Genomic DNA, 57,671 nt, shown 5'->3' on the forward strand with positions numbered 1-57,671 from the left:
CTTGTCCGTAATGCAAAGCCATTGCTGCAGGATGCGTTGGAATCATTCCTAATGGTTGAATTTTTGGTGTTTGCCAAGCGCCATCTTCATACGAACATATAAACATGTGATCTGTGAATGTTCTTCCTAATGGAATGTTGTCAAAATCGAGTTTTGAAACGTTTGATTCTGCTGCTTTTGTGACTTCTATCGTATATGTTTGTACCATTGTTTGTTTAGTATTGAGGGATTAGTAGTTAGTATTGAGATTCATCTCAACTGCGCTCGATGTGACAAGTTTGAAATAAACTTTTCAACTTCTAAACACTTTTATATTTTTCTATTTGGATCGAATGCTTCTAGGTAATCTCCAACTTTTCGCAAGAATGATCCACCAAGATATCCATCGACAACTCTGTGATCAAATGATAAGGATAGATACATCATACTACGAATAGCGATTTCGTCTCCTTTTTCAGTTGTAATTACTTCTGGGCGTTTTTTGATGATTCCTAATGCTAGAATTGCAACTTCTGGCTGATTGATGATTGGTGTTCCCATAAGACTTCCAAATGTTCCAACATTGGATATTGTGAATGTACTTCCTTGAATTTCCTCTGGTTTGAGTTTGTTTTCGCGAGAAGCGTTTGCTAAGTGATTTACCTCAGCAGCCAATCCTTTTAAGTTTTTTTCGTCAGCATTTCTTACCACAGGAACAATTAAGTTTCCACTTGGTAAAGCTGTTGCCATTCCGATATTGATGTCTTTACGTTCTATGATTTTCTTTCCATCTTCTGAAACCGAAGCATTGATTCCTGGGAAATCAACAACTGCTTTTGCTACTGCTTCTACAAATAATGGTGTAAAAGTTAAGCGCTGATTGTATTTTTCTTGGAACGGAATTTTATGTGCATTTCGCCAATTTACCATATTGGTAACATCTATTTCGATATATGCAGTTACGTGTGGTGAAGTGTGCTTAGAATACACCATATGATCAGCGATCATTTTTCGCATACGATCCATTTCTACCACATTATCATGTCCTTCTACATATTTTATTGGTGGTGGATTGTAACTACTTTTTGCTACTTTCGGTTGCACTTGTGGGCGACTTGCCAATGGATATTGCCTATTTTTTAAATAGTTGAACACATCGCTTTTGCGAATACGACCTTCTGCTCCTGTTCCGGGAATGCTTTGCACTTCCTCGATGGTCATGTTTTCCTTTTTGGCAATACTGACAATTAAAGGAGAGAGAAATGCATCAGGATTTCGTACGAATTCTGAATTCTGAGTTATTGTCCCTGAATTATTTGAAGGTGCAGTACTCACTTTTTTAGGTGCTTCTGACTTTGTTTCTTCTTTTGAAGTTTCCGCTATTACTTCACCACCTTCAGAAGCTTCAATTAGTGCAATTATTTCACCAACTGGAACAACATCATTTGGCATAAAAAGTAATTCAGTAATAACACCTGTACATGGCGATGGTACTTCAGAATCAACTTTGTCCGTTGCTACTTCTAAAATGGTTTCTTCAATTTCAATGGTATCTCCAACATCTTTCATCCAACTTATGATTGTGGCTTCCGAGATACTTTCTCCCATTTTGGGCATTTTCAACGGTATGATAGGCATGAGTGTGTGTGTTTTCTTTTGGGCTATTTTTTAAGTGTATGTATTTATAACACATTTTCAGAAAAAATAAGAACAAAAGTAATATTTTTTGAAATTATAAAAATGAATACACTACTTATGATTCTCATTTGTAGTGTTTTTTTCTGTATTTTTACCACTTAAATGTATTTTTTTCTTTTATAGTTCTTCTATAAAGGCGTATACGAAAATTTTATCTTTATGAGTTTAAGATTAGATCAAATAGATTTTAAGATTTTGAAATTACTTCAAGAGAATAGTAATCGTACCACTAAAAGTATGGCAGAAGAACTTCAAATGTCTACTACACCTGTTTTTGAACGTATTAAAAAGCTTGAAAAAGAAGGATATATTGACCAATATGTAGCGTTATTGAATGCAAAGAGACTAGGTTTAAAGCAGACCGTTTTTATCGGAATTACACTTCAAGGGCATACGCGTAGTTATTTGGAAAAATTTGTAAAACAGATTAATGATTTTCCAGAAGTTGTTGAATGTCATCGTGTAACCGGGAATTTTGATTACTTGTTAAAGCTTATTGTAGAAGATGTAGAAGCATATGAAAAGTTTATTATTACAAAACTTACGTTACTTCCGTATCTGGGAAGTGTACAAAGTTATATTGCACTATCAAAAGGAAAGCAAACGCACGAATTGAATTTGAGCGATTTGTAGTCTTATTTAATTTTTTCCTATATTTGTATCATTGAAATTTAGTAACCAATGTGTTACACACTTGTTTTTCAACTTTAAGGAAGAATATTGGAAAGATAAGTGAGATTTCTACGGAAAACCTCCGTATACCTTAAAATCAATAAAAATTGGTTTTGGTGTACGGAGGTTTTTTTGTTTCTAATTATTAATACTTTAATATAAATTGTATGAAAAAAATAGGCGTTTTTTTAATAATCATAATAGTCATCTTAGTGGCTATTGTATTCTTCTTTCCGCAAGTTTTATATAGTAGTGCTTTTGGACAACGAATATTAATGAAAATGGAAGGCGAACAAGTTGCTGAATTTTATTATAAAGAAAATCAAGTTGGAAAAGATACTATTTATATGAAAGGAATTATCTATTCTAATACTTTAGATGACATACAAGAAGCATTCGAAGCTAATCCAAAAATTACAACCTTGGTTATGGAAGAGGTTCCTGGTTCTATAGATGATGTTGTTAATCTTGTAGCTTCACAAGAAATCAGAAAGCATAATATCAACACGTATATTCCTGAAAACGGAATGGTCGCTTCTGGTGGAACCGATATGTTTTTGGCGGGAAAAAAGCGAGCAGTGCATCCTACAGCAAAGTTAGGTGTTCATTCTTGGTCTGGAGGTGATCAAGTTGCTTTAGATTTCCCAAGAGATCACGATGAACATAAAAAGTATTTAAACTATTATACCGAAATGAATATTCCGTTAGATTTCTATTGGTATACACTTGAAGCTGCGCCTGCTCATGATATTCATTGGATGACTACAGAGGAAATTGAAAAGTACAGTATTGTAACTACAAATCCATATTCAAAACTTCTAGACATTCAAAAAACACTTGCATCTGATGCTTTTAAAGGGCGCGGAACAGGAAATAATAAAGAAGCTCAAGATTTAATTACAAGTTATTTTAATACAATTGGACTTCATCAACTAACTGATAGCTATAGTATTCCTTTTACTTTTACAGATGAAAAGACTAAAAAAGAAAGAGAAGGTATCAATATTGTAGGCTACGTAAAAGGGAAAACGTATCCGAATAAATATATCGTAATTGGCGCGCATTATGATCATCTCGGTATTGTAAATGATACTATTTATAACGGCGCAGACGATAATGCTTCAGGAACTTCAGCTTTGTTGTTTTTGGCAAATCACTTTTCAAAAAACCAACCTGAACATTCTATTGTTTTTGCTGCTTTTGATGCAGAAGAGTTGGGCTTACACGGTTCTATAGCCTTTGTAAACAAACCTTATATTCCGTTAGCAAATATTAAACTGAATATCAATTTTGATATGATCAGCAGAAATCCAAAGAATGAAATTTATGTAGTAGGTACTTTTCCATATCCACAATTTAAAACGACTATTGCTGCAGTTGCTAAAAATAGTCCGTTAACTGTTTCTTACGGACACGATAATCCTGATGATAAAACAAAAGATTATTGGATGTATTCTTCCGATAATGGTCCTTTTTTCCAAAAAGGAATTCCTAATATTACATTTAGTGAAGAAGATCATCCTGGCTATCATAAAGCTACAGATGACTACGAAGTAACAAATCCTAACTTCTATATCAATGTAGTAAAACTTATTAAAGCTTCTACTGAAGCAATAGATCAAAAATTTCCAAACTCAAAATCATGATTTCTAAAAAAGAGATAGAACAGAGATACGAAGTCATTAAGAATGACATAGACAAAACTCCTTTGGTTTTTTCTCCTGAATTAAGTAAAATTTCTGGAGCCAATGTGTATTTAAAAATGGAGAACTTACAACGCACCGGATCTTTTAAAATACGCGGTGTTTTAAGTAAGGTCAGTACTATTGACGCAAAAGAGTTTAAGAAACCATTTGTTGCTGCATCTACAGGAAATCATGCAGCCGCTTTTGGGCATGCAGCCAAAAAACATGGTTTTAAAGGTATTTTATTTCTCCCAGAACAAACAAGTGAAGCTAAAGTAAAACCGCTAGATAATTATCCTATAGAGAAGTTTTTTTATGGTAAAAATAGCATGGAGACAGAAAAAAAAGCTACTGCTCATGCTAAAGAAATTGGAGGTGTATTGATTCACCCTTATAATGATTTAGAAATTATAAAAGGTCAAGGAACTATTGGACTTGAAATACAGGAACAACTTCCTGAAGTTGATACTATTTTAACTCCTATTGGCGGCGGCGGACTGATTTCGGGAATTGCTTCGTATTATGCAGATAATGATGCTGTGAATGTTGTAGGTTGCCAACCAGTTAATGCTGCGGAGATGTATGATTCTGTTCAAAAAGGAAGCATTGTTCCTCCAAGTACTTTAGACACTATCGCAGATGCTGCTGCGGGTGGAATAGAAACTGATTCGGTTACTTTTGACATATGTAAAAACTTAGTTTCTAACTTTGAACTTATTGAAGAAGAAGACACAAAAAAAGCATTGGCATTCATTGTAAAATATCATCAAACCATTATAGAACCTGCTTGTGCACTTACAGTAGCTCCATTATTAACTACTAAAAAGTATACAGGCAAAAATGTAGTTCTAGTACTTACTGGAAAGAAAATAAACATCGATTTACTAACGGAAATTTTACAGAGTTATGGCAACTATTATTCATAAAAAAGAAATACAAAGCATTTTACAAAACATTGATGTCATTGCCGCAATGGAAGAAGGTTTTACAGCCTATAGTAACGGAGATACTGTTGTTCCTCCTGTTGGTGAATTGATTTTTGAAAAACCAAAAGGCGAAGCACATATTAAATATGGTTACATTAAGAATGACGATTATTATGTCATCAAAGTAGCTTCAGGTTTTTATGATAATCCTAAGTTAGGAATTCCGTCTAGTCAAGGATTGATGTTATTGTTTAGTCAGAAAACTGGGCAGCCAGTTGCTATTTTGCTTGACGAAGGTTTTTTGACTGATATTCGCACGGCTGCTGCTGGCGCTTTAGCTGCCAAATATTTTGCACCAAAACAGATTTCAGCTATTGGTATTATTGGCACAGGAATTCAAGCAAAATTGCAATTGCAATATCTTCAAAAGTATACACCTTGTAAAACCGTTTGGGTTTGGGGAAGAACTCCTGAAAATGCAGCTAAATTTAAATCGGATTTAGGAACTGATTTCGATATCCACATCGCAAATACTCCTACAGAAGTTGCTTCACATTCCAACTTAATTGTGACGACAACTCCTTCAGAGAAACCTTTGCTCTATGCTGAAGATGTTTCACCTGGCACACATATTACAGCAGTTGGTTCTGACACTTCAGACAAACAAGAGCTTTCTAGTGATTTACTCGCTAAAGCTGAAATTATCATCGCTGATAGCATTCCGCAAAGTAAAAGTAGAGGAGAAATTTATCGCGCTACAAAAGATGGAAAATTAGATTCTAATAAAGTTATAGAACTTGGAAAAGCTATTCAAAATTCTTCGTTACAACGAGCAAATGAACAACAAATCAGCATCGTAGATTTAACTGGCGTTGCCGTACAAGATATGATGATTGCAAAAGCTGTTTATACAAATACATTAACCTAAGAATCATGTTGAAATATATTAGTAATAAAGGCGGAGGAAAAGCTGTTGACTTTGAAACAGCCATTTTAGATGGTTTCGCAGTTGATGGAGGATTATATGTGCCCGAAACAATTCCTAACATCACACTTGAACAATTATCTAAGTGGAAAGGTTTATCATATACAGACTTGGCTTTTGAGATTCTTTCCTTATATATTGATCGATCAATTATTACCGCAAACGAATTAAAAGAGATTTTACGCGTAGCTTATGCTGATTTTGAAAAAGATGAAATTATTCCGCTACACAAACTAAAATCTAGAGAAGAAACGTATATCATGGAATTATTTCATGGTCCGACAATTTCATTTAAAGATGTTGGATTAGCTTTTCTAGTGAATTTAGTCAATTTCTTTTTAGAACGAAAAGGAAAATATATGTCTTTTGTAGTTGCTACAACTGGCGATACAGGACCTGCAACTGCTTATTTTGCTGCTGGAAAATCAAATTTAGATGCTTGGGTTTTATATCCTAAAGGTATGATTACCGAAGAACAAGAACGTCAGATGACATGTTTGCCACATCGCAATATTTATCCAGTTGGCGTATTTAATTGTCCAAATGGAGGAGATGATTTAGATGATGTAATTGCCAAAATGTATGGAGACACTGCTTTTAAAGAAAAATTGAACCTTTCCAGTGTAAACTCTATCAACTGGGGAAGAGTGATGATGCAAACGGTACATTATTTTTATGGGTATTTACAAGTAGTCGATACAATAGGAGAAAAAATTAATGTTTCAGTTCCTTCTGGCGGATTTGGAAACTTGAGCGCAGGTTCATTGGCAAGAAAAATGGGACTTCCTGTAAAACATTTTATAGTAGCCAATAACACAAACGCTACTTTGCATCGAATTTTCTCTAAAGGAGTTTTTTCAAAAGAAGCAATTTTTGAAACACCTTCATCCGCTATTGATATTTTAATACCATTCAATTTTTGGAGACATTTATATTTTAGTCTCGGAAAAGATGTAAAAAAGATAAAGTTTTGGATGGATGAGTTTGCCCAAAACGGAAAAGTAGTTTTTGATCAAGAAACGTTTGAAACCTACCGAAAAGGCTTTTTATCAAATAGTGCTACAGACGAAGAAACCTTGCAGCTAATTTATGAAATATACAACGCCGAAGGTTACTTACTAGATCCGCATGGAGCAGTTTCGTTACAGGCTGCCGATATTTTTAAAGAAGTTGCTGGCAATGAAAAACTCATTTGTTTAGCAACTGCACATCCAGCAAAATTTCCAAAAATTATAAAAAAGGCAATTCGAACAGAAATACTTCCAAAAGAGGCAACACATCCAAGTATTGAGAAAGCAAAAAAGCAATGTGAAAAAGTATATTTATGCGACCATTCATATGCAAAAGAAGCTTTATTTCAGCTAATGGAATCTAATTGGGAACTTAAAAAGAATTAATGATGACACGCACACATTTAAACCAAACTGATTTAGAAAACATTCTAAATACTAATTACAAGTTAGGGAGTATTTCGGATTATAAAGTGCTTAGCGGCGGTTCTGAAAACACCAATTATTGGGTACAAACTAAAAATAGAGAAATACTTCTAACTGTTAGTGAACAAAAATCATTGAAGCAAGCTACAGAACTCGCTTTATTGCTAGAATATTTAGCTAAAAATAGTTTTGACACATCTAAGATTATCAGAACAACTAAAGGAGAATTGGCAACAATAGCTAATGAAAAACCTATTATAGTAAAAGAATTTATTCAAGGAAATATTATTGAATACTTACCTGATAATATACTAGAGTATGTAGGTGAAGAATTAAGCAAGTTACATCAAATAAAGGCGCCTGATTCTTTGTCAAGAAAATTGAATTATGGTATTGAACATTTTGACATTGTTAAATTATACGCTCCCGAATCAGATTTTTATAAATGGTTGAAAAGTATGGCGCAGCTCATAAAAAAATCATTAAAAACAGAACTCCCTTTTGCGCTAAATCATAGTGATATCTTTTACGATAATATCATTGTTTCCAAAGATAAAGAAAAGGCAACCATCATGGATTTTGAAGAAGCCTGTAATTATTATCGAGTGTATGATATTGGCATGATGATTATTGGTACGTGTACTGAAGGTGAAAAAATAAATCTCACAAGAGCATCTTATATACTGAAAGGATACCAAAAACAAATTCAATTATTACAAATAGAAAAAGAAGCGTTGCAACTATTTACAGCGTATGCTGCTACAAACACGGCTTTTTGGCGACATAAAAATTTCAATTATGTCAGTCCAGAACCAACTAAGAAAGACCATTATTTGCAAATGAAAAACCTTGCTGATAATGTGATGCAAATTTCTAAAGAAGAATTTAAAGCACTAACAAACTAAAAATCGAAATCATGAATATTCCAATTTTTGAACTAGAAAGAGTACAATCATTATTTGAAAACACAGTAGATTATAATTTAACGGAAAGTGGATTTCATCCGTATACATTAAATGAATTATTAGATAAAAATCAAATAGATACACTTACCAATACTGTTTTGGGTTACGGGCAAACAAACGGTTCTATTCCTTTACGAAAAAGAATAAGCGCTATGTATAATGGTGCTCATGAAGAAAGTATATTAGTTACCAATGGTTCTTCAGAAGCTAATTTTATTGCTTGTCATACACTTTTAGAAAAAGGAGATGATGTTGTAATGATGGTTCCAAATTATATGCAGATTTGGGGAATAGCAGAAGAAATGGGTTGTTTTCCAAAAGCATTTCATTTAAGAGAAGACAATGAATGGAAGCCCGATTTAGCTGAGTTAAAATCTTTGGTTACACCGAATACAAAAATGATTGCGCTTTGTAACCCTAATAATCCAACTGGTTATACATTTACCAATGATGAAATGCAAGAAATTGTTGCTATTGCCAAAAGTGTTGATGCTTGGATTTACTGTGACGAAGTATATAGAGGCGCAGAACTGAATGGAAAAACTATTGAAAGCTTTATTGGAATGCATGATAAAGTAATGGTGAATGGCGGATTGTCAAAAGCCTATGCTTTACCAGGATTGCGTTTGGGTTGGTTGGTTGGTCCTGAAAATTTGATTGCTGATACTTGGGCATACCATGATTACACATCTATTACAGCTGGAATTATGAGTCATTATATTGGTGAAATAGCGTTACGACCTGAAAAAAGACAAGAGATTTTAACTCGTAACAGAACAATGCTGAATGAAAATTTAGTTGCTGTAAAAGCATGGTTAGATCAGTATGGAGATTTGTTTGAATATACAGCGCCAAAAGCTGGAGGAATGCTATTTATAAAATATAATTTAGATATCAATTCTACCGAATTAGCAGAATGGTTACGTACTGAAAAAAGTGTATTTATCTTGGCTGGCGATTGCTACGGAATGGACCATCATTTTAGAATTGGAATTGGAGAACGCAAAACATTTATTCTAGAAGGTTTAGAACGTGTAAAACAAGCATTGAAAGAACGTTTTGATTTATAAACGCGTCGATGTTTAAAAATTATTTCTAAAAATCGTAGATTTATACACCTTCTAACTTAGATTACAATAAGTTTTTGGAAAATGTATAATGAAGAATTAGTATGAAAATTGAATACGCAAATTTATTAGATAGAGTAAAAGCTGCCGTTGTAGACAGTATAATTATTATAGCAATGATGTTTGCCGCATCGGAAATTCTTGCTTTATTTGATACTGTTCCCAACTTTGTAAGAATCCTTCTTTTCCTATTTATTTTTGTGCTATACGAACCATTATTTATAAGTATGTATGGAGCAACTATTGGACATTCGAAGATTGGAGTTTCCGTACGAAAAGATTCTGATACAACTAAAAAAATATCTTTTCCTGTAGCTATTATTCGATTTCTAGCAAAGGCATTTCTTGGAACATTTTCTTTATTTACAGTTACTGGAAATGATAAAAGAAAGGCAATTCATGATTTTGTGGCAAATTCTGTTGTAATTAAAGATAGTTAATATGGTAGATTTTAAACTCGATTTTTTAGATCATGTTGCAATTAACGTGAAAGATATGAATGCTTCGGTTGCTTGGTACGAGAAGGTTTTAGGCTTGAAACGGTATCAACTCGAAAAATGGGGAGAGTTTCCAATTTTTATGTTGTCTGGAAAAACAGGAGTTGCGTTGTTTCCAGCAAATACGAATGATCCAAAACTTGATGCAACTTCCAACAATGTGAAAATTGATCATTTTGCGTTTCAGGTTAGTCAGGATGCATTCGCGAAAGCGCAACAACATTATACAGATTTAGGATTAATATTTACAGTTAAAGATCATCATTATTTTCATTCGATTTACACTAAAGATTTAGATGGACATAATGTTGAATTGACGACGTTGGTTGTGGATGAAAAGGAGTTTTATACATAATAGCATAAAATGTGGTTATGAAAATAGGAAAGCGTTTTAATCAACTTAGCAAAAGTGAATATATTCATTATATCGATCATCATAAAAAATATACGGATTTCAATACTTTAGGACTCTATCGATCTATTTGTGAGAATGAAAAATTAGCACTTCCTGACAAAATTGAGATTAGAGATTATGCCAATACTATTTTTGGTAAAACATTCAACTTTTATCAACTTAAAGATCCAAAAACATATTTTGACCTTACTACTTTAGGGAAAGAATTAACTGTTGCCGATGTCCAAAAAGTTTGGGATGATATTAAAGTGAATCAGCAAAAAATCTTAACTGATAAAAAAATTAAGCATCGAAACTTCGGAGAATATTCAAAGCACAATTGTGGTTACGATGATTGTCGCTATAATGGTTTAATGATAAAACAAGGATCTTTTTTAACCGAAAGTGCAATACATTTTGATTCTGACAAGAATAAATATGCTACTAAAGACAAATCGGAACGTATAAAGAAGCAACGAAAAAATCAGAGTCAAATTATTAAAGATGAGTTGAATGATTTGTTGTAACTAACTTCTTTAGCTTTAAATAAAATAATATGTTTTTGTAACAAGATTCTTTTTATACATACGTATATAATAAAGTCATTTACATGAAACTCATCACGTTAAAATCATTTGACAACTTTATTGATGCTCACTTACTAAAATCAAAATTAAAAAGTGAAGACATCAATAGTTTTTTATATGATGAAAACATAGTCACTTTAGACCGAGCTATGAGTATCTCTTTTGGCGGAATCAAACTAAAGGTTAATGAATCTGATTTTGAAAAAGCTACTGAAATTATAACACATATTGAACGTCAACCTTTTACCGATGAAAATCAAAAGAAACTACTTTGTCCAAATTGCGGCTCTCAAAAGTTATATTCTGGATTTAGATCTATGAAAGGAATTAGAGGGATTTTATCAGCAATTGTGTCATTCGGCTTATTAATATTTCCAATTTATTATAAATCTCTTTATAAGTGTAAAGATTGTGATATTGAGTTTACTAACAAAAAATAACTTTTTAAGTTACTTCTTCATAAAATACTTCTTACTTTGAATGAATATGCAGTTTAGCTGATAACAATAGTTAGGAATGAAAGTACGTTTTACAATTAAAATAATAAATCTATGAAGTTCAGTTTTATAATTATTTTAAGCATCATATCGATACATTTTACAAACGCTCAAGTTGAAAATAAGAAGGAAGTTATTTTAAAAAACAATGTAAAATCTTCTTTGGAAAAACATTGCTTTACGAACTCTAGCGGAAGTTGTTCCGTAATTTTTGAAGCGTATGATAAAAGAGGAAATACTACGGAATGGAATATGGGACGAATAGGTACACGATATAAATACCTTTATGATGAAAAAAATAGAAAAATTGCTACACTTTGGATTGATAAAAGTGATTCTACAAAGATTGATACAATTCGTTTCTTCTATGATGATTTTGATGAAATCATTTCTGAAAAGAACCATCCATATGCGTATAACAGTAAAAATAGCACGAATAGATACGATGGCAAAAATCGCCTGACAAAGCGAATCTCTAAGTCCAAAAACCATGATAATGATTCCATTATAACAACGGCAACGTTTACATGGACTACTTTTGACGCAATTGAATCTGAAAATGTTTTTAGTGTAATTCAAGGTAAAGAACAAGATACCTTACATACAAGTTTAAAAACCTATGAATATGACACATACAAGAATTTAACGAAAGAGATTCACTATGGAAATCATGATATTATAAATACAATTTGTTATGATTACGATGCCTCTTTACGGTTAATTCAAAAGAAAGAACATGATTATGACCGAATAGAAAGTGCCAATAAATACAAGTATGGCGGCCGAGATGATATTGATGTATTCTTAACTACGTTTACGTACGATGCTAAAGGAAGAATTAAAGAAAAATACACGTATTTTAGTGATCCATGCATTAGTTTGGATGATCATTTTACCTATAAACACTTTTACAAAAAAAATGGTTTACTGAACAAAGTTGAGGCTTCTAATGCACATCGAAAAATGTTTACGATTACGTATGAATATGCGTTTTATCGATAATCACTTCCCCATAAAATCACGTAATGTATCATAAAACGCTTCTTGCGTTGGTCTATCTTTTGGAACTTCGCGTAATGGTTCAACTTCACGTAGACTTTCATGACAATCGGCTGGTAATTGCTGATACAACTCTGTTCCTTTAGTTTTCCAAGCAATCATTTCATCACTTACTTGCTTGATCACTTTTGCAGGATTTCCAACAACTAAACTACGACTTGGAATCACTGTTTTTGCTTTTACAAAAGCCATTGCGCCAATGATACTTTCATCGCCAATTTCGGCATCATCCATAATTACAGTGTTCATTCCGACAAGGACATTTTTACCGATATTTGCTCCATGAATAATTGCTCCATGACCAATATGAGCACTTTCTTTTAATACAATCGATTTTCCAGGAAACATGTGTACGGTACAGTTTTCTTGCACATTAACGCCATCTTCTAAGATAATTTCTCCCCAATCACCACGAATTGCAGCACCAGGTCCGATATAACAATCTTTTCCAATGATAACATTTCCGGTAACTGCTGCTAATGGATGCACAAAACTACTTTCGTGCACAACTGGTATATATCCTTTGAAACTATAAATCATGTTGATTAGTATTGAGGTTTTAGTAGTAAGTATTGAGAGTCGTCATTCCCGCGTAGGCAGGAATCTTTTTTTGCTCGTAATTTTTAGCAAAGTTACTGTATTTTAATAGTATGAAAAAGATTCGTTTTTGTTAAAACTCAATAAATCACACAATTTTATGTAAGTTCTAGAGTTGAATTTACTACTACCCTACTATAAAATTGAAAAGCTATGAATTACACAACACCATCTTGTATTATACAAAAAGAAGATATTCCTGCATTAAAATTTTCTAAAACAGATATCTTAAAAAGCCCTAAAAAAAGAAACTTAAGATCTTATTATTTAAGCCGAGCAACAAAGTTAGGCAACTTATTAAAAAATAAAGTAACTATTTATTTTAAAGATCATACGAATCAATCAATGCAAGTAAATACAACCATTTGGGCGGTTACTAGTAATTTTGTGGTGTTAAAGCAAGGTATTACCATTCCCAAAGGAAGCATCACTTATATTGACTAATTGTTTTTAGAAATATTTTAGGAATCTAAATCTTCGAGTCTTTTTTGAAACTTCACAAACTCTAAACAAATTATTTAACAAATTTATGCAGATGGACTTTGGTATTGAGTTGTAAAAGGAATTAACCGTATCTTTGCACCAATATGCAAACGAACAAACTTTCAGATTGGTTACCAACAACGAACAAAGAAGTAAAAATTCGAGGTTGGGAAGAATTAGATGTTATTCTATTTAGTGGAGACGCTTATGTGGATCATCCTTCATTTGGACCAGCTGTTATTGGTCGTATTTTGGAAAGTTACGGATTAAAAGTAGCTATTGTTCCACAACCAAGCGTGAACGATGATTTGCAAGATTTTACAAAATTAGGAACACCAAAATTATTTTTTGGAGTTACTGGTGGTTGTATGGATCCTATGGTGAGTAATTATACCGCGAGTAAAAAACGTAGAGATAAAGATGCCTACACTCCAAATGGTGATAAAGGATTTCGACCAGATTATGCCACATCAGTTTATTCAAGTATTTTAAAAGATAAATTTCCAAATGTTCCTGTTTTAATAGGAGGAATTGAAGCTTCTCTGCGTCGTGTAACGCACTACGATTATTGGAGCGATAAACTAATGCCAAGTATTTTAGAAACTTCTAAAGCAGATATGTTGGTGTATGGAATGGGAGAACAACCTTTGCGGGAAGTTGTAAAGCTATTGCAAAAGGGAGTACCTTTTTCAAGTTTACGAACCATAAAGCAAACCGCTTTTTTTGTACATAAAGACGAAACCGTTCCTAAAAATAAAAATTGGGATGATGTAGAAATTGAATCACATGAAGTTTGTTTAAAGGATAAGAAAAAATTTGCTTCTAACTTTAAAGTGATAGAGCAAGAATCTAATAAACTTAAAGCAAGACGAATTTTTCAAGGGGTAAACAATAAAACATTGGTGATTAACCCGCCATATCCAACCATGACAGAGAAGGAAATTGATGCTTCTTTCGATTTACCTTACACACGTTTGCCACATCCAAAATATAATAAGCGTGGACCTATACCTGCGTTTGAAATGATTAAAACTTCTATTAACATACACCGTGGTTGTTTTGGAGGTTGTAGTTTTTGTACGATTTCTGCGCATCAAGGAAAATTTATTGCAAGTCGTAGTGAAGAATCAATATTAAAAGAAGTAGATAAAGTTGCCAACATGCCTGATTTTAAAGGCTATTTATCTGATATTGGTGGACCATCTGCCAATATGTATAAGATGAAAGGAAAGGTACAATCCATTTGCGACAAATGTGTAGCGCCTTCATGTATTTCACCTGTAATCTGTAGTAATTTAGATACGTCTCACAAACCGTTAACCAAATTATATCAGGCAGTAGATAGTCATCCTAAAATAAAAAAATCATTTATTGGAAGTGGTATTCGTCACGATATGCTTGTACCTGAATTCAACAAGAATGCAGACCCAAAAGAATTAGATGATTATACAGAAGAAGTGATGACAAAACATGTTTCTGGACGTTTAAAAGTAGCTCCAGAACATACGTCTGACCCAGTTTTAAAGTTGATGCGTAAACCATCATTTCAATATTTTCATAAGTTTAAAGAGCGTTTTGATAAAATCAACATAAAGAAAAAATTGAAGCTTCAACTGATTCCTTATTTTATTTCAAATCATCCTGCTTGCGAAGTAGAAGATATGGCAAATTTGGCTGCCGAAACTAAAAATATGGGTTTTCAGCTAGAACAAGTACAAGGCTTTACTCCAACACCAATGACGGTTGCTACAGTTATTTATTATAGTGGTTATCATCCATATACTTTAAAACCAACTAAAACTCCTAAATCTAAAAAAGAAAAGGAAGAACAACATCGTTTTTTCTTTTGGTATAAAAAGGAAAATAAAGGTTGGATTAGAAAAACGTTGAATAAACTAGGTAGAAAAGATTTAGTAGAAACGTTAGTGCCTGAACAAGAAAATAATTCTTGGAAAAGCATTAAACCAAAAAATGTAAAAAACACGTTTGATGATGCCATTCCTTCAAAAGACTCACGTCGTAGGAAGAAACATAAACCAAGAAAAAAACGACGTTAAAGTATTAGGTCAGTCTATAATTTAAATATCTAAAACTTGGATAAATAAATAGCATCAAAAATCTTGAATTGTATGACTATTATTTTGAAATTCGATAAAGAAAACTCTTAATGCCAAAGCTCGAAGTTATACATGAAAATAACGATTATCTAGTCGTAAACAAAGCTGCTGGACTTATAAGTGAACAAAGTCCTTATGAAGCTATCACTGTTGAAATTCAAGTTTTTAATCATCTTCTAAAAAGTAAACGGAAACCTTATGTAGGAATTATACATAGATTAGATCGCGTCACAAGTGGCGTTTTAATTCTGGCAAAGAAAAAAAGCATTCTGGTAGCATTTAATGATTTGTTTAGTAGCCGTAAAGTTCAAAAAACGTATTTGGCAATTGTTAAAAACAAACCAGCGAAGAACAAAGGAAACTTAGTAAACTTTCTCGTAAAAAATAACAAAGAAAAAAAAGCAGAGATTGTCCAGTCAAAATCAAAGGACACTCAAAACTGCATGCTTTCCTACGAAGTGATAGGCAAAAATGATGTTGGTTATCTTTTAGAAATAAAACCAAAAACTGGTCGATTTCATCAAATAAGAGCTCAACTAGCAAACATTGGTCTTCCTATTATTGGAGATAAAAAATATGGTTCAAATCAAGAGTACGTACCATTATCAGTTTGTCTTCACGCGTGGAAATTAACCTTTGAAACACCTAACTCTAAAGAACTTAAGACTTTCGAAGCACCTTTACCTAATAACGATTTTTGGGCGTTTAAATCCATTTAGAAATATCAACTATTTTTAATAAGACTATTTGCGTAGATTAGCTTTACTGAAACGGAATTCGATATCCTTTTTGAAGATATTAATAGTGAGAATTGAATAATTAGAAAAGTCTAAATACTCAATTCTCACTACTATAAAAGTTTATGCAAAACGTTTTAATGTTTCTTTTGTGAAATCACTCAAAACTAAACGTCCCGAAATTACTGCGCGTTCTGCTAGTAAGTTGTCCCAATCTTCAGTTCCTGTCCAAAATGCTTTTTTCATTTCTGCCATAGCTTCCGGATTGTATGTACATAGGTGATTTGCAAAAGCCGTTACAGCTTCATCTAATTCTTCATTAGTTTCGTAGACTTTCATGTATAAACCTTTGCTTCTCGCCCATTCTGCATCGTAGAAACTGTTTGCATCAATTGCAATTTGCGACATTCCGCTTAAGCCAAGTTTACGCTCTACGGCTGGTCCAACAACAAAAGGTCCAATTCCGACATTGAGTTCACTTAGTTTGATAGAAGCAAATTTTGACGCCATACAATAATCTACTGCAGAAGCCAATCCAACGCCGCCGCCAACAGTTTTTCCTTGTACACGACCGATGATAAATTTTGGACATTTACGCATCGCGTTGATTACGTTTGCAAATCCTGAAAAGAAGACTCTCCCAGTTTCGGCATCGTTGATATTGATGAGCTCTTTGAAACTTGCACCTGCACAAAATGTTCTGTCTCTTCCACTTTTTAGTACAATAACTTTGATTTCGTCATTCGTTCCTGCATCTGTGATAGTTTGTGCTAGTTTAGCTAGTATATCACCTGGCAACGAATTGTGTGCTGGGTGAAAAAATTCGATGGTTGCTACACCGTTTTGTATGTCTTGTTTTACGTATGGATCTGTCATAATCATAGATATTAGTAGTGAGTAATTAGTATTGAGTCTCGCTACTTGTGTTTTTTGTTGTTCTTTTATTTTTTGTTTTTGGCGTCAATTCGAGTGAGGAATCTATGATTCGTCATATCGGAAACTACTTTGAGTTTCTTAGTAGTTCTCGATACAATTTTTCATCTATCTCGATAACTATGTTAAGCATTATTAAAATATATTTTAATAATGCTCGAAATAACGTTTGTATTTTTCTCACTACTCAATTCTAATGTCTCAATACTCTATTTATTACAAAAGATTGAATTGTTCAAAATGATGATTAAAATGCTTCGTATTCATCAAACTCCACTCAAATTTATCTAAATGTCCGAAGACTGCGTTTTTCGTGGTTGCTTCAGGATTTTCTTTGAAATACAATTCGTATGCATCGTATGCTTCTAATAATTTCGCTTTGGCTTCCGCCAGATTTTCATAACGCGATTCACTAATTAATCCTTCTAATAGTTTTGGCGCGTCAAAGTTTCTTGGCATTTTATCGTGTGTATACAAGCTATCTTGTACTTTTTCAAGATACTTTTCTGGTGTTTCTATTTCGAAATCTTGAATTTCTCCAGAAGCAACTTTCAACGTGTATTCTAAATGTTCTACCATTTGCTGTGGCGACATTGTTCCCCAAACTGGTTTTGTATCTTCTGTAAGTTTCCCTAGATAGTTTTGAATTGTCTTTTTGTTGATTGTTGCAAAAGGTGTTTTCTTCTGAACCATTGTCAAAATAGTTGCAATTGCTACCAATTCATCTTCCTGATCGAAAACTTCAACAAACCATTTTACAATTCCACTTGGCAATTCTTTTCCACGTGAATCTCTGTCAATTCTTTCTTTACACGTCAATCGCACATAAATAGTATCATTATGATAGATTGGACGCAAGAAACGACATTCTTCCAATCCATAATTTGCAGCTACTGGACCTTTGTTTGGATATACAAACAATCCTGCTGCAGCGGCAATAATAAAGTATCCGTGCGCCGTACGTTTTTCAAAAATACTTCCTTCTAACGAAGTAATATCCGTATGTGCATAGAAATGATCCCAAGTCAAATTCGCAAAGTTGATGATATCCGTATCTGTTACTGTACGCTTGTGCGTTTTTAAAGACATTCCTGCTTCGATATCTTCCCAATGATATGCAAATGGATGCTTTTCTGTTTCTTTATATTCGGCATTCGCCTGATAAATTCCTGTAACTTCGGTTAATGTTGTTGGCGAACCTTGAATGGCGCAACGTTGCATATAATGCTTAATACCTCGCATTCCACCCATTTCTTCTCCTCCACCAGCACGTCCTGGGCCACCATGAACCAATAATGGTAATGGCGAACCGTGTCCTGTACTTTGTTTTGCCATATCACGATTTCCAACTAAGATTCTTCCGTGATGTGACGCAGCTCCAACTACATATTCTTTGGCACGTTTATCATCATTTGTAAAGATTGAAGAAACTAGTGAACCTTTCCCCATTTGAGCTAACTCAATAGCTTCATCCATATTTTTATATGGCATAATAGTACTTACTGGCCCAAAAGCTTCTATTTCGTGAACTGCTGTATTTTTGAATGGATTGTTTTCTCTTAGTAAGATTGGGCTTAGGAAAGCTCCTTTTTCACCATCTGCACCAACTGCATCAATGTTGTCTAGACTTCCGTACACCATATCTGCGGTTTGAATCAATTTGGAAACTTGATCTTTTACCGATTGTACTTGCGCTTTGTTAATTAATGCGCCCATTCTAACTTCTTTTAATCTTGGATCACCGATTGTGACTTTATCTAATTGTTTCCCTAAAGCAATTTGCACATCTTCTACTAAGTTTTCTGGAACAATGATTCTTCGAATTGCGGTACATTTTTGACCTGTTTTTACGGTCATTTCTTTTCGAACTTCTTTGATGAATAGATTAAATTCTGGCGTTCCAGGTACTGCATCTTCTCCAAGAACTGAACAGTTCAATGAATCAGCTTCCATTGTAAATGGAACTGCTTCTTGCGTTAATCTTGGATGCGCTTTTAAGATGCGACCTGTATGTGCAGAACCTGTAAAGGTTACGACATCTTGTGATTCAACTGTATCAAGTATAGATCGTGTCATTCCGCTTAGTAATTGTATTGCGCCTTCTGGTAAGATTCCAGAGTCTACAATAACTCTTACAACAGCTTCTGTTAAGTAGGAGGTTTGTGGTGCAGGCAATACAACTGCTGCCATTCCTGCCATCCAGTTTACAGCACATTTTTCTAACATTCCCCAAACTGGGAAGTTGAATGCGTTGATATGAACTGCAACTCCACGTTTTGGCACTAAAATGTGATGTGCCATAAAACGTCCTCCACGAGATAAATCGATTGGATCGCCTTCTACATGATACGGTTGATTTGGAAATAGTTTACGAAGTGATGCATTTGCAAATAAGTTTCCGAATCCACCTTCAATATCTATCCAACTATCTACGCGTGTAGCTCCTGTTTTGTAACTGATATCGTAGAATTGCTCTTTTCTTTTATTTAGATATAAAGCTAATTTTTTGAGCATGTTTCCACGTTCTTGGAAGGTCATTTTTCGAAGTTTTTCGCCTCCTTTAGTTCTTCCATATTGTAATGCTGCTGGAATATCGAGTCCTTCTGTAGTTGCAAATCCGATAGTTTCTCCGGTTACGGCATCAAACATTGGAGAACCATCTCCAGTTCCTTGTGTCCATTGTCCGTTGATATAGCTTTGTAGAATCATGCTTTAATTGTTAATTTTTGTTGTTAGTTGTTGAGTTTTGGTTATGTCGCTTTGCTCTTCTTTTTTGTTTATTCGTTTGTTTGTATTTTGTTAATTTGACTAAATTCTTAAACTTATAAACTACTACACTTTTTTTTGGTTTTCTCAATACTCAATACTAATATCTTAATACTAGTTTCCCGCGTTAGCGCTGGAGCAATTGTTGAAGCTCTTTTGTAAGCTGGATTCCTGCCTGCGCAGGAATGACAGTTTGCAAAAAGCGACTTGCGACATAGCGACCGCCATTTTTCATGGTGGAAACGCCCAAATTATTTCAAACGTTTTCGTTTTTAGAACATTTTGTCAAATTTACTAAATTCTTTACTTAAGAATGTTGATATTTTTGAGCAAACTTGGTTTGAATCGTTCACTGATTGTGATTTTGTCTTGACTTTTGAGTAAGACCAAGTTGTCATTGAGAAATATGTCTTCTATTTTTTCAATATTGATGATGTATTTTCGGTGTGTTTGAATGAATTTTTTTGTTGGTAAAATGGTTTTCATTTTTTTGAGTGCAAGTTGTACCGTAAATTTTCCCTGTTCGCAATAAATGTAGCTGTAATTGCCATCAACTTCGATGTAGTGAATATCTTGAATGTATACTTTTTTTAGATGATTCCCTTTTTTGATGAAGATGGATTTTTGATTGAGCACAGCACTTTTTTCTTCTTCAAGCGCATTTGGTTGTTCGTAATATTTACCAATCACAACTTCCAACATGTAGAGAAATTCTAGTTCATTGAACGGTTTTATGACATAACTAAATGGCTTGGTAAGTTTGGCTTTTTCGAATACTTCTTTGCTTTTGGAAGATGTTAGAAATAGAAATGGAATGTCTTTTTCTAAGTCGTTTACTTTTTCGGCTAAGTCAATTCCGTTTTCATTTTCGCCTAAGAATATATCAATAATGAGCGCATCAATTTTTGTAGTTTCCACCAAATGCAATGCTTTTTGAATTGTACTCGCTAATATAACTTCATATCCATTTTGTGAAAGCGTATTCATGGTGATTTCCGCTTGCGAAATGTCATCTTCTACGACAAGAATTTTTAGATTTAGCATGATTTTAGTTTTAGTGTAAACGTGGTTCCAACTCCTTTTTTACTTTGTATTTCGAGTGTTCCTTGATTTTTATCAATCAACGTTTTTGTTAAGTATAAACCAAGACCTGTACTGTTTTTATTGTGTTGTTGAAATTCGTTTTGTAAGATATTATTTTTGATAGTATCGTCCATGCCAATTCCGGTATCTGCAACTTTTAAGATCGTATGATTTTCATCAAGTGTTTCTGCCGTTACTGTAATTTTTCCGCCTTCGTTGGTGTATTTAAATGCATTGTCTAATAGATTTCGCAGTATGATTTTTAATGATTCTCGATCAACAGTTATTTTTATGTTTTTTGGAATTTTGGTTTCTAAGGTAATTTGTTTTGTTTTTACAAAGAGTTTGTAATCGTCAAGTATTGGACTTGTAAGAATGAACACAGGAACCATTTCCATGTTAAAATGTAATTGTTCCGATTGATCTAATGACCAATTTAATACATTGTCTAACATTAGATATACTTTGTCTGTAATTGATTTGTTACTATTGACTAATTCTTGTGTTTTATCAATGTTTTTACTTTCGATACTTTCACCAAGCTTTGCATTATTTTTTTGAATTGCATTTACGGGCGAGCGCAAATCGTGTGAAACGATGGAAAATAATCGGTTTTTTGTATCGTTTAGTTTTGCTAATTTTTTCTTTTGTTTAACTCTTTGACGATAGAAATATGCGCCAATTCCTAAAAATAAAAGTAGAAATATAGAACTAACGATAAATAGATTTCGTTGCCAGTTTTTACGTTTGAGTTCAGCTTCTTGGTATTTTTTATCTATTTGTAATAATCGTACTTCCTGTTGTTTTTCTTTGACAGCAAATTCTTTTTGTTGCTTTGCTAAACTCCACACTTTATCACGATTCCACAGTGAATCTTTCCATTGTTCGTATTCTTTTCGGTATTGAATACTTTTTGCGAGTTGTTTTTGATTTTCTGTAACAACTGCCATGTTTAGCGCTGCATTTTGTTTGAACTCGAAATCCTTTAGTTTTTTAGACAGCTTATATGCTTTTTCAAATAAAGGAATTGCCTGATCATCTTTGTATTGATTGTAATATACATTCGCCAAATCCATTAATGTAAAGCCCATTCCGAGTGAATCTTTGTCTTTGATTTCTAACTCATAGGTATCTTTCAGGTATTTTTCAGCCAACTCATATTTTTCTACATGCAAGTAGCACAATCCAATATTGTGGTAGATATTTTTGATATTATAATCATTTGGAGCATTTGCATAATAAACTTCCCACTTTTTGTATGATTTTAGTGCTTTTTCAAATTTGTTTTGTTGAATGTAAATTTCACCTAAATTGATATATTTCAGATACGCATAAGGAAACGCTTCTGAAATTTTCAAGAAATGTTGTTCTGCTTCATGCACAACTTCCTTAAGCAGTAATACTTTTGCTTTCATGAACAATGCATAATCTAACAACTCTTTATTAAGTTCTTTTTGATTGATGTAACGGTCGCTATACAACAATGCCGAATCTAGTTTATTTTCAAAGAAAAAGATATGTGCTTTATGGTATGCTTTTGGAGAACCATGATTTTTGCACACAGTTTCTGCCTGTTTTTCAGACTCTATAGAAACCTGTACATGTTGTGCATATACAAGTACAGAACTAAACAACAAAAGGAACGTGATTATTTTCTTGATATTAATTACCAACACCACTATTTCTTACTGTGGTTACTGTTCCTCTTTTCGTTCTAGGATCATCATCACCATCTATTACGATACGTGTATAAAAAACACAATCAATATCTCCATCTGATGTTTGTATTAAAACGTCACAAGTCCATAAATTGTAGAATTTAGGAGTTCCTGTTGTTAGTTTGTATCGAACATCAATCCATCTTCCATTTTTAATTTCTCCAACAGATGTCTTAATAGGTACTAAATTAACCAAATCAGTAACATCCAATCTTAAGTTTTCACTTTCTTCGGGAATATATGCCTGTATGACCATTTTATAATCTCCGTCAATTTTTTCATCTAAGTACGATGTTTCAAATACAGATACTAATGGTGTTAAGCAAAAAGAAGGATCTGTTTGTCTTATTTTTTGATTGTCTATTTGATTAAACTTTGGTTTGTTTTTGATTTCCATTGTGTGAATTGATTGTAGTTTATATGTTCATGAAAGGTATGAAATATTAACAACTTTTTTTAAGTGTTTATTTGAGCGAATTCCCTTATAAGTATTGGTTTTCTAGATATATTTTAACTTAAAAAACAATGTTTCTACGCTTATCAATCATTTTTCCGCACTCGTAATTATAAACGGAACGCTTATACGATTCTCGTCATTCTCTTGCTGAATTTTTAGCAGTTTTGAAGTATCAAAAAAATAGTTGTAGTCACTTATTTTTTTGTGAGGCGTTACCTGAAAAGCCTATTAATAATAGAGTAAGGAGAAAACTTAAAATTTAAAAATTATGGGAATTAAAATTAAAAACGAAACGGCCACAGAGATTTACTATTCTAATGAGACGGGTCAATTAAATGGTTCTGGATCGCTTGAGCCAGGACAGGAAACAGGAGAAATAGCTGATTTAAATGCTGAAATTGGTTACTTTGAGTCAGTAGGTCAAGAACCAGTACCTGGCGGGTTTTTTGGAGCATTTACTCCAGGTAAAGATAACAATTTTAGTGTATTTACAGTTATTGGAGGCGTAACTAAAACTAAGTTATAAGAGTAGCCTCTAAATTATTAAAAGAGAAGTGTAAAAGCTTCTCTTTTGTTCGTTTTTATGAAAAAGGCGTTACCTGAAAAGCCTATTAATAATAGAGTAAGGAAAAACTTAAAATTTAAAATTATGTCAATTGTAATTAAAAATAATACAGATCAAAATCTTAGCTACCAAACATTTAACCCTAATACTGCTGGATCAGGAACACTTAAACCAGGTCAAAAAGCAACATTGAAAGAACCTGCAGATTTAGATTGTGGTTCTGATTATGACACTAATCCAATTCAAATTAGTGCACGTTTTAGAGCAGAAGAAGATTCAGAATATATAATCAACGGTGTTGGTGTTATCTCATAATTATTTTCTATGATAAAAGAGAAGTATAATACTTCTCTTTTACTTGTTTAATCTAACAACTCTTTACTTTGAAAACTACTGAATCCATTTTTTTAGAAATTCCAAATATTCCCAAGCTACAAATGCACATTAAACCGCAAGACGATTGGATTATTTCTGGATATTTGAAACGACACAAATTTTGGGAATATTACAATACATGTATTTTACATGAATTATTGCAAAAAGGCGATTGCTGTATTGATATTGGCGCCAATTTAGGATATTTTTCTTTGATTGCTGCTGAAAGTACTGGCGAACATGGAACCGTAATTTCCTTTGAACCAGAAGCTTCTAATTATGCGTTATTGACTGAAAATATTAATTGTAATAATTTTCAAGATCGTATTCATACACATGATGTTGGTATTAGTTTTCAATATGAAGAACGCTTGTTGTTTATGTCTGACCATAATCATGGTGGACATCAGTTTGATTTTCCAACGCTAGATACACAAACTGCATCAGGTAAGTTGTGCAAAAATGTTCGCTTGGACGATTTTATGCATGAAAATTACCCTAAACAAAAAGTCAATTTCATTAAAATGGACGTACAAGGATATGAAACAAAGGCATTAAAAGGAATGGCCAATGTTATTGAGCAGAACAAAGAACATTTGGTCATGCTTATTGAATATTCGCCAACCTTATTACAAAATTTTGATAATGAACAATTGGGTTTAACAGCTTTTCACGAGTTTCTGGAAGCAAATTGTTCACATATGTATTTGGTACATCAATATGTTGATGAAGCTAAAAACCCTATTATTTCCTCTATTTCCTTATCTCAAATTAAAGCACAAATTCCACAATTGGAAAAAGCAACGCAAACTAGCGGTTTAGATGCTTGTTTGGATCTTTTATTACTCTTTTCAGAAGATGGACACACTTCTTTTTTAAACAAATTATCTTAATTATGAAACGAGCATGTTAAAAGCATTATCATTAAAGGGAATGATTAATAGCGAACAACATGTGACCATTAAAAAATAATACATATAAACACATGAAAACACAAAAACCACGAATATTAATTTTAGGAGACGCAGTAGCTACTACTGGATTTGCAAAAGTTATTTACGAAATATTTTTTCCTTTAAAAGACGAATACGAATTGTTTCAACTTGGCACTAACTATTTTGGCGATCCGCATGAATGGCCTTGGAAAATTTTTCCTGCAAATACAGGGAAATATAGCACAGGAGAACAAAGACTTGCAGATTTGGTTAAAGGTATTAAACCTGATTTAGTATTTATGCTGCAAGATCCTTGGGTACAGATTAAGTATTTAGAAATTATGAAACATTTCCCCGATATTCCAACAGTTGTGTATGCTTCTTTTAATTCTGGAAATATTGAAGCTTCATTACCAGCAAAATTACAAACAGCTAATCGTTTTGTGGTGTATACCGAATTTGCGAAGACTGCCTTAAAAGAAGCGCTTTCTTCTCATGACTCTATTAGTTTCCCCGCTATTGAGGTAATTCCCCATGGAGTTGACTCAGTCACATTTTCGCCTTTAGCATCAGATAGAACAACCGCTAAGAAGTTAGCGCGACAAGAATTGTATCCTGATGAAAATCATGCACTGCAAAACGGTTTTATAGTATTGAACGCCAATAGAAATCAGCCACGAAAACGTATTGACACAACTATGGAAGGTTTTCATTTGTTTTCTAAAGACAAGAAAGACGAAACCTTTTTACACTTACATATGGGCTTGAAAGATATTGGTTGGGATATTCAGAATTTAGCAAAACGTTATCAATTGGAAGATCAGTTAGTGTTTTCTACAGAAAGTCCTAGAGCTCCCAAGTTTACAGAAACTACCTTGAATACTATTTTTAATGCTGCCGATGTTGGTATTAATACAACTTCAAGTGAAGGTTGGGGATTGTTGAGTTTTGAACAAGCTGCTGCTGGTTTAGCACAAGTTGTTCCAAATCATACCAGTGGAAAGGAGTTATGGAATGAATCAGCATGTTTGCTAGAACCCTCTATTACGTTGGTGAATCCGCATTCAAGTATTAATGAACATATTATTCGTCCAGAAACAGTTGCGGAATCTTTAGAAAAATTGTGGAACGATATGAATTATTTGAAACGTGTAGAAGAAGCTTGTTATCAGAATGCGTTACAAGATAAGTATGATTGGAAACGAATTTCGAGTCAATGGAAAACTATTTTTGAGGAAGAATTAGCAGGCGTTTTGGTTACTGATTGTTAGTTGTGTCGCTTTGTTGATTTGTTTTCTTTAGGACTGAATTTTCAATACTAAACTAATGTTTCAATACTTTTTATTTCGCGTTAGCGCTGGAGCAATTGTTGGAGCTCTTTTGAAAGCTATCATTCCTCTGCAGGAATGACAGTTTTCAAAAAGCGACTTGCGACATAGCGACCACAAAAGCACACTGAGTTTTCTCGAAGTGTGCTTTTGTGGTAACGCCCAAATTTATATATTAAATATTTACATTTTCAATGATTGCCGCATAGCCTTGTCCAACACCAATACACATGGTAATTAGTGCGTAACGCTTTCCAGTTTCCTGTAATTGCAATGCCGCAGAATAGGCAATACGCGCACCTGTAACTCCCAATGGATGACCAATTGCAATAGCTCCACCATTAGGATTGAGTCGCGCATCATCATCAGCTAATCCCCATTCGCGAATGCAGGCTAAACTTTGTGCTGCAAAAGCTTCATTAAGTTCAATAACATCCATATCATCCATCGTTAAACCTGCTTTTTCCAATGCTTTGTTGGAAGCTTTTACAGGTCCAATTCCCATGATACGTGGTTCTACACCAACAACTGCCGAACTAACGATTCGCGCCATTGGTTTTAGATTGTATTTTTTAACTGCTGCTTCAGAAGCTACAATTGTTGCCGCTGCACCATCGTTTAAACCTGAAGCATTTCCTGCAGTTACGCTTCCTCCTTCTTTTTTGAAGGCTGCTCTTAGTTTTGCTAAGATTTCAGGTGTTGTCGTTGGTTTTATAAATTCATCTTGATTGAAGATGATTGGGTCTTTTTTACGCTGTGGAATTTCTACAGCTACGATTTCTTTGGCTAATCGTCCAGATTTTTGTGCTGCTGTTGCTTTCATTTGACTTCTGTATGCAAATGCATCTTGATCTTCACGAGAGATGTTGTATTTTTCTACTAGATTTTCAGCAGTTTGCCCCATTCCGTCAGTTCCATAAGCTGCGTGCATTTTTGGATTGATAAATCGCCATCCGAAACTTGTATCATACATTTTTGCATCTGTTCCAAAAGCGCTTGAAGGTTTTGCAATTGCATATGGTCCACGTGTCATGTTCTCCGTTCCACCAGCAATGAATAGATCGCCATCACCAGCTTTGATAGCACGATTGGCGTGAATGATAGCAGATAATCCAGAACTACATAATCTGTTTACTGTTTCACCAGGAACCGTGTATGGTAATCCAGCAAGTAGTAATGACATACGTGCTACATTACGGTTGTCTTCTCCTGCTTGATTTGCACATCCGATGATAACATCGTCATACGCGTCTTTTGGAATGTTTGGATTACGATCTGTAACTTCTTTGATGACTAAAGCTCCTAAATCATCAACACGTGTAGTTGCCAATGTTCCTTTGAATTTTCCTATTGGAGTTCGAACTCCATCTATGATGTATGCTTCCATTTTGTAAATATTGAATATCGAATGTTGAATACTAAATGTTGAAGTTTTATTTTCTACATCTATTCAAAATTCTTCATTTTTATATTGTTGTTTACTTCACTTCAAAATTCGTTATTTTTCTGTTCAGTATTTGTTATTTTATTCTTCCCAATCTTTTTTCGTTCTGTATACAACTCCTTTGAAGAGTGCAATGAGTTCATCACCACGTTTAACTTCAATGATGTTGAAACCCAGTTTGTTTTTCACTTTTTCTATGACTGATTCGGCAACGATGAAATCACCTTCTTCTAATGCTTCAATATGATTGATAGATGTTTCAATGGAAACCGCATATTTCCCATGTGTGTTTGCAGCAAAACCAAAAGCAGTGTCTGCCAATGAGTAACTGATTCCACCATGTGCCTTTCCCATACTGTTGAGCATGTCTTTTTTGACCGTTAACCCAACTTTACATCTTCCTATTTCACATTCTAATATCTCGATTCCAAGCCATGTACTGAACGGATCGAGGCTAAGCATTTTATGTGGTATTTTTTCTCCTTTAATAGGCATTTGTATTTTAGGTATTAGGGATTAGTATTTTTACTGGAAGCACTAGTTATCCATTTTAAACATTTGTACTTTTTCTTTCTTTTATTCTTCTTCTTAATGAAGGCATCATTTTTGTCAACTCAGAAATTAACTTTCTATTTTCTTCATCTTCCTCAAAGTTAATATAGTTTCTTCTTTTTGATTTGGTACTGCAACTTACACATTCATTTGCGCTGTAAATAGCATGATTTAAATGTTTCACAAACTGTGCATCTGAACCTGGATAACCTTCCGCTATATTTAACGCAATGGAATCGGCAGCTCTTCTAAATTGTGATGATAAAGCATAAAGTTCATGATTTGGGAATTTCTTAACCAATTCATTGACTAATTCACCAAAATCCATAGCTTTTTGATAAACTTTTAAATCTTCAAATTTAAATTGGTATTTACTTTCTTTACTCATGCCTAATTCCTATTGCCTATTCCCTAGTTAAAGAACGTTTTCCCTTGTCGATTCAGTTTTCTCAATAACGGTGAACAACGATATCTGTCTTCATGGTATTCGTCGTACAATTTGTCTAAAGTTTTCACACACCAATCAATTCCTTTTTCATCTGCCCAAGCTAATAATCCTTTTGGATAGTTTACACCTTTAGTCATTGCATTGTCGATATCTTCTGCGGAAGCGATATTTAAGAATAAAGCATCAGCAGCTTCATTGATTAACATGACTAATACACGATCGAATATTTGTTGTGATAACTCACTGTTATGAGATTCTGAATCAAGTTCAGAATGACGTGTGATAACTTTACCATTTTCATCATAGTCATAATATCCTTTTCCTGTTTTTCTTCCTAAGTAACCAGCTTCTGACAATCGTTTTTGCGTAAATGAAGGTTTGTATCTTGAATCGAAATAGAATGCTGTAAAAACCGTTTCTGTTACGGTATAATTTACATCGTTTCCAATGAAATCCATTAGTTGAAATGGTCCCATACGGAATCCACCAAGTGTTCGTAATGCTTTGTCAATCGTTGCAAAATCAGCCAAACCTTCTTCGTAGATTCGTAACGATTCTCCATAGAAAGGTCGTGCTACTCTGTTTACAATGAAACCTGGCGTATCTTTTGCCACAGCAACCACTTTTTTCCAATCGGCAATGGTTTGTATTGCTTTGTCTAATACTACTTTTGATGTTTGAATTGCAGGAATTACCTCAACTAATTTCATCAACGGTGCTGGATTGAAGAAATGAATTCCAATACAACGTTCAGGCTTTTGTAATGCCGAAGCAATAGAAGCTATTGATAACGATGAAGTGTTTGAGGCTATAATTGCATTATCAGAAAGATAGGTTTCTAACTCTACAAATACTTTTTGCTTGATGTCTAAGTTTTCAATGATCGCTTCAATTGTTAAATCAGAATCACCTAATGCTTTGAGTGAATCTACATAAGAAATATTTCCTTGAATTCTATTTTTCTCGGCTTCGTCAATACGTCCTTTTTGAATGAGGCGATTTAATATTTTTTCTAAAGCAGCTTTACTTTTGTCTAAAGCGGCTTGTTTTGTATCGTACAGTTTTACTATGCATCCAGCGGTTGCTGCAACTTGTGCAATTCCGCTTCCCATAGTTCCTGATCCTATTATTCCTACTTTCATAATGTTTGAATATCGAATATCGAATACAAAATATTTAATGATGAAGTTTAAATTTTAGTTTGATTCACCAATTTTGTTATTTGATACTCACAAGTTATTGTTTTTACTTTTTGAGGTTCGAATACTTGATACAAAAATTGCGATGAGTTCATTATTCTCTTTTATCAATCTTTCTAATTCTTCTGTATCAGAAATACTTTGTATTCCTTTTTGAATTTTTAAATTTACTAAAGATTCTCGTAGCTCTTTTAAACACAACTTCATCTTATGTTGAAAATCTCTAGAAGATTCTGCGCCTTGAGCTTCTCCATAATTCAATGCTGCAGATGTAGATGAACGAATTATTTGTTTTACTAAGTGTTCTGACGCAAAGTTTTTTGCTGTTTTTTGACAGATTTTTATAATATCAATAGAAAATTGAATTAAACGTTGCTCTATATCGTACTTTTTATTTTCCACTTTTTAAAACTTCAACATTCAGTATTAGTTATTCTTTATTCAATATTTACTTCCCTTTGAAGTTTGGTTTTCTTTTTTCTACAAATGAAGCAACTCCTTCGCGGTAATCTTCTGATTCACTCGCTTCTATTTGATGTTTTGACTCTAACGCTAGTTGTGATTCTAAATCGTTACTTAATGATTGATTTAATACTTTTTTCGTCAAACCTAATGCTTTTGTTGGCATCTTTGCTAACTTTTCTGCTAGAGCAGTTACGTCTTCTTTGAAAGTTTCTAACGGTAATACTTTGTATAGCATCCCTAAACGTTCTGCTTCTACTGCACCAACTTTATCTCCTAACATCATAAGTGCAGAAGCTTTTTGGAATCCGATTAGTCGTGGTAAGAAGAATGTTCCAGCACTATCTGGAATTAACCCAATTTTACTAAACGCCTGAATGAAGCTTACTTTTTCATGTGCTACTACAATATCACACGCAAGTGCAATATTTGCTCCAGCACCAGCTGCAACACCATTTACAGCACCAACAATTGGTTTTTCAATGCTACGAATTCGCTTAATGATTGGATTGTAATGTTCTTCTAGTATTTTTTTGAACCCTGGATTGAGTTCTGGATGTGTTACTTCTTTTAAGTCTTGACCAGCACAAAATGCTTTTCCTTCTCCTGTAAGAACAATAGCTCTTACTTCTTCATTTTGCTCACATTGATCTAACGTATCTTGTAAACGCAATGCCATTTCACGATTGAAACTGTTGAATACTTCTGGTCGATTTAGCGTTACATACGCTACATTGTTTTCAATTTTTAGTTCAATTGAATTGTTACTCATACCTTATTTTTTTATTTCTATTATAAATAGAGATTCCCGCTTTCGCAGGAATTATCATTTTAAACATTTAAAGTAGTCAAACGGTTCTAAACAGTCTTCGCATTTGAATAATGCTTTGCATGCTGTGGAACCAAATTGACTGACTAGTTTTGTATTGGATGAATTACAGTTTGTACATTTTACAATTCGCTTGTCGCCTAGCAATGCTTCTTTATCTGCATCAGCGTTTAACGGCGGTGCAATTCCGTATTCTCGAAGTGCATTTCGTCCTCTTTCAGTAATCCAATCGGTTGTCCAAGCTGGTACTAGAACTAGTTTCACTTTGGATTCGTAACCGTTTTCTTGAAGTACTTTTGTAATATCATCACCAATAACATCCATTGCTGGACAGCCAGAATATGTTGGTGTAATGCTGACCTCAACAATTCCATTGTTCAATATTGCAGTTCGTACAACGCCCATATCCATGATAGACAGTACAGGAATTTCTGGATCCGATACTTTTTCTAGTATTGGAATCAGCACTTCATCTATATGTTGGTTGGTTGCGATCATAATTAATATTGAATAATCAATAAAGAATATCAAATAATGAAGTTTTTTAATTCTTCTAAATTTTCACTTCTGTATTAATAATTTGACATTCTGTATTCGTTATTCTTTTACCATTTCATATTTGGATATGCTCTTTGCATGTATTGCATATCAGCAAGCAAATAGCCCATGTGTTCTGTATGAATTCCTACTTTTCCTCCTTTTTGGAAGTATTTTGATTCTGGAACTTGAATTGTTGCTTCTTCTAATAATGCTGTTACTTTTTCGTAATACACATCTTTTAGTGCTGAAACATCTACACCAATTCCTTCTTTAGCCATTATTTCTGAATCTTCCGTAACTTGAAATAATTCGTTTGTATATGTCCAAAGACCATCAATTGCATTTTGCACTTTTTCATGACTGATTTCTGTTCCATCACCTAAACGCTTAATCCAATCACCTGTGAAACGTACATGATACAAAACTTCTTTGATCGATTTTTTTGCAATTGCACTTAGGATAGCATCTTGACTAAATTGTAATTTTTCTAGTACTAGTAAGTGATAAACATCAAATAGATATTGCCTTGCTATTGTATAAGCAAAATCACGATTTGGTTGTTCTACCAATAATACATTTTTGTATTCACGTTCATTACGTAAGAATGCAATACTATCTTCCGTTGCTTCTTCACCTTTGATTTCGGCAGCATATTGAAAATAACTACGCGTTTGTCCAAATAAATCTAACGAAATGTTTGTACATGCAATATCAGTTTCTAAGCTTGGTCCGTGACCACACAATTCTCCTAATCGTTGACCAGCTATTAAGCAATTGTCAGCAAGTTCGAGTATGTAGTTGTATAAGTTTGTTTTCATATTTATTGCCCACGAAAGTGGGTAACTTTTAAAATGATACTTTGTTATTTGATAATGAGATTCCCACCTGCGTGGGAATAACGCAAAGCGTTACATATGCTTAATTTCGTCTGGCAACGTATAAAATGTTGGATGACGATATACTTTGTCTTGTGCTGGTTCAAATAATTCACCATTATTTTCAGGATTTGAAGCAGTGATATCTTTCGATTCTACAACCCAAATACTTACACCTTCACTTCTACGTGTGTATACATCTCTTGCATTTTCTAATGCCATTTCTGCATCAGCAGCGTGCAAACTTCCAAAGTGTCTGTGTTCTAATCCGTTTTTACTTCTGACGAATATTTCCCAAAGAGGCCAATTTTTTTCCATATCTTTTATAGTATTGAGTTGTGAGTATTTAGAATTGAGATTCCAGCTTTTCACCACTTGTTACTTTTTATTTTTATACTGCTTTCGCAGAATTTTCTTTTTTTGCTTGTTTTTTCTCGGCATGTGCCATTGCTGCATCACGAACCCATTCTCCTTCTTCCCACGCACCAACTCGTGCATTCATACGTTCTTTGTTACAAGGTCCATGTCCTTTTACTACTTGCCAAAATTCATCCCAATCAATTTCTCCGAAATCGTAATGACCAGTTTCTTCATTCCATTTTAAGTCTGGATCTGGAACTGTTATTCCTAAAATATCTGCTTGTGGAACTGTTTGATCAATAAATTGTTGACGTAATTCATCGTTCGTTTTACGTTTTAGTTTCCACTTCATTGATTGTTCTGTATGCACAGATTCTGAATCTACTGGTCCTAGCATCATTAATGATGGCCACCACCAACGATTTAGTGCATCTTGTGCCATTTCTTTTTGTTCTGGCGTTCCGTTACACAATTTCATCATGATTTCGAATCCTTGACGTTGGTGAAAACTTTCTTCTTTACATACACGAATCATTGCTCTTGCATATGGTCCGTAAGAAGTATTGCATAATGGTACTTGATTGATAATCGCTGCACCATCTACCAACCAACCAATTGCGCCCATGTCTGCCCAAGTTACCGTTGGGTAATTGAATATACTTGAATACTTTGCTTTTCCAGAGTGTAATTGTTCGTACAATTCGTCACGAGAAATTCCTAAAGTTTCACAAGCGCTGTATAAGTATAAACCATGTCCGGCTTCATCTTGTACTTTTGCCAATAATGCTACTTTTCTTCGTAGTGAAGGCGCTCTGGAAATCCAGTTTCCTTCAGGTAACATTCCTACGATTTCAGAATGTGCGTGTTGCGATATTTGTCTGATGTGTGTTTTCCTGTATTTTTCGGGCATCCAATCTTTTGGCTCAATTTTTTCGTCATTTGCAATACGCTGCTCAAAAATTTCATTAAGATTTTTTAATTGTGCTTCACTCATGATACTAGGTTTTAATGTTTTTTGACTTTTTGATTTCAATTGATGATTTCAAACTGTCTTTTTCTTTTTTAGTTTCTCATTTTCATGAGAACTACGGCGTTAGGGATTACTCATTGATTTTGATTTTATTAAATCGGAAATCGTGAATATTCATTTGAACAATCTGTCTGAGCTCTTTTGTGAGATGGATTCCTGCCTCTGCAGGAATGACAACTTACAAAAAGCGAGTTGTGATAGCCCGACCACTTTTTTTAGTGGGAACGCTCTAAATTATTTATATTATACATCAAAGTCTACTACGACTTTTTCTGTTGTTGGCACTGCTTGACATGATAATACTAATCCGCTGGCTAGTTCGTCTTCTAGTAATGCATAATTGATTTTCATTTCCACTGAACCTTCCAATACTCTACATTTACAAGTACTACAAACGCCTCCTTTGCAGGCAAATGGCAAATCGGCTCCTGCAGCTAATGCACCATCTAATATGTTATCATATTCGTCTTCCATGATGAAGTGAAATTGTTTCCCACCATCAACGATTGTTACATCTGTTCCGTCTACTTTTTGCTCTAGTATTTGTGCTATTTGAGCATTTGATGCTGCTTTGTCACCTGAAAAGAATAATTCGTAGTGAATGTTTTCTTTTGGCAATCCGGCTGCTTCTAGCTCATCTCTGATTAGGAAGATCATTTCTTCTGGTCCACAAATGAAGCAATCAGCTGTATCTTTTATATCGATGAACGTTTTTGTCAATGTTTGAATTTTCTCTGTTGTAAAACGTCCATTTAAGAATTCAATATCACGTTGCTCTTTCGTTAGAAAATAGAAAACATTAAATCGCTCTAAGTATTTGTTTTTCAGCTGTTCTATTTCTTCTTTAAAGATAATAGATTTTACAGTGCGATTCAAATAGAAGAGTTTGAATGTACTTTCTGGCTCTAATGCTAGATGCGTTTTTATGATGGATAACATTGGTGTGATTCCGCTTCCTGCGGCAAATGCAATGTAGTTTTTCTTTCCATTAGGATCAACTTCAACATAAAAGCGGCCAGCGGGCACCATAAGTTCAAGTGTATCTCCTGCTTTTAATTCTGTGTTTGCGTAGGTTGAAAATATTCCACCAGGAATTTGCTTTACGGCAACTTTCCACTGGTTGTCAACTGGACTTGAACATAACGAATAGGATCTACGAACGTCTTCATCGTTGATCATTTTTCGTAAAGTTAGGTATTGCCCTTGTATATATTGAAATTCTTCCTGAAGGTTTTCAGGAATATTGAATGTGATTACCGTACAATCTGAAGTTTCTTTGTGTACTTCAGCTACTTCGATTTCATGAAACTTTGCCATGCAGTTTTTATAGTTGTTTCCACAAAACTAACAATTGTTAGTTTGACTTGCAACTAATTTTTTGTTAAATATTACAAGTCAACTGATTACCAAAGAAAAAGAGCACTGAATAGCGCTCTTTTAGTATTTAAAATTATCTGTATTGACTTAGCATGTCCGATCACATGTTAACCCATTACACGTATAACCCTCACAGGTTAGGCATGTTACTTCTGGTATACAAGAATTACTTCCAGGTGGTGTAGGCGGTCCGCCAGCAACAATAGTGTTAAGATTTGAGATCATACTCTTTTTGAATCTTAACTTGTTCATAGATTTCGTTTTCATTATGGTAGGTTTTTAAAAGATTTGTGATCATCAATCTACGAATTATATGTTACAAAACTTTAATGCTTTACATTAGTACTTCTAATGCAAACTGCTTGTTTTTTCCTACAAATTTTATTATTTTATAAAGTAACTCCTTTTAAAAGAACATTACTTAATGAAGCTACTAGACCTTGTTCATCGAGATCTTCTTTTTTTGGAATCCAAAGATACAAGGAACGTAATGTGGAAAGAATAGAAAATAGTATGATTTCGGGTTTTACTTCTTTTAATTCGCCTTTTGCGATTCCTTCTTTTAAGATTTGACGAAAACTTTCTTCGTAGTTTCTTCGCAATGTTAGGTAGTAATCAATTTTTTCTTCTAGGTGCATCCAATCATTATTCATGGTTGCCATTTTGGAAGGGTTTTTCATGGTAATATGAACATGCAATCCTATAATTTGTTCTAGTTTTTCGATGGTTGTGAGTTCTGCAACAACAATTTTTGCCATTCCTTGCGTAAAGTCTTCTCCAATAGCAATGATGATCTCTGAAAGTATTTGTTGCTTGGATTGAATATGATTATATAGACTTGCTGCTTTTATTCCCATAGCTTGCGCTATGTCGCGCATTGTTACTGCACTATATCCTTTTTTCTTGAAAAGCATTTCAGCAATGCGTACAATTTCTTCTTTTCGAGTTTCAAGTTTTTGTGTCATGATTTTGCCCTTAAAGTTTGTGAAGATACATATTTTATAAAATACGTTGAATTTCTACATTTTATTGCTCGAATATTTTATGTTTTAATAGTTTTGTTAAAAATTACTCCATGAATCAGCATATTGAAACAAACCCATTGTTGGATAGACTTCCTCCACATTTACAACAATATATTAAACCGCAGAATTATGACGATTATACAGCTGTTAACCAAGCAGTTTGGCGTTACGTGATGCGTAAGAGTGTTTCTTATCTGAGTACTGTTGCTCACGATTCGTATTTGGATGGTTTGGAAAAAACAGGAATTTCTATTGATGATATTCCAAGTATGTACGGAATGAATCGAATTTTGAAAGAAATCGGTTGGGCAGCTGTTGCTGTTGATGGTTTTATTCCTCCAAACGCTTTTATGGAGTTTCAAGCGTATAAAGTATTGGTGATTGCTAGTGATATTCGTCAATTAGAGCATATTTCATATACACCAGCGCCAGATATTATTCATGAAGCTGCTGGACATGCGCCAATTATTGCCAATCCTGATTATGCAGAGTATTTAAGACGTTTTGGAGAGATTGGAGCCAAAGCCATTTTATCCGCACATGATAATGATATGTATGAAGCCGTTCGTAAGCTTTCTATTGTGAAAGAAGCGCCTGGAAGTACAGATATTGAAATAGAATCTGCCGAAAATCGTGTAAACGAGTTACAAGCCAAGAAAGTAGAATTGTCTGAAATGGCAATGATTAGAAATTTACATTGGTGGACAGTTGAATATGGTTTGATTGGCACTACGGAGAATCCGAAAATTTATGGAGCAGGTTTACTTTCTTCTATTGGCGAAAGCAAATGGTGCATGACAGATGAAGTACGGAAGATTCAATATTCCGTTGATGCAGCATACCAAGAGTTTGATATTACACAACCGCAACCACAATTGTATGTTACTCCAGATTTTTCATATTTGATGCAAGTTTTGGAAGAGTTCACCACAACAATGGCATTACGAAAAGGTGGGTTTAGAGGTTTGCGAAAGTTAATTGAATCTAAAAAGATCGGAACTATTGAATTGAGTACTGGTTTGCAAGTTTCTGGAATTTTTACTGAAATGATTACCAATGAAGATAATGAAGTTGTGTTTTTTAGAACAGAAGGACCAACAGCTTTATCTAATCGAGAAAAAGAATTAATTGGTCATGGTGTATTGACACATCCGCATGGTTTTAGTTCTCCTTTAGGAAAATTGAAAGGAATTAATTTGGCAATTGAAGATATGAGTCCAAGAGACTTAAAAGCATATAATTTTTATGATGGAGAACGTATTGCGTTTGAATATGAAAGTGGAATTAAAGTAGAAGGATTAAACGTAACTGGAATTCGAAATATTAATGGAAAGTTGATTTTAATTCAGTTTACCGATTGTACTGTTACGTATAAAGATGAAGTTCTTTTTAAACCTGAATACGGAACATTCGATTTAGCTTTGGGTAAAAATATTGTTTCCGCGTATGCTGGCGCTGCTGATTATAGATCGTTTGACACCACACATTTTATATCTGAAACGCAAACTGTAAAGATAGAAACTTCTCAAGCAGCTCAAGAACTGGAAGCTTTGTATGCAAAAGTTCGTGAGTTTAGAGCTGGAAAGGATAAAGTCATTTCGCTAGAAACTATTTTTGAAAAACTTTTCAATGAACATCCAGAAGATTGGCTTTTATTAGTTGAATTGTATGAGTTAACAGCTAAGAATATTAGCCTACAAACTAAAATATTAGAACGCTTACAAGCTATTCAAACGGAACGACCAGAAGTTGCAGAACTAGTTACGGATGGAATTGATTTGGTAGCTACTAAATAGCATAGTTATTATTGTTATTGTTTCTTTTTATTATACTGAATTACTGAGATAATTCCAGAAATGATTATTGTAGCTAAACCACCAATAAGAATTTCATAACCATATGGCCAATGTTGAATTCGAAATAGATATCCGATAATCAAGGCAATCATTCCTAGATAGTATAAAACTGTTGTGTATTTTATTTTCATGAACTCAAAATACAAAAAAAACGAACCGAAGCTCGTTTTTTTTATATCCTAATTAATTTTCAATCGTTAGCAAAGAGCAATCGTATCTGTATTTACCTGATATGTATTTGGCACACATCCGCTAACTTGTGTATGCCAACAGTTTTTAACCGATTTAAAACAAATATTTCCTCCTTGAATAGGTTTTGATTTAAAACAAATTTGAATCGTATTTATACTTCCACCAACAATATTTTCTGATGCATGAAGGCTAGAAATTGATTTTTTGTTTAATGTCAAGTTTTTTAAATGTTTCTTTTTCATAATAACTATATTTTGAGTTTATATATATTAGGGTTAAAACTTAAAATTCATTACCCATTATTTACAAAAAAAGCGAACCGAAGTCCGCTTAATTACATATAGATATGATTATCATTACTAAAAATAGCATATTATCTACGTCTAATAATATCACACCAACAATCTGTATGATTTAAAGTATCTGTATGACATGGCACAACCATTGTTCCCGGATTACCAATTGGCAATGCTGTTGTTGGACTTGCAGGATTAGCAACTAATCCACCTACTAATGATGAAATTGACTTTTTGTTAAGCGCTAAGCTTTTTAAATTCTGTTTTTTCATAATATCTGTTTTAAGATTATATGTAGTAGGGTTTATTTTTAAAATTCATTACCCAACAAAAAGAAAAAGTCATAAAAAAAGCGAACCGAAGTTCGCTTTTTGATAATTTAGTATGCAATTATTCCTAAACTATTCAAGTTTGAAAATTTTTCTTTTTCATAACATTCCTTTATAGTATTAATGTTTAGGGCAGAAACAATCTGTTACCGTTACATTGCACCAACAAGATCCAAACAATCCTGTACAAAACACACTATTTCCTCCTTTTATATTTGAAGCTTGATTCAATGTTGACACTGAATTTTTGTTCAATTTTAAGTTTTTAATTCCTTTTTTCTTCATGATTATATTTTTATGGTTTGTTATTCTAAAAATACACGAAATAGAAAACCATCAAGTACGGATAAACCTTACTTAACTCAAAATTAACACCTTACACCCATTTATTTGGAACTTTTACAAAATGAATTGTAACTAAAGTTATCCTGTTTTTTTATTTACAAACTAAAAAAAAGCAAACCGAAGTTTGCTTTTCATTTTTACTACCAAAAAGTTACGTTTAACAAAGTGCAACTGTATCAGTGTTTACCTGATATGTATTTGGCACAGTGCATCCAACAACTTCTGTATGCCAACATTCGTTATTCTTCGTTTTAAAACAAAGATTTCCTCCATGATAAGGCTTTGACTTAAGACAAACTACTATAGTGTTTGCATAATCTCCTTCTCCACCAACTATGTTTTCTAATGCTGTAAGTTTAGAAATTGATTTTTTGTTTAATGCTAAATTTTTTAAATGTTGTTTTTTCATGATAAATATATTTTTAAGTTATATACTACAAGGTAAAATCAAGAATTAATTACCCCATTATTTTAAATAAGAAAAATGAACTAACATTCACTTTTAGAAATAGTTCTACTAAGGAACCTGACAACAACCAGTTCCTCTTTGACAAGGTGACCTACAGGTACCAACTTTTTTGTCATAAATTGGATCTTCATTCGGGTCTGTAACGCCTCCAAAGAGCTGATAGATGATATTCTTTTTTAATTCTAATTTTTGTAAATGTTGTTTTTTCATGATTCTATCTTTAAAGATTAATTAATCACAATTAACCATAATAAAAAAGATAAAAAAAGATAGTGTAGTGACGCTTTATAAAATGTCAGATGTAGATAGAAAGTAAGAATATTAAAACTCTAACTGAGGAAATTGCTGTTGAAGTTCTACTATTTTACTTTGAATTTTAACTAAAAATGCTTGATGTGCTTCCGAAGTTGGATTGAAAGGTTTGTGTGCCAATCCTTTTTGAATGTCCTCAATTGTTTTCATGGTTGTTTCACTTTCGCGAGAAATCCATGTGTGTGTAAATTTTCCCCAAATGTATGCTATTGCCGTTGTATTTGGATGAATCATATCTTCTGAATAGAAACGATAATCGCGCAATTCGTCCATCATAATTTCATAAGAAGGAAAATAATGTATTTGATTTCGTGCTTCTACAATTTGATGAATTCCTGCCAATAAATATGCCTTACTTTGCTGATTTTCTACAAACCCATCTTTTAAGTGTCGCACAGGTGAAACAGTAAATATAGTTGTGATTTTAGGATTGATACTTTTCAGTAATGCGATACAATTTTCTACACTTGCAGCAATTTCTTCTACAGATAATAATTCCTTTAAAAATTGCTTTTGCGGTACTTTATGACAATTTGCTACAATTGTATCTGTTTCAATATATCGATATACCCAAGCCGTTCCTAATGTGATAATAATATGAGAAGCTTCTTGCAATGCTTTATAAGTCTCGCTTACGGCAGTATTTAAGCTTGATAATAAAACCTCTTTATCAGGATTGCTTAATGCAGAATGTACTTCAAAACAATGCCAACGTTCGTTTATATAGAAAATATCATCAGTTGTGAATTCTTCTTCGTTGATTGCTCTTAATAATAGGCTTTCTATTGCTTTTGGGTGAAATAGAATTCCAAATGGATTCTGAAACGTATTGAATTTGTAATAGGATAATTTTTCACCAATATGTTCCGAAAAGCATGAACCCAATAAGCATACGTTTGCATCGTATGTTATTGGGTTATACGTTTCTTTTTTTAGCGGAATATTGGTTTGCAATATCATATTTATTGCTTTCCTTCTCTTGCTTTTTTTGCAGTATAATATGCTACAATTAGCCTATTTTTCATTCCTTGTGTAATTCCTGTCAATACTTTTGTATTGTATTTTACACCTCGTGCGCTTTCCATTCTTAAAATAGCATCACTTGTTTCTCTATTAAATTCACCTCTTTTTGTAACAGCTTCTGCATCTAATAATTCAAGATAGATTAATTTATCTTGAAAATCTGCAACTTCTCCAGGAGTTGGTGTTTTTAGCGTAAGCCATTGTCCTTTATCCTTTCCAGGCATTGTACATAATACAGAAACTTCTCTTGGAGCTTCTTTCTTTGCTGTTTCTTGTGCCAATGCTGGAATAGAAAATAGCATGACTAAAACAATAATGTATACATTTTTCATTTGTTTGTTTTTATTAAATTAATTTGTCAAATGGAATTCACCAATTGTACTGTTAGTTAAAATCAACTATAGTGTTATGGCTCATTTCATAAGGCTATTTATAATTTATTTTTTGAGTTATTTAATATAATCTTTTACACGTTCAATTGCTTTTGGAATTCCACCTGGGTTTTTTCCTCCTGCTGTAGCAAAAAATGGTTGTCCGCCGCCGCCGCCGTGAATTAGTTTTCCAAGTTCACGAACTACTTTTCCTGCATCATATCCACGTTCTGCGACTAACTCTTTAGAGATGTAGCAAGTTAACATTACTTTGTTTTCATTCGCGGTAGCAAAGAATAAAAATAGGTTTTTGAATTCACCACCAAGTTCAAAAGCTAAGTTTTTGATTCCGTTTTGATCTAAATCTACTTTTTGTGCCAAGAAGTTTACTCCATCAATTTCTTCTAGTTGACTTTTTAAATCTCCTTTTAGATTTTTGGCTTTGTCTTTTAGTAAACTTTCTATTTGCTTGCGCAATTTAGCATTGTCATCTTTTAAATCAGCAACTGCTTTTACAGTATCTTTTGGATTGTTTAAAGCATCTTTGATTTCATAATATGCTCTATTATTTTCAAAGTAAAATTCTTTTGTAGCATCTAATGTAATTGCTTCAATTCTTCTAATTCCTGCCGCAACAGCTCCTTCAGACCTAATTTTAAAGTGCCAAATATCTCCTGTATTTTCAACATGCGTTCCTCCACACAATTCAATCGATTGTCCAAAACGAATAGAACGTACTGTATCTCCATATTTTTCACCAAACAACGCCATTGCTCCATCTGCCATAGCTTCAGAAACCGGTCTGTTACGTTTTTCTTCTAGCGGAAGCTTTCCTTCAATTCTAGCATTTACAAAATTTTCAACATCACGCAGTTCTTCTACTGTCATTTTTGAAAAGTGAGAAAAATCAAAACGTAAATATTTTGAATGCACTGCCGAACCTTTTTGTTCAACATGTGTTCCTAATATTTCGCGTAATGCTTGATGTAATAAATGTGTTGCCGTATGATTTGCCGCAGTACGACTACGTTGCTTTTTATCTACTACTGCACGCAATGTTTCATTTACGTGTTTTGGTAAATTCTTTGTGATATGAATAATTAAGTTATTTTCTTTTTTCGTATCTAAAATATATACAACATCACCATTTGGAACTTCTAAATATCCTTTGTCTCCAACTTGTCCTCCACCTTCTGGATAGAATGGCGTAAGATTGAATACTAATTGATATTGAACACCTTCTTTTTTAGTTTCAATTTTACGGTAACGTGTTAATTTAACATCAACTTCTAAGGTATCATATCCAACAAATTCTTCGTCTTCATCTTCTAATAAAACTACCCAATCATCAGCCTGAATCGCTGTTGCTTTTCGTCCGCCTTCTTGTTGTTTTTGTAATGCCTTTTTGAATTCTTCTTTATTATATGACAAATCGCGCTCACGCAGAATTAACTCTGTTAAATCTTCTGGAAAACCATACGTATCTTTTAATTCAAATACTTTTTTACCCGAAATTACAGTTCCATCTACATTTTCAATAACACGATCTAACAATACTAAACCTTGATCTAACGTACGTAAAAAAGATGTTTCTTCTTCTTTTATTACATTCTGAATGAGTTGTTTTTGCTCTTTAAGTTCAGGAAATGCTTTCCCCATTTTTTTATCAAGTACTTCTACCAAACGATAAATAAATGGTTCTTTTTTATTTAAGAATGTAAATCCATAACGAACTGCTCTACGCAAAATTCTACGAATTACATATCCTCTAGTATTGTTGCTTGGCAATTGTCCGTCTGCAATAGAGAAAGATACCGCACGTACGTGATCGGCAATGACACGAATAGCAACATCTACTTTTTCATCATTTCCATAATCTACATTCGCAATTGCCTCAATTTCTCTTATAATTGGTGTAAAAACATCTGTATCATAGTTCGATTTCACATCTTGTAATACCATACACAAACGTTCAAATCCCATTCCTGTATCTACATGTTGCGCAGGTAATTTCTCTAACGATTTATCTGCTTTACGGTTGAATTGCATGAATACCAAATTCCAGATTTCCACTACTTGTGGATGATCCATATTGACTAAATCGGCACCTGATACTTTTGCTTTTTCTTCCGCAGAACGAATATCTACATGAATTTCAGAGCAAGGTCCACAAGGTCCTTGACTTCCCATTTCCCAGAAATTGTCTGCTTTGTTCCCCATCAAAATACGATCTTCTGGAATAATTTCTTTCCATAAATCATACGCTTCCTGATCGAGTTTCAATCCATCTTCATCGCTTCCTTCAAAAACGGTTACATATAAAATATCTTTATCTATTCCGTATACTTCCGTCAATAATTCCCATGCCCAAGTAATGGCTTCTTTCTTAAAGTAATCACCAAAGCTCCAGTTTCCTAACATTTCAAACATGGTGTGATGATAGGTATCATACCCAACTTCTTCCAAGTCATTATGCTTTCCGCTTACACGTAGACATTTTTGTGTATCGGCAATACGATTGCTTTTTGGCGTTCCGTTTCCTAAGAAATATTCTTTAAAAGGTGCCATTCCAGAGTTGACAAACATCAAAGTTGGGTCATTCTTCGTTACCATTGGCGCAGATGGCACAATTTGATGTGTTTTAGATTTATAAAACTCTAAAAACTTAGCTCTAATATCCTGAGATTTCATGTGTCTATATATATTGTTTTTAAACGGTCACATGCTGTTCGCTATTCATCATTACTTTAAATGATAACATTCTTAACATGCTCGTTTCGTGTGTTATACTTTTATACTTACTACGTAAGATAATTCGCGAATCACTCTTAAATTTATCTTAACCTACTTTAAAAAACTTAAAAACTGTAAAACAATAGCTATATTTGTTCGTTTTACGGATATTTCATGATATTAGTTCATGAATAATCTGTGCAAAAATAGAATAATTTAAGGAATGAGTAAGGTAAAATATTATTACGATTCAGAAACACTGTCATATCGAAAGATTGAAACCAAGCGTGGACGCAAAATTGGGTTCGCTATTTTGTTTATTTCTGCAGTTGTTTTATGCTCGTTTTTTCTACTAACTATTATTTTCAATACAGCTTTGGAAACGCCTAAAGAAAAGGTGTTACAACGCGAATTGGCAAATTTGAAGTTTCAATACGATTTGCTAAATAAGAAAGTAACACAGGCTGAAGCTGTACTTGCTAATATTGAAGAACGCGATAATAATATTTACAGATTATATTTTGAAGCAAATCCAATTCCGGAAGAACAACGAAAAGCAGGTTTTGGTGGTGTAAATCGTTATGAAGCTTTATATAATTATGAAAATTCTGATTTAATTATTGAAACGACAAAGCGGTTAGAAATTTTACAAAAGCAAATGGTTGTTCAGTCTAAGTCGTTGGATGAAATTGCCAAATTAGCAGAAGATAAAGAAGAGTTTTTAGCGTCTATTCCAGCTATTCAACCTGTAAACAATGAAGATTTGACTCGAATGGCTTCTGGTTACGGGTTTAGAAATGATCCATTTACGAAAGCTCGGAAGATGCATTGGGGAATGGATTTTACAGCACCAAGAGGAACGCCTATTTATGCTTCTGGAGATGGTATCGTTGTCAGAGCTGATAATTCTGCTTCTGGCTTTGGAAAACACATTCGTATTGATCATGGATATGGTTATGTTTCTCTGTATGCACACATGAGCAAGTATAATGTTCGTAAAGGAAAAAAAGTAAAACGTGGTGATTTAATTGGTTTTGTGGGAAGCACAGGACGTTCACAAGCACCGCATTTACATTATGAAATTCGCAAAAATGGTGAAAAAATAAATCCAATCAATTTCTATTACGGAAACTTATCCGCAAAAGAATTTGAAGAGTTATTAGAAAATGCTGCTAAACAAAATCAATCGCTCGACTAATGCATATTGATTTACCAGAAAAATTATACTACAGTATTGGCGAGGTTGCCAAGGCTTTTGACGTAAATACTTCTTTGATTCGCTTTTGGGAAAAGGAATTTGATGTAATTCAACCAAAAAAGAATGCGAAAGGAAATCGTAAATTTACACCAGAAGATATTAAAAATTTAGAACTTATTTACCACTTGGTAAAAGAACGCGGCTTTACACTTGACGGCGCAAAAGTTCATTTGAAAGAGGAAAAGAAAAAAACACTTTCCAATTTTGAGATTATTCGTAAATTACAGCATATTAGAGCTGAACTTGTGAAAATCAAGGACAATCTGTAACGTTTGAACCAAATACAATAGTATACTAATAAATAATCCCGAATAATTATGAGTAAAAAAACAATAATTGTTTTAGTCATTCTTGCCATAGTTGCAATTCTCTCATACACTAAATACAATGGAATGGTTGTATTAAATGAAGATGCAAAAACGGCTTGGTCTAATGTAGAAACTGAATACCAACGTAGAAGTGATCTGATTGGAAATTTAGTCAAAACTGTAAAAGGTGCTGCTGATTTTGAACGCACAACACTTGAAGCTGTTATCAAAGCTAGATCAGAAGCAACAAAAACAGAAATTAATGTTGATGATTTAACGCCAGAAAACATGGCAAAATTTCAACAAGCGCAATCAGGACTATCAGGTGCTTTATCGCGCTTATTGGTTACTGTAGAACGCTATCCTGACCTAAAAGCAAACGAAAATTTCTTAAAGTTACAAGACGAGTTGGCAAGTACTGAAAACTCTGTCCGTACTTCAAGAAAACGTTTTAATGATGCTGCAAATGATTTTAACAAAAACATCAAAACCTTTCCAAACAATATGTTTGCAGGTGTATTTGGATTTGGCGAAATGGCAAAGTTTAAAGGAGATCCAGGTACAGAAAAAGCTCCTGATGTAGATTTAGATTTTAACTAAGTAACTCACAATAATATATGTCTAAAGTAGAAGATTTCCTTTCTGCAAAAGAAGAACAAGAAATCATAGCTGCTATCAGAAAAGCAGAGCGAAGTACTTCTGGCGAGATCAGGGTTCATATCGAAACCCATACCGATATGGATCATTTTGATCGTGCTTTGGAAGTATTTCACTTGCTTAAGATGGACAATACTCGTTTGCAAAATGGTGTATTAATTTATGTTGCCGTTGATGACAAATCATTTGTTATTTATGGTGATGAAGGAATTAATAACGTTGTTCCTGCCAATTTTTGGGATGCAACACGCGATACGATGCATCATTATTTTTCACAAGGAAATTTTAAACAAGGACTCATTGAAGGTGTATTACATGCTGGATTGGAATTACAGAAGCATTTCCCTTGGGATGTTGACACACATGAAGACGAACTACCAAACGAAATTTCTAAAGGCTAATGCACACGATTGCTAAAACATATATAAAATCAATCTTTTTTATTTTAGGAATATTCTTCTTGAATGTTGCTAATGCGCAATATAAAATCCCTCCAAAACCTAGTGATGCAGATCAAAAATTTGTCTATGATTATGCTAAATTACTTTCGAAAGGAGATAAAGCTTTTTTAGAATCAAAACTCAATCGCTATGCCGATAGTACTTCTACACAAGTAGTTATTGTAGTGATAGAAACACTTAAGGGAGAAAGCATTGGTATGTTAACTCCAAAATGGGGACATAAATGGGGAATTGGACAAGAGAAAAAAGATAATGGTGTTATTATTCTTTTGGCTAAGAAAGAACGTAAAATATGGATTTCTCCAGGATATGGAGCCGAAAATAAATTAACCGCAGGAATTACAGGACAGATTGTTCGAAATAGAATTATTCCGCATTTTAAACGCAATGACTATCCAAGTGGATTAAATGTTGGAATTGATAGTATTATTGAAGTACTGAACGGCGAATTTGAAAATACACGAAAACGATCTGGCAATGGTGAAGGTATTCCAGTAGCTGTGATTATCTTTTTAATCATCTTTTTCATAGTTCTCATCTCTATTTTAGCAAATAACAAACGTAATGGCGGCGGCGGAAACCATCGTGGTGGACGACGTAATGCAGGAGGCGATTTAATGGATATTATTATTTTGAGTAATATGGGTCGTGGCGGATTTGGTTCTGGCAGTAGTAGCGGCGGCGGCGGATTTGGGTCTGGCGGTGGTGGATTCAGTGGTGGCGGCGGATTCGGCGGCGGCGGATTTAGTGGTGGTGGCGCTGGTGGAAGCTGGTAGTTTCCATAAAATCAGTTACCAAAATAAACTTTTACCTAGCTAACTAATACTTCTTAAAAAAGAACGCTAATCATTATATTTGATTATATTTACTGCGCTAGTCACGCATAATATATCCTATAAAAATAGCAACTCAAATACTTCATTTGAAGTTGTTTTTTTAAATTTATAGTTAGGATTAACTTGAAAAGTTTAGTGTATAAAGTTCACTCCTTTTCATATATAAACCATTGCGTGTCATAAAAAATAATAGCTATACATCAATGATAAAAAAGCTTTCTATAATAATTCCTGCTTATAATGAAGCTGCTACAATTCATTTAATTTTAGAGAAAATTAAGCAAGTTCAATTAGTGAATGATATTGAAAAAGAAATCATTATCGTTAATGATTATTCAACAGACAATACTAAAGGAGCGGTTGAAACTTATATTTCAAAAAATGAAGACTTAAATATTCAGTATTTTGAACATTCAAAAAACAAAGGAAAAGGTGCAGCACTTCATACTGGAATAAAAAATGCTACTGGAGAATATTTGATAATACAGGATGCTGATTTAGAATATACTCCTGTTGAATACAATGATTTATTGAAGCCCGTTTTAATTGGAGTTGCAGATGTTGTATATGGTTCAAGATTTGTAGGGAGCAATCCTCATAGAGTGCTTTTCTTTTGGCACACTATCGGCAATAAGTTTTTAACATTTCTATCTAATATGTTTACCAATCTGAACTTAACTGATATGGAAACATGTTATAAACTATTCCGAACAGAAACCATTCAAAGTATTAAGCTGAAAGAAAAAAGATTTGGTTTTGAACCTGAGGTTACTGCTAAGATATCAAGGATTCCAAATATTAGAATATATGAAGTTGGAATTTCTTATTTTGGAAGAACTTATGAAGAAGGTAAAAAAATTGGTTGGAAAGATGGTTTTCGGGCAATTTACTGTATTCTAAAATATGGCCTTTTTAAAAGATAATATATGATCACGGCACGAATAAAAGCATGGAGTTCAAAAATTATTGGTGATTTAAAACCTGTTGATAAAGCAGATTATTTTGTATTAATTGTTTCATTAGGATTATTAATTTACACTATTACATTTGCTTTAACATCAGATATTACATACGATGAAGCGTATACATACATGTATTACAGCACAAAGTCAAAGCCTAATTTTTTAGCATTTGATCTTGCCAATAATCATCCATTAAATTCTTTATTAATATATTTTTCAAGTTTCTTGTTCCCATATAGAGAGTTTTTTATTCGCCTACCAAATATTTTATTCTTGGTTTTATATTTAGTGTATTCAATTAGAATTTCTAAGTCAAGAATATTTTTATCCATAAAAGTGCTAGCATTTTCACTTTTAGCATTTTACCACTTCTTAATCCCTGACTTTTTTTCACAAGCAAGAGGATATGGAATGGCATCCTGTTTAGTGCTTATTTTTTTACATCATTTTATTCAGAAGGATCAAAGTTTTAAAAATATCATAAGGAGTTTTTACATCTTACTTCTTGCAACTTTCGCTTTTACAGGTTTAATCCCTTTAGTCGCTGCTGTTTCCATTTACTATTTATTCTTTGAAATTAGATTCAAAGTATTCGCGTTTATACAAAAAACTTTTATTGATCTTTTTCTGTTACTTTTAGGTTACTCGTGGCTGCTTTATAACTTATTTGTAACCACTAGTACCGGAAAGCCCTTGTATGGATCAGAAGAACCATTTGCAGTCGCAACTATGGGATACTATTTAAATTCCTTTTCTGATTTTATACCAACATTAGGGCAGCATGGTATACAAATCTTTTATGCTATTATTATACTGGTTTTCTTGTTTTTCTTTATTAAGAAACCCAAATCAGCCAAAATCACTTTTATTACGCTCTTGACTTTTTTGATGTTTTTTATTGCTTCAAAATTTTCAGATCGTCCAAATATCACAGGAAGAATTTTACTTCCCTTATTTCCACTTGTTGTGCTTTCATTTTCAGAACTATTACTGCTAGCCATAAAACAGTTAAAAATTTCGAAAAAGTATGTATTTGTTTTCAGTAGTATTATGGTTGGTTTTATTTGTTTGAATTTTTTATATAAAACTTATAAAGCAGACCCAAGAACTGCGAGAGGAAATTTTCAGAAAGAAATTTTCGAGAATTTAAATCTCAATGTTACAGCAGATGAATGGACTCCAGTAATTCCTTTTTATTTAAATAAGTTTAAAAATTATCCACCAAAAGAGAATCCTCTTTTCTCAGAAATAGTTCTTACAGAAGAGATAAAATGTTTCTATTCTTTTGAAAAAGGAGTACTTGTATTAGAGGCTTCAAGTAAGATAGATATAGACAAACCTTTTTTTCTTCGCATTTTCCCTAGAAACCAAGAAGATTTACCAAAAGATAGTATTGAATATGGTTTTGATAATCATGATTTTTCATGGAAAAACATAAAAAAGATTGGTGAAAATTATGAAGTTAAAACTTTACCAAATTACCCTATTAAGCATATTACAATAGGACAATTTGATGGAACAGGAGAAAAATGGACTAAAAAAATAACTAACGAAAACATGTTATGATTGATCGAGAAAGATTGCGCATATCTGTATAAGTATCATCCTAAAATAAGTGTTTTTTTGTGTACTTATACTTCTGTTTATTTTTTTAACAACTATAACGCTATAGTTGATGAAATTAAATCTGCACGATTTTTTCTGGGTATTTTTTTTGAATTTCTTCTTGTTCAGCTTTTGTCAATTCTTCAAACGAACGTTGATACTTTTTCATGGCAATTTCATTTCGAAATGTGTAGATAATTTTAGATATCTCTTTTTTGATTGCCGTTATAAATTGCTTTGAAATGTTGTCTTCCGTTTTCAATGCAATTAATGTGTTCGATGTACTTTCTTGAATGTATTTTTTAGTTTCTTGTACTAATTCTCCAAACGAAACTTCTTTGTTATTGATGATGATTTCATCTTGTGCTTTGATATGAATTTGCAAGGAAGTTTTTAATATTTCTTCACTGAGTACTACTTTTTCATTTGGTGGTTTTAAATTCTTTCTTCCGTTTATTTCTAAGAAGTTAAGAATTCGTAATCTATAGTATTCATGATCAAGATCGTTTAAGGTTAGTATTTTTGCAATCTTACTTGTAACATCTTGTACGTTGTTTGCTGTTTTGATTTGCTCTAACGTTTCTTCTACTTGATACATTTTAGAGTTTTTGTATCCTTCATGCGCTTCTAAAACTGCTGTACATGATTTGAATTTCTCCATATCAAAATTGCTCGCACTCAGTTGCCCTAACATAAAGTTTATAAATCCTAATTTAGAATATTCTATACTAGTGTATGTTCCACTATTGTTTAGAAAGTATTGATAACTTTTGCTACTTATTCCTTTAAACACATTAGCATCTGAAAGTACTTTTTCTGATTGTTGAATAAATCCACGTAATGCCTCTCCGTTATCAGAAAATGTTGTGTCATAACATTTTATGTATTCATCTTCAAAATTCACACTGTTTGATTGTGCTGTAACGATTGAAATTGAACTAAGGAAAATAATGAGTAAGCGTATTGGTTTCATGAGCAATGTATTTTCTTAAAGATACGAAGTTATGCAGGAACTTTTTAGTAATGCTTATTTTTATCTTGCCACAAAAGAGTCAAAAAAGTCAAGACTTACAATTGCTTATTGATAAAATTTAGCAGTTTGTTTTCATAGTCTTTTCCGCCTTTAGCGTATACATCAAAATGTCCTGCGTCTTTTACTAATACAAATTCTTTTTGTGGAGAAGCTGCATTTTTATAGAGTTGTTCTCCGTATGTATAATTTATGTTTTCGTCATTGTCACCATGCGCAATGAATATCGGTTGTTGAATGTTAGCAATAGAACGAATTGGTTTTACTTCATCAGGATTGAACTTAGCAATTTTTCCAGCTTCTTGCAACGCAGTATTTGTAATGAAACGAACACCAATACCTTTGCACATTTTCTTTTGGTAATCATACACAATTTGATCTAACTCCGTAAATGTACTTTCTATGATGCCAAATTCAATACGTTTATCATGTTCTAACGCCTGAATTGCAATAGCGCCACCAAGTGAGTTTCCCCAGATTCCAACAGGAAGTGTTGGGTTTTTCTTTTTTATGAAATCAACAATTTTAGAGATATCTTGCTTTTCATAGTAACCGTATGTACAGTATTTTCCGCTGCTTTCTCCATGCGCTCTTCCATCGAATACAATAGATGCAATTCCGTTGTTGGCTAAGTTTCCTGCCAAACCTAAAAAGTGTTCTTTACAACCACCAATTCCATGAATGAGAATCATGATTCCTTTTGTTTCTTCTGTACTAGATTGTACCCAATAACCCTTTAACACAATACTATCTGCTACTTCAATTGAAAGTTTTTCACTTTGTAAACCTAATGATTGTGGTGTGCTCGCTAAGTTGATTCGTTGCGGCTGCATAATCGCATATGGAGCTACATGAATGGTTAGTATATACGTAGCAATTCCGAGAATAACAATAAGTGTTATGAAGAAATAGAGTATCTTTTTTTTCATTCAACAACTATGGTTTTTCTTTTTTACCTTTTGATGGATTTGCTTTTGGGTTAAATTTATCTAAGAGTGAAAATGTAAGGTATTTGTAAAAATCTTGCTCAAAATCTTTTGCTTCAAAGATTAGCAGCATTTTACTGACTAGGCTTGTTATTGTTGGATTATTATCCCCAGAACTAGACAATTTGATAAATACACTCAATTTTGAATCTTTAAAGTTCGGAGATTGCATGATTCCTTGCATACAACCCATGTATTCTTTTATTTTTTTGTTGTTACTCATTCCTTGAATAACATGATCACTGATTTCAAAATTTGGCACATCTCCTTCAATTACTTTTTCAATATTTTTGTAAAGTGCTAAGTAGCTTTCTCCACTTGCATCTTTTAGTATTTTCCCTTGAATAAGCGATTGTTCTGCTTTTTTAATGAGTTCTTTTAACTTTACACCTTCATCTTCATATATACCGTACATGCAATTCATGTAGGTGTTTTCTAATTCATATTTTTTGTTTTGTGCAAAACTTACGCAAGTAATGAATAAGATAAGAGCGTAAATACTTGTTTTATAGATATTATTCATCTGTTTCTAAGTCTTTAATTTTTAATGGATATATATTTTTGATTTCTAATTTTTCAGCTTCTTTCAACTCATCAAATGTACGATTGAATTTTTCTTTAGCCAATTCATTTCTTACGATTTCAAACCCAGCAACAATTTCATTTTGCATATCTAAAAAAGCTTTATAGCTCGTTTCTTTACTGTTTTTTATCAAAATTACACTCTTTGATTTGTTTTGCTTTAAATAGCTAATCACCTTCTTTTGCAACTCTTCTAGAGTTGTCTTTTTGTCATTTACAAAAAGGCTACTTTCTGAATCAATTTCTACTTTTAAAGCACGTTTGAGTTCTTCTTCTGTGAATGTTTGCGCTTCTTTTTTTGGCAAACTTCTATTCATATTTTTATTTTCAAATTTTGACACTTTAAATGCATCTATAAGTAAAAAAGTAATGTGTTTATAAAAATCATGTTCAAAGTCATTCTCATTCATAAATCCTGATAAAATACTTTCTAGTACTGAACCTTCTATTTTCTCAATATTTATAGATTCTATTACTGTAGTAAATTTATTCATTTTGGACGCTAAGCGTTTTGGATGCTCCATAAATTCTTTCTCACATTCAAAATATACTAACATATCTATGTTTTTCATCATTCGTGATGTCATATAATCTAAAACTCCTAAGCTTTGATATTCTCCGCTTCCAACTTCTTTTATGTTTTTATAAAGTGCTATATAACTCTTACCACTTGTATCTTTCAATAATTTTTCGTCTATAAGTTTTTGTTCTGCTTCTTGAAGTATCGCTTTATATTCAGCTCCATTATCGTTCAACGATTTATACATACAATTCATATACATTGTTTCTAACTCATAAGTATATTCTTGTGCAAAAATCATGGAAGAATTCATCAAAAAGATGATACAAACAAGTCGCTGTATTATATATTTCATTTTTTAATTACTTTTATTTGACGATTGTTTTCTTTTTCGGTTACATTATGGTTCTAAGATACAAACTCTATTCCATAAAAAAAGTCTCTGAAAATATTCAAAGACTTTTTAAGAAAATTATTTTTTAGTATTCTTAATCAAAAAACTGAACGCCACCTTTTTTCCCACCTACTTTACTCAGTTTATAGGTAAACCCTAACATAAAGTAACGTTGCAATACTGTACTTTGAGAATCCTGAATAAAATCTGCTGTAACGCTTCTACGTGTATTGATATTTTGATCTAGTAAATCGTATGCAGTTAGTTTTATAGTTCCTTTGTCTTTTAATATTTTCACACCTAAACTCATGTTCCAAAACAAAGCACTTCGCTCAAATCCTGGTGCAACATCGGTTCGGTAAGAGTAACGTAAATCATTTCCAAACACTATCTTTTTTGGCCAAAAAGTTGTTGTTTTTAAGCTTACATTATGTCGTTGAAACGTTTCGTTATTTAAATTTTCTAAACTGTAACGAGTTGTATTGAACGAGACTGAATAGCGTGGTTCAATTTCTATCAATTCTCTATAATTATATGTCATTCGTACACTTGGCGTCAACGCATTTCGCTTGGTTGAGAATTTCACACCATTACTAAAATTGAATTCTTTGTTGAAGTTTGAATACAATCCAGCTCTAAGACGAATCGATGTACTATCACGTTTTATCGTTTTACTATATGAAAATCCTCCGCTTCCTCTAAGAACACCATCTACATTTGTATAGGTAGTCGTTCTAATTCTATTTTCATCTGTTGTTGAAATTGGAACAATTTTATCATTCGTAAGTCCTCCAGAAAACCATAAAAAGAAACCGCTTTTACTTTTATAATCATAGTTGTTGAAGTTTGCATACATACGATGATTAAATTCACGATTTAAGTTTGGGTTACCAACTGTAATGTTTAACGGATTACTCACATTTGCAACTGGCTGTAATTGCTGTGCTCTTGGTGACTGACTATTTGTATTATAATTAAGCGAAACACTCATTCCTTGCTTGATACGATAGCGCATGTAACTATTGATATTGATATCTGAGAATGTTGATTTCACAATAGTGTTTTGGATAAATTCCTCATTTTTTAATTCAGAAAGTTGTAATCCTGTATTAAAACTAAGGTATAGTTTTTCGCCTTCATAATTGACTCCAATTTTTGGCGTATGTGTTCGGTAATTTACTTTTAAGTCTGAACTTAATGTTTGATTAAAGTCGTCGTATTCATTCGTTGTATTGTCAAAGTCATATACACGCTTGTCACTACGTTCGCTTGCGTTACTAAAACGATAGTTTAGATCTAAAAATAATTTCTCTTTCAACGGAATACGGTATTCAATATCTACTGAAAATCTATTTTCTTTAGATTCAATATCTGTTAATTGATCTCTGGTTTCAGTAGATGGTGTTGTTCCAAATATTTCGTTGGTTGTATTTAAGAAATTTTCAGATGTATTATTGACGCTATTATTATTTACATTAAAACTTACATATGAACCTTTGCTTCCAAACTTTTTAATAATATCAATATCTCCCAAGAAATTACGACGTTCAGATTCGGTTCTGTTTTGCGAATCTCCACGGTTTAACATTGTTCCATCTTCATCTAAGGATTCTTCACTTCTAGAAGAAAAGTTTTCTCCTTCTGTAAATCGGAAGCTTGGTGATACTACTACTTTAAACGTAGAATCAATTTGAAATTGTAGTTCTGCATTTGCTCTATGGCTGTCATTATTATTTAAAAAAGTGCTTCTAGAGTTCGTAAAGAAACGTCCGTCAGGCAGAATGTTTTCACGCTGAATTCTATTTTCATTTTCAGAATCGGCACGTGAGAAAAAGTAATCAGCAGTCACTTCTGTTTTATCTTTGTACTCATCTACAAAACTTGCTCCACCATTAGTAGATGTTGTAATTCCTTGTCCGCCACCAAAACGCTGCCCTCCAATAGAAAATGAACCATTATCACTGTATGAGATTCCGCCTCCAGCATTTCCCATCATATCATAAATTTCATCAAAACTAAATCCAGAACTATTGATATTGTTTTTACTTGCCAATACACTAAAACGTTGTTTGTCGTTGAAATAGTTTCCAATTCCACTCATGGCATAGCGTTCATCGGTTCCGCCGCTTACAGTGGCTCGCCCAAAGAAACCTTTGTTTTGATCTTCCTTAAGTTCAATATTTATGGTTTGTTCTTCAGAAGTTCCTTTTTTACCTGTAAATTCTTCCGACTCACTTTTTGTTGTCGTTACTTGAATTTTATCTACGATTTCTTTTGTTAAGTTTTTTGTTGCAATGTTTGGATCATTTCCGAAAAATGGTTTTCCATTCACCAAAATCTTGTTTACTTCTTTCCCATTGACTTTTATTTTTCCATCACTATCGACTTCAACTCCTGGTAACTTTTTGATTAAGTCTTCCACTGTTGCTCCTGGTCGTGCTTTGAAAGAATCTGCATTAAATTCTAACGTATCTTTTTTCACCGTAATTGGTGCTCTAATTGCAGTAATTTGTACTGCATCTAGTTCATCAGAAGCTAATTCCATTGCAATTTCTGGCAAGGTAATTATTGGCTTATCAATTGTTATTTTTTGATGATAAGCTTTAAACCCATTGAAGGTTACAAATAAGTTTACTTCTTTAAGCTTCGTTCGTCCTGCCAATTCAAAACGTCCTTTGTTATCGCTAATTGTGTACGTAATTAATGTTGAATCTTTAATTGTTTGCACATAAACAGTAGCAGATTCTAACGGTGTTTTTGTAGTGTTGTCAATAATTTTTCCTTTAATTTCAAATTCTTGTGCGGTAAGTTGTACAGAAAATAAACTGATCATAGCGATCAGTAATGTGATAAGTGGTTTGCTCATTTTTTTTTGATTGATGGTAATCGGTTTATTCCACAAACAAACAGAAAAAATGATAATTTATTATTAAAATAATCTTAAAAATATTTTTTAAATCTTAAAATATGAAGACACATTAAAAAAAGAGATTCATTTTGGCATATTTGTGAGTTTTTTATGTACTCTCCTCGCTAATTTTAATATATTTTAAAATGTACGATCGCATATAAATAGAGTTTCCATACTTTTTTAAGTTCGGTTTCCTTTATTGGTTACTTTTGTGTTTCATCTACATGTATTAATTCTTATCAATTTATAATGAAATTTGTATTTTCAGTTGTTACCTATCTTGTATTCTCTATACATCTATTTTCACAAGAAAATACGATACAAACAGACAGTTTAGCTCCGTATTCTTTTGAACAATTGACTGAAAAGTATAATTCCCATAAGAATACAAACCCAAGTGAAGCCATTGTTTATCTTGATCAAATGCTTTTGAAAGCAAATACTTTAGAGCAACGTGTTTCTTCATTTTTGACTGCTTCCAGGCATGAAACAT

General features: G+C 33.1%; 63 protein-coding genes (2 of these 63 cut by a window edge). 28 read left to right on the forward strand and 35 right to left on the reverse strand.

Going from position 1 to position 57,671, the window contains the following annotated elements; genetic code table 11:
• Together ACUUYC_RS02980 and ACUUYC_RS02985 are read right to left on the reverse strand one after the other, a co-directional pair.
• A protein-coding gene (locus ACUUYC_RS02980) for a branched-chain amino acid aminotransferase (RefSeq protein WP_474263686.1) crosses the window boundary here: on the reverse strand, nt 1-208 show its start. Its footprint begins 857 nt before the window's first position; 208 of the gene's 1,065 nt are visible here — the first part of the coding sequence; the start codon lies at nt 206-208; its stop codon lies off the left edge, out of view.
• A gap of 101 nt (nt 209-309) precedes the next feature.
• Nucleotides 310-1,617: a dihydrolipoamide acetyltransferase family protein gene (locus ACUUYC_RS02985; RefSeq protein WP_474263688.1), complete on the reverse strand. Its 1,308-nt coding sequence runs from the start codon at nt 1,615-1,617 to the stop codon at nt 310-312.
• Nucleotides 1,618-1,836: 219 nt separating this feature from the next.
• Between ACUUYC_RS02985 and ACUUYC_RS02990 the strand changes: the two genes are divergently transcribed.
• The 12 genes from ACUUYC_RS02990 (at nt 1,837) to ACUUYC_RS03045 (ending at nt 12,450) form a co-directional block, all read left to right on the forward strand.
• On the forward strand, nt 1,837-2,310 hold the full coding sequence (locus tag ACUUYC_RS02990; protein WP_474263690.1) for an Lrp/AsnC family transcriptional regulator: 474 nt from the start codon (nt 1,837-1,839) through the stop codon (nt 2,308-2,310).
• Nucleotides 2,311-2,516: 206 nt separating this feature from the next.
• Nucleotides 2,517-3,995 (forward strand): M28 family peptidase, encoded by a 1,479-nt coding sequence (locus ACUUYC_RS02995; RefSeq protein WP_474263692.1) that lies wholly within the window; start codon nt 2,517-2,519, stop codon nt 3,993-3,995.
• Nucleotides 3,992-4,960, forward strand: a complete 969-nt coding sequence (locus ACUUYC_RS03000; protein ID WP_474263694.1) for a pyridoxal-phosphate dependent enzyme — start codon at nt 3,992-3,994, stop codon at nt 4,958-4,960. The genes ACUUYC_RS02995 and ACUUYC_RS03000 overlap by 4 nt, the downstream gene beginning before the upstream one ends.
• Nucleotides 4,941-5,888, forward strand: coding sequence for a Rossmann-fold NAD(P)-binding domain-containing protein (locus ACUUYC_RS03005; RefSeq protein ID WP_474263696.1), 948 nt, complete (start codon nt 4,941-4,943; stop codon nt 5,886-5,888). Before ACUUYC_RS03000 ends, ACUUYC_RS03005 begins: the two co-directional genes overlap by 20 nt.
• Before the next feature lie 5 nt (nt 5,889-5,893).
• Nucleotides 5,894-7,342: a threonine synthase gene (gene thrC / locus ACUUYC_RS03010; protein WP_474263698.1), complete on the forward strand. Its 1,449-nt coding sequence runs from the start codon at nt 5,894-5,896 to the stop codon at nt 7,340-7,342.
• On the forward strand, nt 7,342-8,286 hold the full coding sequence (locus tag ACUUYC_RS03015) for a phosphotransferase (RefSeq protein WP_474263700.1): 945 nt from the start codon (nt 7,342-7,344) through the stop codon (nt 8,284-8,286). The genes thrC and ACUUYC_RS03015 overlap by 1 nt, the downstream gene beginning before the upstream one ends.
• A gap of 11 nt (nt 8,287-8,297) precedes the next feature.
• Entirely contained in the window at nt 8,298-9,416 is a 1,119-nt protein-coding gene (locus tag ACUUYC_RS03020; RefSeq protein WP_474263702.1) for an aminotransferase class I/II-fold pyridoxal phosphate-dependent enzyme, read from the forward strand.
• A 101-nt stretch (nt 9,417-9,517) separates the two neighbouring features.
• The gene (locus ACUUYC_RS03025) at nt 9,518-9,913 is read left to right on the forward strand and encodes an RDD family protein (RefSeq protein WP_474263704.1); all 396 of its coding nucleotides are present in this window, start codon (nt 9,518-9,520) and stop codon (nt 9,911-9,913) included.
• A gap of 1 nt (nt 9,914) precedes the next feature.
• The gene (locus ACUUYC_RS03030) at nt 9,915-10,325 is read left to right on the forward strand and encodes a VOC family protein (RefSeq protein ID WP_474263706.1); all 411 of its coding nucleotides are present in this window, start codon (nt 9,915-9,917) and stop codon (nt 10,323-10,325) included.
• A gap of 17 nt (nt 10,326-10,342) precedes the next feature.
• Nucleotides 10,343-10,891, forward strand: a complete 549-nt coding sequence (locus ACUUYC_RS03035) for a hypothetical protein (RefSeq protein WP_474263708.1) — start codon at nt 10,343-10,345, stop codon at nt 10,889-10,891.
• A gap of 83 nt (nt 10,892-10,974) precedes the next feature.
• Complete coding sequence (locus ACUUYC_RS03040) at nt 10,975-11,391, forward strand: putative signal transducing protein (RefSeq protein WP_474263710.1); 417 nt, start codon at nt 10,975-10,977, stop codon at nt 11,389-11,391.
• A gap of 111 nt (nt 11,392-11,502) precedes the next feature.
• Nucleotides 11,503-12,450, forward strand: a complete 948-nt coding sequence (locus ACUUYC_RS03045) for a hypothetical protein (RefSeq protein WP_474263712.1) — start codon at nt 11,503-11,505, stop codon at nt 12,448-12,450.
• Here the strand turns inward: ACUUYC_RS03045 and ACUUYC_RS03050 are convergent, their stop codons facing one another.
• Nucleotides 12,451-13,047, reverse strand: coding sequence for an acyltransferase (locus ACUUYC_RS03050; RefSeq protein WP_474263714.1), 597 nt, complete (start codon nt 13,045-13,047; stop codon nt 12,451-12,453).
• Between the two features lie 210 nt (nt 13,048-13,257).
• Between ACUUYC_RS03050 and ACUUYC_RS03055 the strand changes: the two genes are divergently transcribed.
• The 3 genes from ACUUYC_RS03055 to ACUUYC_RS03065 all read left to right on the forward strand — a co-directional run bounded on the left by ACUUYC_RS03055 (nt 13,258) and on the right by ACUUYC_RS03065 (nt 16,423).
• Nucleotides 13,258-13,548 carry a hypothetical protein gene (locus ACUUYC_RS03055; protein WP_474263716.1) on the forward strand — a complete coding sequence of 97 codons (291 nt, stop codon included), beginning with the start codon at nt 13,258-13,260 and terminating at the stop codon, nt 13,546-13,548.
• Nucleotides 13,549-13,691: 143 nt separating this feature from the next.
• Nucleotides 13,692-15,644, forward strand: a complete 1,953-nt coding sequence (locus tag ACUUYC_RS03060; protein WP_474263718.1) for a YgiQ family radical SAM protein — start codon at nt 13,692-13,694, stop codon at nt 15,642-15,644.
• A 110-nt stretch (nt 15,645-15,754) separates the two neighbouring features.
• Nucleotides 15,755-16,423 (forward strand): RluA family pseudouridine synthase, encoded by a 669-nt coding sequence (locus tag ACUUYC_RS03065; RefSeq protein ID WP_474263720.1) that lies wholly within the window; start codon nt 15,755-15,757, stop codon nt 16,421-16,423.
• A 141-nt stretch (nt 16,424-16,564) separates the two neighbouring features.
• Here ACUUYC_RS03065 and ACUUYC_RS03070 read toward each other — a convergent pair whose 3' ends face one another.
• The 5 genes from ACUUYC_RS03070 to ACUUYC_RS03090 form a co-directional block, all read right to left on the reverse strand.
• Entirely contained in the window at nt 16,565-17,317 is a 753-nt protein-coding gene (locus tag ACUUYC_RS03070; RefSeq protein WP_474263722.1) for an enoyl-CoA hydratase/isomerase family protein, read from the reverse strand.
• Between the two features lie 273 nt (nt 17,318-17,590).
• Nucleotides 17,591-20,083, reverse strand: a complete 2,493-nt coding sequence (paaZ, locus tag ACUUYC_RS03075) for a phenylacetic acid degradation bifunctional protein PaaZ (RefSeq protein WP_474263724.1) — start codon at nt 20,081-20,083, stop codon at nt 17,591-17,593.
• Between the two features lie 360 nt (nt 20,084-20,443).
• Entirely contained in the window at nt 20,444-21,184 is a 741-nt protein-coding gene (locus ACUUYC_RS03080) for a LytR/AlgR family response regulator transcription factor (RefSeq protein WP_474263726.1), read from the reverse strand.
• Nucleotides 21,178-22,857, reverse strand: coding sequence for a tetratricopeptide repeat-containing sensor histidine kinase (locus ACUUYC_RS03085; RefSeq protein WP_474263728.1), 1,680 nt, complete (start codon nt 22,855-22,857; stop codon nt 21,178-21,180). Before ACUUYC_RS03085 ends, ACUUYC_RS03080 begins: the two co-directional genes overlap by 7 nt.
• Before the next feature lie 28 nt (nt 22,858-22,885).
• Nucleotides 22,886-23,338, reverse strand: a complete 453-nt coding sequence (locus tag ACUUYC_RS03090; RefSeq protein ID WP_474263730.1) for a hypothetical protein — start codon at nt 23,336-23,338, stop codon at nt 22,886-22,888.
• Nucleotides 23,339-23,666: 328 nt separating this feature from the next.
• On the opposite strand from ACUUYC_RS03090, the gene ACUUYC_RS03095 reads away from it, so the two are divergent.
• The 4 genes from ACUUYC_RS03095 (at nt 23,667) to ACUUYC_RS03110 (ending at nt 26,544) form a co-directional block, all read left to right on the forward strand.
• Nucleotides 23,667-23,924: a hypothetical protein gene (locus ACUUYC_RS03095; RefSeq protein WP_474263732.1), complete on the forward strand. Its 258-nt coding sequence runs from the start codon at nt 23,667-23,669 to the stop codon at nt 23,922-23,924.
• A 123-nt stretch (nt 23,925-24,047) separates the two neighbouring features.
• On the forward strand, nt 24,048-24,278 hold the full coding sequence (locus ACUUYC_RS03100; protein WP_474263734.1) for a hypothetical protein: 231 nt from the start codon (nt 24,048-24,050) through the stop codon (nt 24,276-24,278).
• Between the two features lie 68 nt (nt 24,279-24,346).
• On the forward strand, nt 24,347-25,231 hold the full coding sequence (locus ACUUYC_RS03105) for an FkbM family methyltransferase (protein ID WP_474263736.1): 885 nt from the start codon (nt 24,347-24,349) through the stop codon (nt 25,229-25,231).
• A 92-nt stretch (nt 25,232-25,323) separates the two neighbouring features.
• Nucleotides 25,324-26,544 (forward strand): glycosyltransferase family protein, encoded by a 1,221-nt coding sequence (locus tag ACUUYC_RS03110; RefSeq protein ID WP_474263738.1) that lies wholly within the window; start codon nt 25,324-25,326, stop codon nt 26,542-26,544.
• Nucleotides 26,545-26,776: 232 nt separating this feature from the next.
• Here the strand turns inward: ACUUYC_RS03110 and pcaF are convergent, their stop codons facing one another.
• The 13 genes from pcaF to ACUUYC_RS03175 form a co-directional block, all read right to left on the reverse strand.
• Nucleotides 26,777-27,988, reverse strand: coding sequence for a 3-oxoadipyl-CoA thiolase (pcaF, locus tag ACUUYC_RS03115; protein ID WP_474263740.1), 1,212 nt, complete (start codon nt 27,986-27,988; stop codon nt 26,777-26,779).
• 138 nt (nt 27,989-28,126) lie between these two features.
• Nucleotides 28,127-28,540, reverse strand: a complete 414-nt coding sequence (locus ACUUYC_RS03120; protein ID WP_474263742.1) for a PaaI family thioesterase — start codon at nt 28,538-28,540, stop codon at nt 28,127-28,129.
• 55 nt (nt 28,541-28,595) lie between these two features.
• Nucleotides 28,596-28,985 carry a four helix bundle protein gene (locus tag ACUUYC_RS03125; protein ID WP_474263744.1) on the reverse strand — a complete coding sequence of 130 codons (390 nt, stop codon included), beginning with the start codon at nt 28,983-28,985 and terminating at the stop codon, nt 28,596-28,598.
• A gap of 23 nt (nt 28,986-29,008) precedes the next feature.
• Nucleotides 29,009-30,187, reverse strand: a complete 1,179-nt coding sequence (locus ACUUYC_RS03130) for a 3-hydroxyacyl-CoA dehydrogenase NAD-binding domain-containing protein (RefSeq protein WP_474263746.1) — start codon at nt 30,185-30,187, stop codon at nt 29,009-29,011.
• An 87-nt stretch (nt 30,188-30,274) separates the two neighbouring features.
• Nucleotides 30,275-30,646, reverse strand: coding sequence for a four helix bundle protein (locus ACUUYC_RS03135; protein WP_474263748.1), 372 nt, complete (start codon nt 30,644-30,646; stop codon nt 30,275-30,277).
• A gap of 46 nt (nt 30,647-30,692) precedes the next feature.
• Nucleotides 30,693-31,478 (reverse strand): enoyl-CoA hydratase-related protein, encoded by a 786-nt coding sequence (locus tag ACUUYC_RS03140; RefSeq protein WP_474263750.1) that lies wholly within the window; start codon nt 31,476-31,478, stop codon nt 30,693-30,695.
• A gap of 54 nt (nt 31,479-31,532) precedes the next feature.
• A complete protein-coding gene (gene paaD / locus ACUUYC_RS03145) occupies nt 31,533-32,033 on the reverse strand; it encodes a 1,2-phenylacetyl-CoA epoxidase subunit PaaD (RefSeq protein ID WP_474263752.1) in 501 nt (166 codons plus the stop codon).
• Between the two features lie 107 nt (nt 32,034-32,140).
• Nucleotides 32,141-32,893, reverse strand: a complete 753-nt coding sequence (gene paaC / locus ACUUYC_RS03150; protein WP_474263755.1) for a 1,2-phenylacetyl-CoA epoxidase subunit PaaC — start codon at nt 32,891-32,893, stop codon at nt 32,141-32,143.
• A gap of 90 nt (nt 32,894-32,983) precedes the next feature.
• Nucleotides 32,984-33,268: a 1,2-phenylacetyl-CoA epoxidase subunit PaaB gene (gene paaB / locus ACUUYC_RS03155; RefSeq protein ID WP_431367483.1), complete on the reverse strand. Its 285-nt coding sequence runs from the start codon at nt 33,266-33,268 to the stop codon at nt 32,984-32,986.
• A gap of 73 nt (nt 33,269-33,341) precedes the next feature.
• On the reverse strand, nt 33,342-34,304 hold the full coding sequence (gene paaA, locus ACUUYC_RS03160) for a 1,2-phenylacetyl-CoA epoxidase subunit PaaA (protein WP_474263757.1): 963 nt from the start codon (nt 34,302-34,304) through the stop codon (nt 33,342-33,344).
• A 279-nt stretch (nt 34,305-34,583) separates the two neighbouring features.
• On the reverse strand, nt 34,584-35,657 hold the full coding sequence (paaE, locus tag ACUUYC_RS03165) for a 1,2-phenylacetyl-CoA epoxidase subunit PaaE (protein ID WP_474263759.1): 1,074 nt from the start codon (nt 35,655-35,657) through the stop codon (nt 34,584-34,586).
• A gap of 147 nt (nt 35,658-35,804) precedes the next feature.
• On the reverse strand, nt 35,805-35,969 hold the full coding sequence (locus tag ACUUYC_RS03170) for a hypothetical protein (RefSeq protein ID WP_474263761.1): 165 nt from the start codon (nt 35,967-35,969) through the stop codon (nt 35,805-35,807).
• A 137-nt stretch (nt 35,970-36,106) separates the two neighbouring features.
• A complete protein-coding gene (locus ACUUYC_RS03175; RefSeq protein WP_474263763.1) occupies nt 36,107-36,682 on the reverse strand; it encodes a TetR/AcrR family transcriptional regulator in 576 nt (191 codons plus the stop codon).
• Between the two features lie 110 nt (nt 36,683-36,792).
• On the opposite strand from ACUUYC_RS03175, the gene ACUUYC_RS03180 reads away from it, so the two are divergent.
• A complete protein-coding gene (locus ACUUYC_RS03180; RefSeq protein WP_474263765.1) occupies nt 36,793-38,538 on the forward strand; it encodes an aromatic amino acid hydroxylase in 1,746 nt (581 codons plus the stop codon).
• Between the two features lie 14 nt (nt 38,539-38,552).
• Here the strand turns inward: ACUUYC_RS03180 and ACUUYC_RS03185 are convergent, their stop codons facing one another.
• From ACUUYC_RS03185 to alaS, 9 genes are all read right to left on the reverse strand, one after another.
• A complete protein-coding gene (locus ACUUYC_RS03185) occupies nt 38,553-38,729 on the reverse strand; it encodes a GldL-related protein (RefSeq protein WP_474263767.1) in 177 nt (58 codons plus the stop codon).
• A 66-nt stretch (nt 38,730-38,795) separates the two neighbouring features.
• On the reverse strand, nt 38,796-39,032 hold the full coding sequence (locus ACUUYC_RS03190; protein WP_474263769.1) for a hypothetical protein: 237 nt from the start codon (nt 39,030-39,032) through the stop codon (nt 38,796-38,798).
• 131 nt (nt 39,033-39,163) lie between these two features.
• Nucleotides 39,164-39,358 (reverse strand): hypothetical protein, encoded by a 195-nt coding sequence (locus ACUUYC_RS03195; protein ID WP_474263771.1) that lies wholly within the window; start codon nt 39,356-39,358, stop codon nt 39,164-39,166.
• Nucleotides 39,359-39,535: 177 nt separating this feature from the next.
• Nucleotides 39,536-39,700 (reverse strand): hypothetical protein, encoded by a 165-nt coding sequence (locus tag ACUUYC_RS03200; RefSeq protein ID WP_474263773.1) that lies wholly within the window; start codon nt 39,698-39,700, stop codon nt 39,536-39,538.
• A gap of 217 nt (nt 39,701-39,917) precedes the next feature.
• Nucleotides 39,918-40,169: a hypothetical protein gene (locus ACUUYC_RS03205; protein WP_474263775.1), complete on the reverse strand. Its 252-nt coding sequence runs from the start codon at nt 40,167-40,169 to the stop codon at nt 39,918-39,920.
• A gap of 108 nt (nt 40,170-40,277) precedes the next feature.
• Entirely contained in the window at nt 40,278-40,439 is a 162-nt protein-coding gene (locus tag ACUUYC_RS03210) for a hypothetical protein (RefSeq protein ID WP_474263777.1), read from the reverse strand.
• 111 nt (nt 40,440-40,550) lie between these two features.
• Entirely contained in the window at nt 40,551-41,501 is a 951-nt protein-coding gene (locus ACUUYC_RS03215) for a GSCFA domain-containing protein (protein WP_474263779.1), read from the reverse strand.
• A 2-nt stretch (nt 41,502-41,503) separates the two neighbouring features.
• A complete protein-coding gene (locus ACUUYC_RS03220; protein ID WP_474263782.1) occupies nt 41,504-41,896 on the reverse strand; it encodes a hypothetical protein in 393 nt (130 codons plus the stop codon).
• 117 nt (nt 41,897-42,013) lie between these two features.
• Nucleotides 42,014-44,626 (reverse strand): alanine--tRNA ligase, encoded by a 2,613-nt coding sequence (gene alaS / locus ACUUYC_RS03225; RefSeq protein WP_474263784.1) that lies wholly within the window; start codon nt 44,624-44,626, stop codon nt 42,014-42,016.
• Between the two features lie 265 nt (nt 44,627-44,891).
• Between alaS and ACUUYC_RS03230 the strand changes: the two genes are divergently transcribed.
• The 7 genes from ACUUYC_RS03230 to ACUUYC_RS03260 all read left to right on the forward strand — a co-directional run bounded on the left by ACUUYC_RS03230 (nt 44,892) and on the right by ACUUYC_RS03260 (nt 50,716).
• Nucleotides 44,892-45,866, forward strand: a complete 975-nt coding sequence (locus tag ACUUYC_RS03230; protein ID WP_474263786.1) for a M23 family metallopeptidase — start codon at nt 44,892-44,894, stop codon at nt 45,864-45,866.
• Nucleotides 45,866-46,195, forward strand: coding sequence for a MerR family transcriptional regulator (locus tag ACUUYC_RS03235; protein ID WP_474263789.1), 330 nt, complete (start codon nt 45,866-45,868; stop codon nt 46,193-46,195). Before ACUUYC_RS03230 ends, ACUUYC_RS03235 begins: the two co-directional genes overlap by 1 nt.
• A gap of 48 nt (nt 46,196-46,243) precedes the next feature.
• On the forward strand, nt 46,244-46,834 hold the full coding sequence (locus tag ACUUYC_RS03240) for a LemA family protein (RefSeq protein ID WP_474263792.1): 591 nt from the start codon (nt 46,244-46,246) through the stop codon (nt 46,832-46,834).
• Between the two features lie 17 nt (nt 46,835-46,851).
• Nucleotides 46,852-47,292 (forward strand): TPM domain-containing protein, encoded by a 441-nt coding sequence (locus ACUUYC_RS03245; protein WP_474263794.1) that lies wholly within the window; start codon nt 46,852-46,854, stop codon nt 47,290-47,292.
• Complete coding sequence (locus ACUUYC_RS03250; RefSeq protein WP_474263796.1) at nt 47,292-48,128, forward strand: TPM domain-containing protein; 837 nt, start codon at nt 47,292-47,294, stop codon at nt 48,126-48,128. Before ACUUYC_RS03245 ends, ACUUYC_RS03250 begins: the two co-directional genes overlap by 1 nt.
• 263 nt (nt 48,129-48,391) lie before the next feature.
• Nucleotides 48,392-49,111, forward strand: coding sequence for a glycosyltransferase family 2 protein (locus ACUUYC_RS03255; RefSeq protein WP_474263797.1), 720 nt, complete (start codon nt 48,392-48,394; stop codon nt 49,109-49,111).
• 168 nt (nt 49,112-49,279) lie between these two features.
• On the forward strand, nt 49,280-50,716 hold the full coding sequence (locus ACUUYC_RS03260) for a hypothetical protein (RefSeq protein ID WP_474263799.1): 1,437 nt from the start codon (nt 49,280-49,282) through the stop codon (nt 50,714-50,716).
• A gap of 115 nt (nt 50,717-50,831) precedes the next feature.
• Here the strand turns inward: ACUUYC_RS03260 and ACUUYC_RS03265 are convergent, their stop codons facing one another.
• From ACUUYC_RS03265 to ACUUYC_RS03285, 5 genes are all read right to left on the reverse strand, one after another.
• Nucleotides 50,832-51,728: a hypothetical protein gene (locus ACUUYC_RS03265; RefSeq protein WP_474263801.1), complete on the reverse strand. Its 897-nt coding sequence runs from the start codon at nt 51,726-51,728 to the stop codon at nt 50,832-50,834.
• A 95-nt stretch (nt 51,729-51,823) separates the two neighbouring features.
• Complete coding sequence (locus tag ACUUYC_RS03270) at nt 51,824-52,714, reverse strand: alpha/beta hydrolase (RefSeq protein ID WP_474263803.1); 891 nt, start codon at nt 52,712-52,714, stop codon at nt 51,824-51,826.
• A gap of 7 nt (nt 52,715-52,721) precedes the next feature.
• Nucleotides 52,722-53,294, reverse strand: coding sequence for a hypothetical protein (locus ACUUYC_RS03275; RefSeq protein ID WP_474263805.1), 573 nt, complete (start codon nt 53,292-53,294; stop codon nt 52,722-52,724).
• A complete protein-coding gene (locus ACUUYC_RS03280; RefSeq protein WP_474263807.1) occupies nt 53,287-54,228 on the reverse strand; it encodes an ExbD/TolR family protein in 942 nt (313 codons plus the stop codon). The genes ACUUYC_RS03275 and ACUUYC_RS03280 overlap by 8 nt, the downstream gene beginning before the upstream one ends.
• 133 nt (nt 54,229-54,361) lie before the next feature.
• On the reverse strand, nt 54,362-57,133 hold the full coding sequence (locus tag ACUUYC_RS03285; protein WP_474263809.1) for an outer membrane beta-barrel protein: 2,772 nt from the start codon (nt 57,131-57,133) through the stop codon (nt 54,362-54,364).
• A gap of 294 nt (nt 57,134-57,427) precedes the next feature.
• On the opposite strand from ACUUYC_RS03285, the gene ACUUYC_RS03290 reads away from it, so the two are divergent.
• Nucleotides 57,428-57,671, forward strand: partial view of a helix-turn-helix domain-containing protein gene (locus ACUUYC_RS03290; protein WP_474263811.1) — the 5' end (the start) only. Its footprint extends 1,472 nt past the window's final position; only the first 244 of its 1,716 coding nucleotides appear in the window; its start codon is at nt 57,428-57,430; its stop codon lies off the right edge, out of view.

The sequence above is a fragment of the Kordia sp. E genome (genome assembly GCF_056033805.1).

Bases quoted from the DNA above. Each gene is read 5' to 3' on its own strand.
- ACUUYC_RS03200 (WP_474263773.1), bottom strand. From the start codon at position 39,700: ATGAAGAAAAAAGGAATTAAAAACTTAAAATTGAACAAAAATTCAGTG.
- ACUUYC_RS03015 (WP_474263700.1), top strand. From the start codon at position 7,342: ATGATGACACGCACACATTTAAACCAAACTGATTTAGAAAACATTCTA.
- paaA (WP_474263757.1), bottom strand. From the start codon at position 34,304: ATGAGTGAAGCACAATTAAAAAATCTTAATGAAATTTTTGAGCAGCGT.
- ACUUYC_RS03175 (WP_474263763.1), bottom strand. From the start codon at position 36,682: ATGACACAAAAACTTGAAACTCGAAAAGAAGAAATTGTACGCATTGCT.
- ACUUYC_RS03140 (WP_474263750.1), bottom strand. From the start codon at position 31,478: ATGAGTAACAATTCAATTGAACTAAAAATTGAAAACAATGTAGCGTAT.
- ACUUYC_RS02990 (WP_474263690.1), top strand. From the start codon at position 1,837: ATGAGTTTAAGATTAGATCAAATAGATTTTAAGATTTTGAAATTACTT.
- paaD (WP_474263752.1), bottom strand. From the start codon at position 32,033: ATGATCGCAACCAACCAACATATAGATGAAGTGCTGATTCCAATACTA.
- ACUUYC_RS03055 (WP_474263716.1), top strand. From the start codon at position 13,258: ATGAATTACACAACACCATCTTGTATTATACAAAAAGAAGATATTCCT.
- ACUUYC_RS03090 (WP_474263730.1), bottom strand. From the start codon at position 23,338: ATGGAAATCAAAAACAAACCAAAGTTTAATCAAATAGACAATCAAAAA.
- ACUUYC_RS03100 (WP_474263734.1), top strand. From the start codon at position 24,048: ATGTCAATTGTAATTAAAAATAATACAGATCAAAATCTTAGCTACCAA.
- ACUUYC_RS03265 (WP_474263801.1), bottom strand. From the start codon at position 51,728: ATGAAACCAATACGCTTACTCATTATTTTCCTTAGTTCAATTTCAATC.
- ACUUYC_RS03000 (WP_474263694.1), top strand. From the start codon at position 3,992: ATGATTTCTAAAAAAGAGATAGAACAGAGATACGAAGTCATTAAGAAT.
- ACUUYC_RS03235 (WP_474263789.1), top strand. From the start codon at position 45,866: ATGCATATTGATTTACCAGAAAAATTATACTACAGTATTGGCGAGGTT.
- ACUUYC_RS03230 (WP_474263786.1), top strand. From the start codon at position 44,892: ATGAGTAAGGTAAAATATTATTACGATTCAGAAACACTGTCATATCGA.
- ACUUYC_RS03260 (WP_474263799.1), top strand. From the start codon at position 49,280: ATGTATTACAGCACAAAGTCAAAGCCTAATTTTTTAGCATTTGATCTT.
- ACUUYC_RS03045 (WP_474263712.1), top strand. From the start codon at position 11,503: ATGAAGTTCAGTTTTATAATTATTTTAAGCATCATATCGATACATTTT.
- ACUUYC_RS03130 (WP_474263746.1), bottom strand. From the start codon at position 30,187: ATGAAAGTAGGAATAATAGGATCAGGAACTATGGGAAGCGGAATTGCA.
- ACUUYC_RS03210 (WP_474263777.1), bottom strand. From the start codon at position 40,439: ATGAAAAAACAACATTTACAAAAATTAGAATTAAAAAAGAATATCATC.
- ACUUYC_RS03125 (WP_474263744.1), bottom strand. From the start codon at position 28,985: ATGAGTAAAGAAAGTAAATACCAATTTAAATTTGAAGATTTAAAAGTT.
- alaS (WP_474263784.1), bottom strand. From the start codon at position 44,626: ATGAAATCTCAGGATATTAGAGCTAAGTTTTTAGAGTTTTATAAATCT.
- ACUUYC_RS03170 (WP_474263761.1), bottom strand. From the start codon at position 35,969: ATGAACAAGTTAAGATTCAAAAAGAGTATGATCTCAAATCTTAACACT.
- ACUUYC_RS02985 (WP_474263688.1), bottom strand. From the start codon at position 1,617: ATGCCTATCATACCGTTGAAAATGCCCAAAATGGGAGAAAGTATCTCG.
- ACUUYC_RS03280 (WP_474263807.1), bottom strand. From the start codon at position 54,228: ATGAAATATATAATACAGCGACTTGTTTGTATCATCTTTTTGATGAAT.
- ACUUYC_RS03050 (WP_474263714.1), bottom strand. From the start codon at position 13,047: ATGATTTATAGTTTCAAAGGATATATACCAGTTGTGCACGAAAGTAGT.
- ACUUYC_RS03030 (WP_474263706.1), top strand. From the start codon at position 9,915: ATGGTAGATTTTAAACTCGATTTTTTAGATCATGTTGCAATTAACGTG.
- thrC (WP_474263698.1), top strand. From the start codon at position 5,894: ATGTTGAAATATATTAGTAATAAAGGCGGAGGAAAAGCTGTTGACTTT.
- paaB (WP_431367483.1), bottom strand. From the start codon at position 33,268: ATGGAAAAAAATTGGCCTCTTTGGGAAATATTCGTCAGAAGTAAAAAC.
- ACUUYC_RS03070 (WP_474263722.1), bottom strand. From the start codon at position 17,317: ATGACAGATCCATACGTAAAACAAGACATACAAAACGGTGTAGCAACC.
- ACUUYC_RS03220 (WP_474263782.1), bottom strand. From the start codon at position 41,896: ATGAAAAATGTATACATTATTGTTTTAGTCATGCTATTTTCTATTCCA.
- ACUUYC_RS03245 (WP_474263794.1), top strand. From the start codon at position 46,852: ATGTCTAAAGTAGAAGATTTCCTTTCTGCAAAAGAAGAACAAGAAATC.
- paaZ (WP_474263724.1), bottom strand. From the start codon at position 20,083: ATGATTCTACAAAGCTATATCAACGGACAATGGACACAAGGAACTGGA.
- ACUUYC_RS03080 (WP_474263726.1), bottom strand. From the start codon at position 21,184: ATGCTAAATCTAAAAATTCTTGTCGTAGAAGATGACATTTCGCAAGCG.
- ACUUYC_RS03250 (WP_474263796.1), top strand. From the start codon at position 47,292: ATGCACACGATTGCTAAAACATATATAAAATCAATCTTTTTTATTTTA.
- ACUUYC_RS03065 (WP_474263720.1), top strand. From the start codon at position 15,755: ATGCCAAAGCTCGAAGTTATACATGAAAATAACGATTATCTAGTCGTA.
- ACUUYC_RS03185 (WP_474263767.1), bottom strand. From the start codon at position 38,729: ATGAAAATAAAATACACAACAGTTTTATACTATCTAGGAATGATTGCC.
- ACUUYC_RS03215 (WP_474263779.1), bottom strand. From the start codon at position 41,501: ATGATATTGCAAACCAATATTCCGCTAAAAAAAGAAACGTATAACCCA.
- ACUUYC_RS03270 (WP_474263803.1), bottom strand. From the start codon at position 52,714: ATGAAAAAAAAGATACTCTATTTCTTCATAACACTTATTGTTATTCTC.
- ACUUYC_RS03005 (WP_474263696.1), top strand. From the start codon at position 4,941: ATGGCAACTATTATTCATAAAAAAGAAATACAAAGCATTTTACAAAAC.
- paaE (WP_474263759.1), bottom strand. From the start codon at position 35,657: ATGGCAAAGTTTCATGAAATCGAAGTAGCTGAAGTACACAAAGAAACT.
- ACUUYC_RS03095 (WP_474263732.1), top strand. From the start codon at position 23,667: ATGGGAATTAAAATTAAAAACGAAACGGCCACAGAGATTTACTATTCT.
- ACUUYC_RS03040 (WP_474263710.1), top strand. From the start codon at position 10,975: ATGAAACTCATCACGTTAAAATCATTTGACAACTTTATTGATGCTCAC.
- pcaF (WP_474263740.1), bottom strand. From the start codon at position 27,988: ATGGAAGCATACATCATAGATGGAGTTCGAACTCCAATAGGAAAATTC.
- ACUUYC_RS03110 (WP_474263738.1), top strand. From the start codon at position 25,324: ATGAAAACACAAAAACCACGAATATTAATTTTAGGAGACGCAGTAGCT.
- ACUUYC_RS03020 (WP_474263702.1), top strand. From the start codon at position 8,298: ATGAATATTCCAATTTTTGAACTAGAAAGAGTACAATCATTATTTGAA.
- ACUUYC_RS03285 (WP_474263809.1), bottom strand. From the start codon at position 57,133: ATGAGCAAACCACTTATCACATTACTGATCGCTATGATCAGTTTATTT.
- paaC (WP_474263755.1), bottom strand. From the start codon at position 32,893: ATGAAAACAAACTTATACAACTACATACTCGAACTTGCTGACAATTGC.
- ACUUYC_RS03180 (WP_474263765.1), top strand. From the start codon at position 36,793: ATGAATCAGCATATTGAAACAAACCCATTGTTGGATAGACTTCCTCCA.
- ACUUYC_RS03195 (WP_474263771.1), bottom strand. From the start codon at position 39,358: ATGAAAAAACAGAATTTAAAAAGCTTAGCGCTTAACAAAAAGTCAATT.
- ACUUYC_RS03255 (WP_474263797.1), top strand. From the start codon at position 48,392: ATGATAAAAAAGCTTTCTATAATAATTCCTGCTTATAATGAAGCTGCT.
- ACUUYC_RS02995 (WP_474263692.1), top strand. From the start codon at position 2,517: ATGAAAAAAATAGGCGTTTTTTTAATAATCATAATAGTCATCTTAGTG.
- ACUUYC_RS03190 (WP_474263769.1), bottom strand. From the start codon at position 39,032: ATGAAAAAGAAACATTTAAAAAACTTGACATTAAACAAAAAATCAATT.
- ACUUYC_RS03205 (WP_474263775.1), bottom strand. From the start codon at position 40,169: ATGAAAAAACAACATTTAAAAAATTTAGCATTAAACAAAAAATCAATT.
- ACUUYC_RS03060 (WP_474263718.1), top strand. From the start codon at position 13,692: ATGCAAACGAACAAACTTTCAGATTGGTTACCAACAACGAACAAAGAA.
- ACUUYC_RS03240 (WP_474263792.1), top strand. From the start codon at position 46,244: ATGAGTAAAAAAACAATAATTGTTTTAGTCATTCTTGCCATAGTTGCA.
- ACUUYC_RS03035 (WP_474263708.1), top strand. From the start codon at position 10,343: ATGAAAATAGGAAAGCGTTTTAATCAACTTAGCAAAAGTGAATATATT.
- ACUUYC_RS03120 (WP_474263742.1), bottom strand. From the start codon at position 28,540: ATGCCTATTAAAGGAGAAAAAATACCACATAAAATGCTTAGCCTCGAT.
- ACUUYC_RS03275 (WP_474263805.1), bottom strand. From the start codon at position 53,294: ATGAATAATATCTATAAAACAAGTATTTACGCTCTTATCTTATTCATT.
- ACUUYC_RS03025 (WP_474263704.1), top strand. From the start codon at position 9,518: ATGAAAATTGAATACGCAAATTTATTAGATAGAGTAAAAGCTGCCGTT.